At 71.5% G+C, this 57,671-nt stretch carries 49 protein-coding genes, 1 rRNA gene and 2 pseudogenes (1 of these 52 running past the window's edge); 39 read left to right on the forward strand and 13 right to left on the reverse strand.

Going from position 1 to position 57,671, the window contains the following annotated elements:
* The first annotated feature begins 241 nt into the window (after positions 1–241).
* The 3 genes from rrf (at position 242) to CHC09_RS36280 (ending at position 4,073) form a co-directional block, all read left to right on the forward strand.
* Positions 242–358, forward strand: a 5S ribosomal RNA gene (rrf, locus tag CHC09_RS36270).
* A 137-nt stretch (positions 359–495) separates the two neighbouring features.
* Positions 496–3,078, forward strand: a complete 2,583-nt coding sequence (locus tag CHC09_RS48915) for a tetratricopeptide repeat protein (protein WP_425320682.1) — start codon at positions 496–498, stop codon at positions 3,076–3,078.
* Positions 3,075–4,073, forward strand: a complete 999-nt coding sequence (locus CHC09_RS36280) for an HAD-IIA family hydrolase (RefSeq protein WP_089297810.1) — start codon at positions 3,075–3,077, stop codon at positions 4,071–4,073. Before CHC09_RS48915 ends, CHC09_RS36280 begins: the two co-directional genes overlap by 4 nt.
* A 374-nt stretch (positions 4,074–4,447) precedes the next feature.
* Here the strand turns inward: CHC09_RS36280 and CHC09_RS36285 are convergent, their stop codons facing one another.
* Complete coding sequence (locus tag CHC09_RS36285) at positions 4,448–4,690, reverse strand: hypothetical protein (RefSeq protein ID WP_089297811.1); 243 nt, start codon at positions 4,688–4,690, stop codon at positions 4,448–4,450.
* A 150-nt stretch (positions 4,691–4,840) separates the two neighbouring features.
* Between CHC09_RS36285 and CHC09_RS36290 the strand changes: the two genes are divergently transcribed.
* Positions 4,841–6,127, forward strand: coding sequence for a methyl-accepting chemotaxis protein (locus tag CHC09_RS36290; RefSeq protein WP_089297812.1), 1,287 nt, complete (start codon positions 4,841–4,843; stop codon positions 6,125–6,127).
* A gap of 77 nt (positions 6,128–6,204) precedes the next feature.
* Here the strand turns inward: CHC09_RS36290 and CHC09_RS36295 are convergent, their stop codons facing one another.
* The gene (locus tag CHC09_RS36295; protein ID WP_089297813.1) at positions 6,205–6,738 is read right to left on the reverse strand and encodes a GNAT family N-acetyltransferase; all 534 of its coding nucleotides are present in this window, start codon (positions 6,736–6,738) and stop codon (positions 6,205–6,207) included.
* Positions 6,739–7,171: 433 nt separating this feature from the next.
* Positions 7,172–7,507 (reverse strand): SCP2 sterol-binding domain-containing protein, encoded by a 336-nt coding sequence (locus tag CHC09_RS36300; protein ID WP_089297912.1) that lies wholly within the window; start codon positions 7,505–7,507, stop codon positions 7,172–7,174.
* Between the two features lie 95 nt (positions 7,508–7,602).
* Here CHC09_RS36300 and CHC09_RS48920 point away from each other — a divergent pair.
* From CHC09_RS48920 to CHC09_RS36365, 13 genes and pseudogenes are all read left to right on the forward strand, one after another.
* Positions 7,603–8,298 (forward strand): annotated as a pseudogene (locus CHC09_RS48920) (phasin family protein); the annotation flags it as partial.
* A 697-nt stretch (positions 8,299–8,995) separates the two neighbouring features.
* Complete coding sequence (locus tag CHC09_RS48080; RefSeq protein WP_239138782.1) at positions 8,996–9,193, forward strand: hypothetical protein; 198 nt, start codon at positions 8,996–8,998, stop codon at positions 9,191–9,193.
* 24 nt (positions 9,194–9,217) lie between these two features.
* A pseudogene (locus CHC09_RS36315) lies at positions 9,218–10,015 on the forward strand (TlyA family RNA methyltransferase); the annotation flags it as partial.
* A gap of 200 nt (positions 10,016–10,215) precedes the next feature.
* Positions 10,216–11,103, forward strand: a complete 888-nt coding sequence (locus CHC09_RS36320) for an NAD kinase (protein ID WP_089297814.1) — start codon at positions 10,216–10,218, stop codon at positions 11,101–11,103.
* Positions 11,104–11,156: 53 nt separating this feature from the next.
* On the forward strand, positions 11,157–12,914 hold the full coding sequence (recN, locus tag CHC09_RS36325; RefSeq protein WP_089297815.1) for a DNA repair protein RecN: 1,758 nt from the start codon (positions 11,157–11,159) through the stop codon (positions 12,912–12,914).
* 126 nt (positions 12,915–13,040) lie between these two features.
* The gene (gene steA / locus CHC09_RS36330; RefSeq protein WP_089297816.1) at positions 13,041–14,219 is read left to right on the forward strand and encodes a putative cytokinetic ring protein SteA; all 1,179 of its coding nucleotides are present in this window, start codon (positions 13,041–13,043) and stop codon (positions 14,217–14,219) included.
* Between the two features lie 7 nt (positions 14,220–14,226).
* Positions 14,227–15,156, forward strand: a complete 930-nt coding sequence (locus tag CHC09_RS36335) for a copper transporter (protein WP_089297817.1) — start codon at positions 14,227–14,229, stop codon at positions 15,154–15,156.
* Between the two features lie 16 nt (positions 15,157–15,172).
* On the forward strand, positions 15,173–16,000 hold the full coding sequence (locus tag CHC09_RS36340; protein ID WP_089297818.1) for a hypothetical protein: 828 nt from the start codon (positions 15,173–15,175) through the stop codon (positions 15,998–16,000).
* A complete protein-coding gene (murJ, locus tag CHC09_RS36345) occupies positions 15,997–17,730 on the forward strand; it encodes a murein biosynthesis integral membrane protein MurJ (protein WP_089297819.1) in 1,734 nt (577 codons plus the stop codon). Before CHC09_RS36340 ends, murJ begins: the two co-directional genes overlap by 4 nt.
* Positions 17,731–17,869: 139 nt before the next feature.
* A complete protein-coding gene (locus CHC09_RS36350) occupies positions 17,870–18,976 on the forward strand; it encodes a glycosyltransferase family 4 protein (RefSeq protein ID WP_089297820.1) in 1,107 nt (368 codons plus the stop codon).
* A gap of 31 nt (positions 18,977–19,007) precedes the next feature.
* Positions 19,008–21,245, forward strand: a complete 2,238-nt coding sequence (locus tag CHC09_RS36355) for a hypothetical protein (RefSeq protein ID WP_089297821.1) — start codon at positions 19,008–19,010, stop codon at positions 21,243–21,245.
* A 123-nt stretch (positions 21,246–21,368) separates the two neighbouring features.
* Positions 21,369–23,048, forward strand: a complete 1,680-nt coding sequence (locus CHC09_RS36360; RefSeq protein ID WP_089297822.1) for a CTP synthase — start codon at positions 21,369–21,371, stop codon at positions 23,046–23,048.
* Positions 23,048–23,596, forward strand: coding sequence for an NUDIX domain-containing protein (locus CHC09_RS36365; RefSeq protein WP_089297823.1), 549 nt, complete (start codon positions 23,048–23,050; stop codon positions 23,594–23,596). The genes CHC09_RS36360 and CHC09_RS36365 overlap by 1 nt, the downstream gene beginning before the upstream one ends.
* A gap of 3 nt (positions 23,597–23,599) precedes the next feature.
* On the opposite strand, the gene CHC09_RS36370 is transcribed toward CHC09_RS36365, so the two are convergent.
* Positions 23,600–24,982 (reverse strand): alpha/beta hydrolase, encoded by a 1,383-nt coding sequence (locus CHC09_RS36370; protein ID WP_089297824.1) that lies wholly within the window; start codon positions 24,980–24,982, stop codon positions 23,600–23,602.
* Positions 24,983–25,136: 154 nt separating this feature from the next.
* Between CHC09_RS36370 and CHC09_RS36375 the strand changes: the two genes are divergently transcribed.
* From CHC09_RS36375 to CHC09_RS36395, 5 genes are all read left to right on the forward strand, one after another.
* Entirely contained in the window at positions 25,137–25,649 is a 513-nt protein-coding gene (locus tag CHC09_RS36375; protein ID WP_089297825.1) for an ArsR/SmtB family transcription factor, read from the forward strand.
* A gap of 97 nt (positions 25,650–25,746) precedes the next feature.
* Positions 25,747–26,940 (forward strand): MFS transporter, encoded by a 1,194-nt coding sequence (locus CHC09_RS36380; RefSeq protein WP_089297826.1) that lies wholly within the window; start codon positions 25,747–25,749, stop codon positions 26,938–26,940.
* Positions 26,941–27,026: 86 nt separating this feature from the next.
* Positions 27,027–27,443, forward strand: coding sequence for a VOC family protein (locus CHC09_RS36385; RefSeq protein WP_089297827.1), 417 nt, complete (start codon positions 27,027–27,029; stop codon positions 27,441–27,443).
* A 56-nt stretch (positions 27,444–27,499) separates the two neighbouring features.
* Entirely contained in the window at positions 27,500–28,129 is a 630-nt protein-coding gene (locus tag CHC09_RS36390) for a maleylpyruvate isomerase family mycothiol-dependent enzyme (RefSeq protein ID WP_089297828.1), read from the forward strand.
* Positions 28,130–28,209: 80 nt separating this feature from the next.
* Positions 28,210–29,712, forward strand: coding sequence for a cellulose binding domain-containing protein (locus CHC09_RS36395; protein ID WP_089297829.1), 1,503 nt, complete (start codon positions 28,210–28,212; stop codon positions 29,710–29,712).
* A gap of 514 nt (positions 29,713–30,226) precedes the next feature.
* Here CHC09_RS36395 and CHC09_RS36400 read toward each other — a convergent pair.
* Positions 30,227–31,432, reverse strand: coding sequence for a barstar family protein (locus tag CHC09_RS36400; RefSeq protein ID WP_089297830.1), 1,206 nt, complete (start codon positions 31,430–31,432; stop codon positions 30,227–30,229).
* Between the two features lie 147 nt (positions 31,433–31,579).
* On the opposite strand from CHC09_RS36400, the gene ald reads away from it, so the two are divergent.
* The 9 genes from ald (at position 31,580) to CHC09_RS36445 (ending at position 40,752) form a co-directional block, all read left to right on the forward strand.
* Positions 31,580–32,695, forward strand: a complete 1,116-nt coding sequence (gene ald / locus CHC09_RS36405; protein WP_089297831.1) for an alanine dehydrogenase — start codon at positions 31,580–31,582, stop codon at positions 32,693–32,695.
* Positions 32,692–33,606, forward strand: coding sequence for a site-specific tyrosine recombinase XerD (xerD, locus tag CHC09_RS36410; protein ID WP_089297832.1), 915 nt, complete (start codon positions 32,692–32,694; stop codon positions 33,604–33,606). Before ald ends, xerD begins: the two co-directional genes overlap by 4 nt.
* A 113-nt stretch (positions 33,607–33,719) precedes the next feature.
* Positions 33,720–34,652, forward strand: coding sequence for a ParA family protein (locus CHC09_RS36415; protein WP_089297833.1), 933 nt, complete (start codon positions 33,720–33,722; stop codon positions 34,650–34,652).
* An 11-nt stretch (positions 34,653–34,663) separates the two neighbouring features.
* A complete protein-coding gene (locus CHC09_RS36420) occupies positions 34,664–35,338 on the forward strand; it encodes a zinc metalloprotease (protein WP_089297834.1) in 675 nt (224 codons plus the stop codon).
* Between the two features lie 102 nt (positions 35,339–35,440).
* Positions 35,441–36,586 carry a hypothetical protein gene (locus CHC09_RS36425; RefSeq protein WP_089297835.1) on the forward strand — a complete coding sequence of 382 codons (1,146 nt, stop codon included), beginning with the start codon at positions 35,441–35,443 and terminating at the stop codon, positions 36,584–36,586.
* 21 nt (positions 36,587–36,607) lie between these two features.
* Positions 36,608–37,642 (forward strand): adhesin, encoded by a 1,035-nt coding sequence (locus CHC09_RS36430; protein WP_143232785.1) that lies wholly within the window; start codon positions 36,608–36,610, stop codon positions 37,640–37,642.
* Positions 37,643–37,815: 173 nt separating this feature from the next.
* Positions 37,816–38,955 carry a segregation and condensation protein A gene (locus CHC09_RS36435; RefSeq protein ID WP_373872001.1) on the forward strand — a complete coding sequence of 380 codons (1,140 nt, stop codon included), beginning with the start codon at positions 37,816–37,818 and terminating at the stop codon, positions 38,953–38,955.
* On the forward strand, positions 38,952–40,022 hold the full coding sequence (gene scpB / locus CHC09_RS36440; protein ID WP_239138768.1) for an SMC-Scp complex subunit ScpB: 1,071 nt from the start codon (positions 38,952–38,954) through the stop codon (positions 40,020–40,022). The genes CHC09_RS36435 and scpB overlap by 4 nt, the downstream gene beginning before the upstream one ends.
* Complete coding sequence (locus CHC09_RS36445; RefSeq protein ID WP_089297837.1) at positions 39,991–40,752, forward strand: pseudouridine synthase; 762 nt, start codon at positions 39,991–39,993, stop codon at positions 40,750–40,752. The genes scpB and CHC09_RS36445 overlap by 32 nt, the downstream gene beginning before the upstream one ends.
* 69 nt (positions 40,753–40,821) lie before the next feature.
* Here CHC09_RS36445 and CHC09_RS36450 read toward each other — a convergent pair whose 3' ends face one another.
* From CHC09_RS36450 to CHC09_RS36465, 4 genes are all read right to left on the reverse strand, one after another.
* Positions 40,822–41,619: an alpha/beta fold hydrolase gene (locus CHC09_RS36450; RefSeq protein ID WP_089297838.1), complete on the reverse strand. Its 798-nt coding sequence runs from the start codon at positions 41,617–41,619 to the stop codon at positions 40,822–40,824.
* Positions 41,620–41,712: 93 nt separating this feature from the next.
* On the reverse strand, positions 41,713–43,632 hold the full coding sequence (locus tag CHC09_RS36455) for a purple acid phosphatase family protein (RefSeq protein ID WP_089297839.1): 1,920 nt from the start codon (positions 43,630–43,632) through the stop codon (positions 41,713–41,715).
* A gap of 10 nt (positions 43,633–43,642) precedes the next feature.
* Positions 43,643–45,037, reverse strand: a complete 1,395-nt coding sequence (locus CHC09_RS36460; RefSeq protein WP_089297840.1) for an acyl-CoA synthetase — start codon at positions 45,035–45,037, stop codon at positions 43,643–43,645.
* Positions 45,038–45,103: 66 nt separating this feature from the next.
* A complete protein-coding gene (locus tag CHC09_RS36465; protein ID WP_089297841.1) occupies positions 45,104–45,526 on the reverse strand; it encodes an acyl-CoA thioesterase in 423 nt (140 codons plus the stop codon).
* A 148-nt stretch (positions 45,527–45,674) separates the two neighbouring features.
* Between CHC09_RS36465 and CHC09_RS36470 the strand changes: the two genes are divergently transcribed.
* The 3 genes from CHC09_RS36470 to CHC09_RS36480 all read left to right on the forward strand — a co-directional run bounded on the left by CHC09_RS36470 (position 45,675) and on the right by CHC09_RS36480 (position 48,425).
* The gene (locus CHC09_RS36470) at positions 45,675–46,799 is read left to right on the forward strand and encodes an RNA ligase RtcB family protein (protein ID WP_089297842.1); all 1,125 of its coding nucleotides are present in this window, start codon (positions 45,675–45,677) and stop codon (positions 46,797–46,799) included.
* Positions 46,796–47,404 carry a peptide chain release factor H gene (gene prfH, locus CHC09_RS36475; protein WP_089297843.1) on the forward strand — a complete coding sequence of 203 codons (609 nt, stop codon included), beginning with the start codon at positions 46,796–46,798 and terminating at the stop codon, positions 47,402–47,404. The genes CHC09_RS36470 and prfH overlap by 4 nt, the downstream gene beginning before the upstream one ends.
* Positions 47,405–47,504: 100 nt before the next feature.
* A complete protein-coding gene (locus CHC09_RS36480; RefSeq protein WP_089297844.1) occupies positions 47,505–48,425 on the forward strand; it encodes a hypothetical protein in 921 nt (306 codons plus the stop codon).
* Positions 48,426–48,457: 32 nt separating this feature from the next.
* Here the strand turns inward: CHC09_RS36480 and CHC09_RS36485 are convergent, their stop codons facing one another.
* Entirely contained in the window at positions 48,458–49,663 is a 1,206-nt protein-coding gene (locus tag CHC09_RS36485; RefSeq protein WP_089297845.1) for an alpha/beta hydrolase family protein, read from the reverse strand.
* Positions 49,664–49,829: 166 nt separating this feature from the next.
* Here CHC09_RS36485 and CHC09_RS36490 point away from each other — a divergent pair, with 166 nt between their 5' ends.
* Positions 49,830–50,573 carry an SDR family NAD(P)-dependent oxidoreductase gene (locus tag CHC09_RS36490; protein ID WP_089297846.1) on the forward strand — a complete coding sequence of 248 codons (744 nt, stop codon included), beginning with the start codon at positions 49,830–49,832 and terminating at the stop codon, positions 50,571–50,573.
* A gap of 21 nt (positions 50,574–50,594) precedes the next feature.
* On the opposite strand, the gene CHC09_RS36495 is transcribed toward CHC09_RS36490, so the two are convergent.
* The 3 genes from CHC09_RS36495 to CHC09_RS36505 all read right to left on the reverse strand — a co-directional run bounded on the left by CHC09_RS36495 (position 50,595) and on the right by CHC09_RS36505 (position 53,132).
* Positions 50,595–51,029, reverse strand: coding sequence for an RICIN domain-containing protein (locus tag CHC09_RS36495; protein WP_089297847.1), 435 nt, complete (start codon positions 51,027–51,029; stop codon positions 50,595–50,597).
* A 148-nt stretch (positions 51,030–51,177) separates the two neighbouring features.
* Complete coding sequence (locus CHC09_RS36500) at positions 51,178–52,023, reverse strand: hypothetical protein (RefSeq protein ID WP_239138769.1); 846 nt, start codon at positions 52,021–52,023, stop codon at positions 51,178–51,180.
* Positions 52,024–52,238: 215 nt separating this feature from the next.
* Complete coding sequence (locus tag CHC09_RS36505) at positions 52,239–53,132, reverse strand: DMT family transporter (RefSeq protein WP_089297849.1); 894 nt, start codon at positions 53,130–53,132, stop codon at positions 52,239–52,241.
* A gap of 228 nt (positions 53,133–53,360) precedes the next feature.
* Here CHC09_RS36505 and CHC09_RS36510 point away from each other — a divergent pair, with 228 nt between their 5' ends.
* From CHC09_RS36510 to cmk, 4 genes are all read left to right on the forward strand, one after another.
* The gene (locus tag CHC09_RS36510) at positions 53,361–53,897 is read left to right on the forward strand and encodes a GNAT family N-acetyltransferase (RefSeq protein WP_089297850.1); all 537 of its coding nucleotides are present in this window, start codon (positions 53,361–53,363) and stop codon (positions 53,895–53,897) included.
* A gap of 339 nt (positions 53,898–54,236) precedes the next feature.
* Entirely contained in the window at positions 54,237–55,358 is a 1,122-nt protein-coding gene (locus CHC09_RS36515) for a nucleotide disphospho-sugar-binding domain-containing protein (RefSeq protein ID WP_089297851.1), read from the forward strand.
* 126 nt (positions 55,359–55,484) lie between these two features.
* Positions 55,485–56,621 (forward strand): nucleotide disphospho-sugar-binding domain-containing protein, encoded by a 1,137-nt coding sequence (locus tag CHC09_RS36520; RefSeq protein WP_089297852.1) that lies wholly within the window; start codon positions 55,485–55,487, stop codon positions 56,619–56,621.
* A 383-nt stretch (positions 56,622–57,004) separates the two neighbouring features.
* Positions 57,005–57,671, forward strand: the 5' portion of a protein-coding gene (cmk, locus tag CHC09_RS36525) for a (d)CMP kinase (protein ID WP_089297853.1). The gene runs 50 nt beyond the window's last position; the window shows 667 of its 717 coding nt (coding positions 1–667); it begins with the start codon at positions 57,005–57,007; its stop codon lies beyond the right edge, outside the window.

Genomic DNA, 57,671 nt, shown 5'->3' on the forward strand with positions numbered 1-57,671 from the left:
GGTAACGTGTTGAGTTGACCGGTACTAATAGGCCGAGGGCTTAACCACCCTAAACATTTTACTTGCGTCCACTGTGTGATTCACAGCAAACGAACGACCACTCTGATGGTCGGAGTTCTGCTGGCCGGCCCGGGATGGGGTCGGCTGGGAGCGGACCGGAGTATTTCCGGTCCGGACACGAACCGTTTCGGTTCGAGTCGGCTCTGATGTCGGATTGCTGGTGTTCCGCGCTGACAGGTGTTTCGGTGGTCATAGCGGAGGGGAAACGCCCGGTTACATTCCGAACCCGGTAGCTAAGCCCTCCAGCGCCGATGGTACTGCACTCGGGAGGGTGTGGGAGAGTAGGACGCCGCCGGACTCAACGTAACGGTCGAGGGCCGCCCCGCACGGGGTCGGCCCTCGACTGCGTTTAAGACTCGGTTCCCTAGTAACTTTGTGTTTGAGACCAGGCCGCCCGCACCGTGGGCCCGCCGCCGTACTTGGAAGGAATGATCCGTGACTACAGGACCGCAGGACGGCGGCTCCAGCAAGCGCGACGAGGCCCGGGAGGGCCGCGGTCGCGATGGCGGCGACGCCCGCCGCGGCGATGGAGGCGGATATCGGGGCGGCGACCGCGGTGGCTTCCGTGGTGGCGACCGTGACCGTGGCGGCGACCGGGGCGGTTTCCGCGGTGGCGACCGTGGGGGCTACCAGGGTGGTGGCGACCGCGGTGGGTTCCGCGGTGGCGACCGGCCCAGTGGTGGCGACCGGGGTGGTTACCAGGGCGGCGGCGACCGTGGCGGCTTCCGTGGTGGCGACCGTGACCGGGGCGGCTACCAGGGTGGTGGCGACCGCGGTGGGTTCCGTGGTGGCGACCGTCCCAGTGGTGGTTACCAGGGTGGTGGCGACCGTGGCGGGTTCCGTGGTGGTGACCGTGCCGTAGGCGGCGGTGACCGGCCGGGCTTCCGTCGTGATGACCGCGGTGGTTCGCAGGGCGGTTCCGGTGGGTTCCGTGGTGGCGACCGTCCCAGCGGTGGTTACCAGGGTGGCGGCGACCGTGGCGGCTTCCGTGGCGGTGACCGTCCCAGTGGCGGTGACCGTGGCGGGTTCCGTGGTGGCGACCGTGATCGGGGCGGCTACCAGGGTGGTGGTGACCGTGGCGGGTTCCGTGGTGGTGACCGTCCGAGTGGTGGTTACCAGGGTGGTGGTGACCGTGGCGGGTTCCGTGGCGGTGACCGTCCCAGTGGTGGCGACCGTGGCGGGTTCCGTGGTGGCGACCGTGATCGGGGCGGCTACCAGGGTGGTGGCGACCGCGGTGGGTTCCGTGGTGGCGACCGTCCCAGCGGTGGTTACCAGGGTGGCGGCGACCGTGGCGGCTTCCGTGGCGGTGACCGTCCCAGTGGTGGCGACCGTGGCGGGTTCCGTGGTGGTGACCGTGCCGTAGGCGGCGGTGACCGGCCGGGCTTCCGTCGTGATGACCGCGGTGGTTCGCAGGGCGGTTCCGGTGGGTTCCGTGGTGGTGACCGTCCCAGTGGTGGTTACCAGGGTGGTGGCGACCGTGGCGGGTTCCGTGGTGGCGACCGTCCCAGTGGCGGTGACCGTGGCGGGTTCCGTGGTGGCGACCGTGATCGGGGCGGCTACCAGGGTGGTGGCGACCGTGGCGGGTTCCGTGGTGGTGACCGTCCCAGTGGTGGTTACCAGGGTGGTGGCGACCGTGGCGGGTTCCGTGGCGGTGACCGGCCCAGCGGTGGCTACCAGGGTGGCGGTGACCGCAGCGGTCCGCGCGAGGGCTTCCAGGGTGGCGGCGACCGGGGCGGCTTCCGTGGTGGCGACCGTCCCAGTGGCGGCTACCAGGGTGGCGGCGACCGCGGCGGCTTCCGTGGTGGCGACCGTGATCGGGGCGGCTACCAGGGTGGTGGCGACCGCGGTGGGTTCCGTGGTGGCGACCGGCCCAGTGGTGGCGACCGTGGCGGGTTCCGTGGTGGCGACCGTGACCGGGGCGGCTACCAGGGTGGTGGCGACCGGGACCGTGGTGGTTACCAGGGTGACCGCTCGCGGAACGAGGAGCAGGAGGGCCAGGCGGCTTTCCAGGCCCCGCAGCTTCCCGAGGACGTCGTCGCGGCCGACCTGGACCAGGAGGTCTTCGCGGAGCTGGCGAGCCTGGCCCGTGACGTCGCGGACACTGTCGCCCGGCACCTGGTTGCCGCCGGCACGATCATCGACGAGGACTCCGAGCTGGCCCTGCAGCACGCGATCGCGGCGCGGCGGCTGGCCTCGCGGATCTCGGTGGTGCGCGAGGCGGTCGGCCTGGCGGCGTACGCGGCCGGTGACTGGACCAGCGCGATCGCTGAGCTTCGTACCTACCACCGGATGACCGGCAAGCAGACCCACCTGGCCGAGCTGGCGGACTGCGAGCGGGCCCTGGGCCGCCCGGAGCGGGCGATCGACCTCTACCGTGGCGCCGAGGTCGCGAAGCTGGAGAAGTCCGGGGCGATCGAGCTGCTGATCGTGGCGGCCGGCGCGCGCGGTGACCTCGGCCAGCACGACGCGGCCGTCGCGATGCTCCAGGTCAAGGAGCTGACCGGGGACGAGACGGCGGACTGGGCCGCGCGCCTGCGGTACGCGTACGCCGATGCCCTGCTCGCCGCCGGGCGCCGTGAGGAGGCCCGCGAGTGGTTCGGGCGGGCCGCGGCGGTCGACGAGGAGCAGCTCACCGATGCGGCGGAGCGGATCCTCGAGCTCGACGGCGTGACCATCGAGGGTGACGACGACGAGGACGACGAGGACCTGGCCGACGAGGCCCGCGCCGACGAGGACGACGACGAGCGCGAGGACGACGAGGACGACGACGAGGATCTCGACGACGAGCCCGAGGCGGAGTTCGAGGACGACGACGAGGACTTCGAGGACGACGAGGACGAGGACGATGAGGAGCCGGCCCGGGTGGCCGACACCGACATCAACACCGACGCCCTGAAGGCCGAGAAGTCCGAGGTGCCGGCGGCGGTGTTCGAGGAGCCGAAGGCGGAGACCGAGAAGGACGAGGCGGAGCCGGACGAGAAGGACGGCGACGACTCCGCCGACCGGCCGCAGGCATGAGCGACCACCTCGCCGGCGGTTACGACCTGGCCATCTTCGACCTGGACGGCGTCGTCTTCCTGATCGACAAGCCGATCAAGGGCGCGGCCGAGGCGGTCGAGCGACTGCGGGCGGACGGGACGTCGATCGCCTTCGCGACGAACAACGCGTCCCGCCGTGCCGCGGACGTCGCCGCGCTGCTCACCGGCATGGGCGTCAGCGCCGAACCGGCCGAGGTGCTGACCTCGGCCGGGGCGGCCGCCGCCCTGATCGCCGAGCACGTGCCGGCCGATTCGCCGGTGCTGGTGGTGGGCGCCGAGGCGCTGCGCGGGGAGGTCCGCGACGCCGGGCTCACCCCGGTGGACTCGGCGGACGCGCGGCCGGTCGCGGTGGTTCAGGGGTACGGGCCCGAGGTGGGGTGGAAGATCCTGTCGGAGGCGGCGCTCGCGGTTCGCGCGGGCGCCACCTGGTACGCCACCAATACCGACCGCACCCTGCCGAGCCCGCGTGGCCCGCTGCCGGGGAACGGCTCGCTCGTCGCCGTGCTGCGGACCGCCCTGGACCGGGAACCGGACGTGGTGGTCGGCAAGCCGCAGCCCGCTCTCTTCACCACGGCGGCGTCGCTCGCCAAGGCGGAGCGGCCGCTGGCCATCGGTGACCGGCTGGACACGGACATCCAGGGCGCGGTCGGTGCCGGCATGGACAGCCTGCTGGTGCTGACCGGTGTCAGCGGTCCGAAGGACCTGCTGGCCGCGCCGGTCGAGCGGCGGCCCAGGTTCGTGGCGGCCGATCTGTCCGGGCTGTTCCGCTCCGCCGACCAGGCCCGCGTGCCGGTCGCCGAGGTGGACGGCTGGCAGGTCGCCCGGGACGGGGACCGCGCGGTCCTGACCGGGGCCGGTGACCCGGTCGACGCACTGCGGCTGCTGTGTGGCGTGACCTGGGACGGTGTCCCGGTCGCCAACATCTCGGCCGGCTCCGACGCCGCCATCGAGCTCTTGCGCGGTTGGGGTCTCTGACCCTGGTGCCGCCATCGGGCTCGTGCGCGGTTGGGGTCTCTGACCCTGGCGCCGTTGTCGGGCTCTTGTGTGGTTGGGGTCTTTGACCCTGGCGCCGCCGTCGAGTTACTGCGCGGCTGGGTTTCTGACCCGGCCGCGCATGCCGTTATTTGAAGCGCAGCCCCGGCCGATGGCCGGGGCTGCGCTTTTTCTGTTTCCGGGCCTCGGGCCGCGTCGCGGCCTCGAGTACGTGTCGCGTCGCGCGAGATCGGCACGGGGCTCGGCCGAGAGGCCTGGTCACGGGAGGCGTAGGTCGTACCGCCGAATGGGGTTGATCTGAGGGTGGGTGGAACGGATCGCGTGCCCACCGCCGCGGAGTGGGCGCGCGACGGTGGTCAGAACGGGTGGGCCACGTCCTCAGCGGTGGGTTTGTGGTACTGCTGCGGGTTGGGCCGGTGTCGGCGGCGAGGGAGCGGGGGCGCCTCGGGGTCGATGCGGAAGATGCCGTCGATCATGGCCACCAGGGGCGAACTCATGTAGTCGAAATCTGGCACCGCGATTCGTTCGGCCCGTTGGTGGACGTTGTCGGCGTTCACCGTGTTGTCGATGTTCGGTACATCGGGGCGGACGTGGATCATGATTGCCTCCCAGTGACCCGGGGCGGCCGTCGTCCGGCGGTCGCTCGTTCTCGGAACAATCGTCCCACCAGGGAACCGGGTCCGGCCAGGAGAAATCGCATCTGGCGCGATTCGGGCCAAACGGACGAGGTGGCGGCCGATCATGGGGACGTGACTTCCTTCAGGCTGCCTCGGGGAGCGCGGCTCTCGGAGGCGTCGTGGCACGCCCGGCACATGATCGTCAGCCGCCTGCTCTGGCTCCACGTCCCCGCCTTCCTGGTGCTGGGCATGCTCGGGCCGCGGCCACGCTGGGAGGTCGTTGCGCTCACCGCGGGGGTGGCCGGCTGGGCAGCGCTGACACCGCTGCTGCCGACCCATCGGGCGCAGGCGTCACAGACCAGCGTGGGCCTGATCGCCTGTACGTTCGTGGCGATCGAGCTGTCCGGCGGTTCGATGACCGCGCACATCCATCTGTACGCGATCCTGATCTACATCGCGCTCTACCAGATGTGGGCGCCGCTGATCTGGGCCGTTCTGGTCGTCGTGGTGCACCACGGGGTGGTCGGTCTGATCTCCCCGGAGCGGGTGTTCGGCATGCACCACATGGGCGTCGCCGCGGCGATCGAGCAGGTCGCGATCCACGCCGGGCTGGCCGCCGTCGAGGTGGTCGGCATCGTGATCTTCTGGCACTTCGCGGAGCAGGCGGAGCTGGAGAACGAGCAGCTCGCCAAGGAGGCCACGCAGGCCCGGGAGGAGACCGAGCGGGCCGAGCGGGAGGCGCGTGAACAGGCCGCCGAGGAGCTGCGGGTGCGATCCGCGGAGGCCGCCGAGCAGACCCGGCGGATGACCGAGGAGGTCGCGGCGATCAGCGTGCAGGCGCGTACGGCGATCTCCGCGGTCACCGCGGTGGACCGGGAACTCGCCGCGCTGACCGCGTCGGTGCACGACATCGCGTCGCGATCGGCGGAGGCGGCCGGAGCCGCGGCCGGCGGGAAGGACGCGGCCGCTTCCGCCGGGGACAAGGTACGGGCGCTGGAGCGGTCGGTCGGTGAGATCGCCGACGTCAACGCGATCATCGCGTCCCTGGCCGATCAGACGAACCTGCTCGCGCTCAACGCGACCATCGAGGCGGCCCGGGCCGGGGAGATCGGCAAGGGGTTCGCGGTGGTGGCCTCGGAGGTGAAGGACCTGGCGCGGGAGACGGCGACGTCGGTCGAGCGGGTGAACACCGTGATCACCGCGATCATCTCGGAGACCGATGACGTGGCGCAGACGTTCGCCAGGACGACCGGGGCGGTGGACGGTATTCACGACCTGCAGTTGGATATCGCTTCGTCGGTGGATGAGCAGGCGAAGGTGCTGGGGGAGGTGACCAAGCAGCTTTCGACCGCTACCGCGTCGGCGGATCAGGTGCTGGCGGGTCTGCAGGCACTGACAGCCGCCTCCGGAAGCCGTTAGCGTGATCCGGGTTTGGCGGATGCCTTCGGAAGCTGTCAGCGCGGTCCCGGTTTTTGGAAGGCTGTCTCCGGCAATCGTCAGCGGAGGCCGACGCAGTCCAGGTCCCAGAAAGTGTGCAGGTAGACCAGGGTGCCGGTCATCCACGGGCGGTGGGCGGTGAGCGGGATGACCTGGAAGGCGGCGTCCGGGATGCGCAGCGACGGCTTGCGGAACCCGTGGTCTTCGCCGGCGGTGAAACCCTGCTTCGAGTAGTACGCCGGGTCGCCCTCCAGGAAGACCGCCGGGACGTCCCGCTTGTCCAGCTCGGCGACACCGTGGCGGATGAGGGCGCTGCCGATGCCTTGGCGCTGCCGGGCCGGGGTTACCGAGAGTGGGCTGAGCACCTGCACCGGGACCAGGCGTTCCGGGGCGTCGAGGAGGCTCCGGGTGAACATCACGTGCCCGATCAGCGCGCCCTCGTCCTCGGCGACGAACGACAGGTATCCCGGGTCGTCGCGGCGCAGGGCGTCGACGAGGTCGGCGACGACCGGGCCGTGGTCGGTGCCGAAGGCGTCCCTGACCAGCTGGTGGATCGCGGGCTGGTCGGCGGGGGTTTCGGGACGGATCAGCATTTCGCGGACGCTAGCCGGGTGATGGCTCGGATTGCAAGAATCCGGACCGGCCGGGCGCGGCTCGCCGCCGCCGTTCGTGTCGCCACTATTCGCGGCCGGACGGTGCCCGATCGGTGGAACCTTCGCGACGCGCATCGGCGGTCGCGCTCGCCTGGCGGTCGCGCTCGCCTGGCGGTCGCGCTCGCCTGGCGGTCGCGCTCGCCTGGCGGTCGCGCTCGCCTGGCGGTCGCGACCGCCAGGCGGTCGCGCATGGTGCGCGGGATGGGCGACTGCGCCCGAAAGGTGGCTGCGGGTGGTGCCTGCGCTGGAGGGCCGTGCCTGCCAGGCGGCTTCAGGTGATGGGCGGTGCCTGCCAGGCGGCTTCGGGTGATGGGCGGTGCCGGTCAGGCGGGCTTGAACGATCTGGGCTTCGGCGTCGTATCACTCGGCGTGATCAGAGGAGTTTACGGAGCTTGAGCAGGTCGAACGGGTTCGCCTTGATGGTGATCTGGCGCGAGGCGATGGCGCGGGTGACGTCCAGCCGGCCGTTGACCAGCGCGAGCAGGTCGTCGCTCGCGGCGATCAGGGCGATCTTGGCTTTCGGGTCGTCGCCGTCGGTGATGTCGAGCAGCAGGCCGCCCGCGATCCGGCCGTGGAAGGCGGTGTCGAGGTCGGTGACCCGGCAGGCGAGTGTGCGGTCCAGATCGAGCTTGCCGCGTGCCTCCGCGTTCGCCGCGAGCTTGGCGGCCAGGTCGTGCAATGCTTTGCGGCACTCGTCCACGGTGGCCATCGGCATCCCCCCTCGCGACACCAGCACCGTACCTCAGGAAGTTGTCGGGGGCTGCCGGTAGCGTGGCACCCGGCGCGACGAGAGGAGGAGGGATCATGTCGGATGCATGGCGGGCTTATCTGGACCTGGCGCTCGGGCTGACCGAGACGCCCAGGAAGAGGGCGCAGAAGGTCGCCGGTGAGTTGCTCAGCCGGGGCGGTGCGACGGCGGCGCAGGTGCAGGGGCTGGTCGAGGATCTGCTCTCGGCGGGCATCGCGAACCGTGAGGCGCTGACCAACATCGTTCGTTACGAGGTGGACCGGGCGCTCGGCCGGGTCGGGCTGGCCACTGCCGACGAGGTTTCCGAGTTGACGGCTCGGGTGCATGACCTGGAGAAGCGGCTGCGGGAGGCGCAGGGGCGGTTGGGTGCGGTGGGAGCTGATTCCCGAGCTTCCGCCTCGGCTTCTACGTCTGCTTCGGCTCCGACGTCCGCCTCGGCTTCTGGGCCTGCTGCGGCCCCGGCGTCTGCTTCGGCCCCGACTGGCGCTGCGAGTCCGGCGTCCGCTTCGAACGCGGGGCCCGTGAAGAAGGTCGTCGCGAAGAAGGCCGTGGCGAAGAAGGCTGTCGCGAAGAAAGCCCTGAAGGCCACGCCGAACGCGATGCCGTCGGCGGGGACAGCGCCGGGTGGATTGTCGGCGAACACGGCGGCTTCATCGGCGCCGGTGGCCTCGCCGGCTCTGGAGGCCGCGCCTGCGAAGAAGGCTCCGGTCGCGAAGAAGGCGGCACGGAAGTCCACATCGGGGTCGCCCGCCGGGTCCAGCGTGAGTGAGCCGGGCGCGATCGCGCCGACGAAGAGGACGCCGGGTAAGAACGCGCCGAGCAAGGCCGCGCGGATCAAGAGCGCGCCGAGTAAAGCCGCACCGGTCAAAAGCACGCCGAGTAAAGCCGCACCGGTCAAGAGTGCGCCGAGCAAGGCCGCACCGGTCAAGAGTGCGCCGAGTGCGGCCGCACCGGGTGAGAGTGCGCCGAGCAAGGCCGTTTCAGGTAAGGGCGCGCCGGTCAAGAGCACGCCGAGTGTCGGCGCTTCAAGCAAGGGCGCGCCGGTCAAGAGCACGCCGAGTGTCGGCGCTTCAGGCAAGAGCGTGCCGGCCAAGAGCGCGCCGAGCAAGGCCGCGCCGAGTAAGAACGCTCCGGTCAAACGGGCAGCGAAGAAGGCCGCTCAGGTTCCGAGTCGGCCACAGCCCAGTAAGTCAGCGTCGGTGACAGAGCGCCCCAGCGGGGCCGAGAGCCCGGAGGCGTGATCCCGTGACGTTCCCGAACCACGCGCAGGATGGCCCGGGTCCCGGCCCGGCGCAGGGTGACTACCGTCCTGCCCCGCCGCAGGGTGGCCTGGGTCCCGGCCCGGCGGATGGTGGCTATCGTCCTGGCCCGCCGCAGGGTGGTTTAGGTCCTGGCCCGGCGCAGGGGGGCTACCGTCCCGGTCCGCCGCAGGGTGGGCCGCGTCCGCCGATGCCGGCCGAGGGCGTGACGCCGTCCCCTTATCGCACCGGTGAGGACGAGATGGTGGAGGAGACCGGTCACCCGGCAGTGGATGCGGTGCTAAGTTCGCTGGCCAACGCCGCGCGGCTGACCCCGGTCGAGCAGATCGCCGAGTACGAGGCCGCGCACCAGGTGCTCCAGGAAACCCTGGCCGGCATCGACCGCTGACCGACGTACCAAAAAAGGATCTTGATGGCCCGCCGTGCGCGTCTAGACGCCGAGCTCGTCCGTCGCAAGCTCGCTCGTTCCCGGGAACAGGCCGCCCAGCTCGTGGCGGCCGGCCGGGTGCAGGTCCGGGGGACCGTGGCGCACAAGGTGGCGGCCATGGTCGACCCGGCCGACCCGGTGATCGTCACGGGGGAGGACCCGCAGACCGAGTACGTCTCGCGGGGCGGTCACAAGCTGGCCGGCGCGCTCGCCGCGTTCGGCGCTCGGGGCCTGAGCGTCGAGGGCCGGCGCTGCCTGGACGCGGGCGCCTCCACCGGCGGCTTCACCGATGTGCTGCTGCGCGCGGGCGCGCGGCGGGTGGTCGCGGTCGACGTCGGTTACGGCCAGCTGGCCTGGCCGATCCGCACCGACGAGCGGGTCGACGTGCATGAGCGGACCAACGTGCGGACGCTGACGCCGGACGCGATCGGTGGCCCGGTGGACCTGACCGTGGCGGATCTGTCGTTCATCTCGCTGCGCCTGGTGCTGCCCGCCCTCGCCGCCTGCACCGGGCCGGACGGCGATCTGGCGCTGATGGTGAAGCCGCAGTTCGAGGTCGGCAAGGAGCGGGTCGGCGCGGGCGGTGTGGTGCGCGACTGGCGGCTGCGGGCCGAGGCGGTGCTGGACGTCGCGGCCGCCGCGGCCGAGCTCGGCCTGGGCGTGGTGGACGTGACCGCCAGCCCGCTGCCGGGGCCGAGCGGCAACGTGGAATTCTTCGTCTGGTTCCGGCGCGGCGCCCCGGCCGCCGATCGGGACCGTGTCGAAGCGGTGGTCGCGGCCGGCCCGTCCGGGCAGGATCCGGAATCGACCGGCCCGTCCGGCCAGGATCCGGAATCAGCCGGCTCGACCGGCCAGGATCCGGAATCGACCGGCTCGACCGGCCAGGGGCCGGAATCGGCCGGAGCTGTCACGGAGCCTCCCGCTGGGCGGGATCAGGAACGATCGGAGCCGGCGGAGCAGCCGGTTGCCCAGATGGAGGACAAATGACTCGTTCGGCTTTGCTGGTGACGCACACCGGGCGCCGGCAGAGTACGCAGCACGCCCGCACGGTCGCGCTGGCCCTGATCGCCGCCGGCTTCGAGGTCCGGGTCATCGCCGACGAGGTGGCCGACCTGGGGCTGCCCGAGGAGCTGAAGGCCCTCGACGGCCCGGAGGCGGCCGAGGGCGTGGAGATCGTGCTGGCGCTCGGCGGCGACGGTACGTTCCTGCGCGCCGCGGAGCTGGCCAGGCCGGTGAAGGCGCCGCTGCTCGGTATCAACCTGGGCAAGGTGGGCTTCCTCGCCGAGGCCGAGATCGACCACATCGACCAGGCGGTGGCCGACATCGTCGCGGGCGGCTACACCGTGGACGAACGGCTCACCCTGGATGTACGCGCGGAGTACGACGGCCGCCTGATCGCCGAGTCCTGGGCGCTCAACGAGGTGACCGTGGAGAAGGGGCAGCGGGCGCAGATGCTCGAGCTGCTCGTCGATGTGGACGGGCGGCCGCTGTCCCGCTACGGCTGCGACGGTGTGGTGTGCGCCACACCGACGGGCTCGACCGCGTACGCGTTCTCGGCGGGCGGGCCGGTGGTCTGGCCCGAGGTGGAGGCGCTGCTGCTGGTGCCGATCAGCGCGCACGCGCTGTTCAGCAAGCCGCTGGTGACCGCACCGACCTCGACGTTCGTGCTGACCGTCGACCCGTACACGTCGTTCGCCGTGCTCTGCTGTGACGGGCGCCGCACCTGGGACCTGCCGCCCGGTTCGCGGGTGACCGTCGAGCGGGGACAGCTGCCGGTCCGGCTGGTCCGGCTGGCCCCACGGCCGTTCACCGACACCCTGGTGGCGAAGTTCGAGCTCCCGGTGGTCGGCTGGCGCGGAAACCGCCGCTGATCAGAAACATCCTCGCTGGGCAATTGTCAGGGGGCCCCACTACCCTCTGCCCTGTGCTGGAGGAACTGCGCATCACCGGGCTCGGCGTCATCGACGACACGACCCTGCGGCTTTCCGCGGGGATGAACGTGATCACCGGTGAGACCGGCGCCGGTAAGACGATGGTCGTGACCGGTCTCGGACTGCTGTTCGGTGGCCGGGCCGACGCCGGCCGGGTCCGGGCCGACCCGGGCCGGGCGGTGGTCGAGGGCCGGCTGCGGCTGAACGGCATGCTCGGCGACGCGGTCCGCACCCGGATCACCGACGCCGGCGGTGAGACCGACGAGGACGGTTCGCTGCTGCTGAGCCGCACGGTGACCGCCGAGGGCCGGTCCCGGGCGCACGTGGGCGGGCGCAGCATGCCGGTCGCCACGCTGAGCGAGCTCGGCGAGCAGGTGCTCGCCGTGCACGGGCAGTCCGACCAGCTGCGTCTGTTGCGCCCGAGCGAGCAGCGGTCCGCCTTGGACCGGTTCGCCGGCCCGGGCCACGAGAAGCTGCTGGACAGCTACCGTGAGGCGTTCTCGCGCTGGCGCCGGGTGGTCGACGACCTGGCCGACCGGCGGCGCAACGCCCGCCAGCGCTCGCAGGAGGCCGACCTGCTCAAGCTCGGCCTCGACGAGATCACCCGGGTCGACCCGCAGCCGCATGAGGACGAGGATCTGCGCGTCGAGGTGCAGCGGCTGGAGCACGCCGAGGGGCTTCGGCTGGCCGCCACCCTGGCGGCGCAGGCTCTCGCCGGCGGGGTGGAGGCGGCCGACGAGACGGCGGACGCGACCATGCTGCTCGGCACCGCCCGGCGCACGCTGGAGGGCCAGTCCGGGGTCGATCCCCGCCTGGGCGAGCTGGCCCTGCGCATCGAGGAGGCGGCAACCCTGGTCGGCGACGTCTCCTCGGAGCTCTCCGCCTACCTGAGCGGGCTGGACGCCGATCCGGCCCGGCTGGAGGCGATCTATGAGCGGCGGGCCGCACTGCGCGGGCTGACCCGGAAGTACGCGGACGACATCGACGGCGTGATCGTCTGGGCGGAGACCGCCAGGACGAAGCTTGCCGAGCTGGACACCTCCGACGAGCTTCTCGAGGAGCTGGACAGGGAGCGGCAGCGGCTCGCCGCCACGGTCGGTGAGCTGGCCGGGCGGCTGACCGCGGCCCGGCGTGACGCGGCCGTCCGGTTCTCCGAGGAGGTCAGCGTGGAGCTGGCCGGGCTGGCGATGCCGCACTCCCGGGTCGAGGTCGTGGTGGTCACCCGGCCGCCGAGCCGGGACGAGCCGTCGGTCACGGTCGACGGGCGGGAGCTGGCCGCCGGGGCGGACGGCGCCGATGAGGTGGAGCTGCGGCTGCTGGCCCATCCGGGCGCGCCGTCGCTGCCGTTGCAGAAGGGCGCGTCCGGCGGTGAGCTGTCCCGGGTGATGCTCGCCATCGAGGTGGTCTTCGCGGGGGCGGGCGGCCCGCCGACCCTGGTCTTCGACGAGGTGGACTCCGGTGTCGGTGGCACCGCGGCGGTGGAGATCGGGCGGCGGCTGGCCCGTCTGGCCCGGACCCATCAGGTGTTGGTCGTGACACACCTGCCGCAGGTCGCGGCGTTCGCCGACCGCCATCTGGTGGTGGCGAAGGACACCGGTGGCGCGATTACGACCAGCGGTGTGCGCATAGTCGAGGAGAACGAGCGGGCTCGGGAGCTCTCCCGGATGCTGGCCGGGCTGCCGGATTCCGATCTGGGCATCGCCCATGCGGAGGAACTGCTGGCGGTCGCGGGACGGGAGAAGCGTGGTTGAGTGAAACGTGGCGGGGGAAACACGAGAGAAAAATGTGACAGAACGACGGATGAAACGTCCGTTTTGTCAATGAGCTAGTGCATGTCTAACGGGGGCCGCGTGAAGCGGCGTGTCAGGATGGCCGGGATGCGACTTCCCACCTTGCGCCGTGTGCGCACCAGCGAGCCAGGCCCGCTCTCCGGGGTGGCTCGGCTCGATCGGCGTACCAAGCGGCTGACCGGCCGGCTGCGGCCCGGCGAGATCGCCGTGATCGACCACGTCGACCTGGACCGGGTCGCGGCCGACTCGCTGGTCGCCTCCGGCGTCACCGCGGTGCTCAACGTCAAGCCGTCGATCTCGGGGCGGTATCCGAATCTCGGCCCGGAGGTGCTGGTCCAGGGCGGCGTGGTGCTGGTCGACAACCTCGGCGAGGAGATCTTCGCCGGGTTGCGCGAGGGCCAGGTGGTCAGCATCGAGGGCGACCAGGTGCTGCTCGACGGCGCGCCGGTCGCCACCGGCACCCGGCAGGACGCGGAGAGCGTCGCCAAGGCCATGGCCGACGCCCGGGACGGCCTGTCGGTGCAGCTCGAGGCGTTCGCCGCGAACACCATGGACTACCTGAAGCAGGAGCGGGACCTGCTGCTCGACGGCGTCGGTGTGCCGGACGTGCAGACCCGGATCGCCGGGCGGCACGTGCTGATCGTGGTCCGCGGCTACGACTACAAGGAGGACCTGGACGTCCTCCGGCCGTACATCCGGGAGTACAAGCCGGTGCTGATCGGCGTGGACGGCGGTGCCGACGCGCTGGTGGAGAACGGCCACACTCCCGACATGATCATCGGGGACATGGACTCGGTCACCGACGACGTGTTGCGCTGCGGCGCCGAGGTGGTCGTCCACGCTTACCCGGACGGTCGCGCGCCCGGGCTGGAGCGGGTCCGCAACCTGGACGTCGACGCGCTCACCTTCCCGGCCGCGGCCACCAGCGAGGACCTCGCCATGCTGCTCGCCGACGAGAAGGGCGCGTCGCTGATCGTGGCGGTCGGCACGCATGCCAACCTGGTCGAGTTCCTCGACAAGGGGCGCGGCGGCATGGCCTCGACGTTCCTCACCCGGTTGAAGGTCGGTGGCAAGCTGGTCGACGCCAAGGGCGTCAGCCGGCTCTACCGGCAGAACATCTCCGGCTCGGCGCTGCTGCTGTTGATTCTCTCGGCGATGGCCGCGATGGCGTCGGCGGTGGCGGTGTCCACGGTGGGGAAGGCATACCTCACCGTGGTGTCCGAGTGGTGGGACAATCTGGTCTTCCAGCTGGGCAATCTTCTCTGAGGGCGTTGTGATCAACTTCAGGTACCACGTGGTGTCGCTCACCGCGGTCTTTCTCGCCTTGGCGATCGGCCTGGTCGTCGGCACCGCCGCGCTCAACGGCCCGGTCTCGGAGAACCTCAAGGAGCGCGTCACCGCGCTGAACAAGGACAACAACGTCATGCGCGACCAGCTCAACCAGTACAAGGAAGAGCTGAACAGCAATCAGGCCTTCGCCAACGAGATCGCGCCGTTCGCCCTCACCGGCAAGCTGGCGACCCGCAAGGTCGCGGTGGTGGCGCTGCCCGGCGGCAAGGACTCGGCCGAGGGCGTGGTGAAGATGCTCAACGTCGCCGGCGCGACGATCACCGCGCGGGTCACCCTCGAGGAGAAGTTCATCGACCCGGCCAACGCCAACGAACTGCTCGACCTGGCCGATCAGTCGTCGCAGCCGAGCATCCCGGCCGCCGGCCTGCCGTCGAACAGTGACGGGGTGGAGACGGCGTCCGCGCTGCTCGCGCTCACGCTGCTGCAGGGCGCGACCGTGCCGAGCCAGGGCGACGTGACCGCGGTGCTGGCCGCGCTCGCCAAGCCCGGCTACATCTGGGTCGGCGACGGCGCGGTCGGCGGCGCCGAGGCGATCGTGCTGATCGCGGGCGCTCCGGCCACCGACAAGGACGCCACGAAGAAAATCCAGAACACGGTGACCGTGGCCACCCAGTTCAGCAAGAACCGGCCGCTGGTGGTGGCCGGCACCAGCGCCGGCGACAACAACCTGGTCGCCGAGATCCGCAGCGACCCGACCCTGGTGAAGCTGATCTCCACGGTGGACAATGCGAGCACCGTGCAGGGGCAGCTGTCGACCGCGATGGCCACCCACGAGCGGCTGGTGCTGAACAAGACCGGCCAGTACGGCCTTGCCGCCGGTGCCACCTCGCTGGTGCCGTCGGCCGCTCCGTAAGGCAGACTCTTCAGCCATGGCTTTTCTCCGTTCGTTCGGGACCGGCGCCTCGGTCGCTCGGGCCGTGCTCGGCTGGGTGAGCCGCGACCCGAAGGCGGCCGGCCTGCGCCGGACCAACTTCCACGGGCGCACGGTCACCCTCGCCGGAGGGCCGGCGCTGGCCGCCGGTGCCACCATCGGCGCGGCCACCGGTGCGGCGAACAGCCGGCTCGCCGCCGCCGCGGTGACCGCCGGTGCGGTCAGCGGCGCGGTCGGGCTCTACGACGACCTCGTCGGCAACCGTCCCGAGCAGAAGGCCGCGAAGGGTTTCGCCGGCCACCTCGGCGCGCTCCGCGAGGGCCGGGTCACCAGCGGTCTCGTCAAGATCGGCGGGGTGGGTGCGGCCGGGCTGGCCGCCTCCGCGCTGATCGGCAGCCGCCGCACCGGCCGGTTCGGCCGCGGCGTCGACGTGCTGCTCGGCGCCGGTGTCATCGCCGGCACCGCGAACCTGCTGAACCTGCTCGATCTGCGCCCCGGCCGGGCCCTGAAAGCCGGCATGATCCTCGGCGCACCGCTCGCGGTCGGCCGTGGCGCCGCGATGACCGCCGGCACGCTCGGCGCGAGCGCCGCCCTGCTCCCGGCCGACCTGAACGAAGAGATCATGCTCGGCGACTCCGGCGCGAACGCCCTCGGCGCGCTGCTCGGCGTCGCGTTCACCGCCCGTACGGGCACGGTCGGCCGGCTGGCCGCGCTGGCCGCCATCGCCTCGCTCACCGCCGCCAGCGAGAAGGTCAGCTTCACCCGGGTCATCCAGGACACGCCGTGGTTGCGGTACCTCGACGAGATCGGCCGCCGGCCGGCGTGACCTCGACCGACGACTCCGGCGCCGCGTCCGCGACTCCGGCGCCCCCAGCGACCCCGAACGCGCCTCCGGCAACCCCGAACGCGCCTCCGGCGACTCCGGCGACCCCGAACGTGATCCAGCCGGGCGCTTCCGGGGTCGCGAATGGCCGTACGGCGAAAAGCCCCGCCACCACCGCGGCGAAGGTGGCCGGCGCCGCCGCGCTGATCACCGTGCTCACCATCCTGGCCCGCGTCGCCGGCTTCGGCCGCACCCTGGTCTTCTTCTACACCGTCGGCGAGGGCGGCCACGGCGGCCTGCCCGACCTGTACTTCGCCGCCAACACGGTGCCCAACATCGTCTTCGAGGTGGTCGCCGGCGGTGCCCTGGCCAGCCTCGTGGTGCCGCTGCTCGCCCGAGCGGTCGCCGACGGCGACCGCGCCGGGGTCGGCCGGATCACGTCCGCCCTGCTGACCTGGATGGTGGCGCTGACCGTCCCGCTCGCCGTGGCGGTCGCGCTGGCCGCCGGGCCGATCACCGGCCTGCTGCACGGGGTGCCGCCCGAGCACCAGGAGGTCGCTGCCCGGATGCTGCGGATCTTCGCGCCGCAGCTGCCGCTCTACGGCATCGGTATCGTGCTGACCGGTGTGCTGCAGGCCCATCACCGATTCGCCTGGCCGGTGATCGCGCCCCTGCTCTCCAGCGTGACCGTGATGGCGGCCTACCTGACGTACGCCGGGATCGACGGCGCCCGCACCGACTTCGCCGGGCTCTCCACCGCGGGCGAGCTGACCCTCTCGGCCGGCACCACGCTCGGCGTCGTGGTGCTGAGCCTCTGCCTGCTGATCCCGCTGTACCGGCTGCGGTTGCGGCTGCGCCCCGGTTTCCGGTTCCCCGGCGGCGAGGGCCGTCAGGCGGTCCGTCTCGGCTGGGCGGGCGCGGTCACCGTCGGCGCGCAGCAGGTGGTGGTCGCCCTGATCGTCACGCTCGGCGCGCAGCAACTCGCCCGGTACAACGGCGCGCAGACGGTCTTCCTGCTGCCCTGGGCGGTGCTCGCGGTGCCGCTGGCCACCGCGGTCTACCCCCGCCTGGCGGACGCGGCGGTGCGGCGCGACGAGACCGCCTACGCCGGCGCGCTCTCCGGCACCGCCCGGTCGGTCGTGCTGCTGGCCGGGCTGGGCATGGCCGCGCTCGCCGGGCTGGCGGTCCCCGCGGCCCACCTGATGAACGCGAAGGGCGCGGCTCCCGGAATCGTGGGCTTCGCGCCCGGCCTGCTCGGCTACGCGTTGTTCGCGCTGCTCTCGCGGGCGCTCTACGCACGTGGCGCGACGGTCGCGGCGGCGGTCGCGTCCGGCGTCGGCTGGCTTTGCGCCGGGATCGCGGTCGTGGCGGTCACCGCGACCACCGAGGGCGGGGCGGAGCTGGCCGGGCTCGGCCTGGCCAACGCGCTGGGCATGTCCGTGACCGGGTTGTTGCTGGTCCTCGCGGTGCGCCGGCACGCCGGTCCGGCCGCGCTCGCCGGTCTGTTCCGCGCGGTCGCCGCCGCGGTGGGCGCGGCCGCCGTCGCCGCTCTCGCCGGGTGGGGCGTGGCGACGGGGCTGGCCGGGCATACCGGGGGCGTGTCCGGGAGCCTGCTGCAGGGCCTGCTGGGCGGGATCGCGGTCGTGGTGGTCTTCATCACGGTGGCGTTCGCGCTCGACCGGCGCGATCTGGGCCCGCTCGCCGGGACACTGGTGCGGCGTTTGCGGAGATAGCGAGGCCACCCAACCGGTCCGGCGCACCGGATCGGTTGGGTGGTTGTTAACTTCGGCCATGCGGCCGGCGTCCGGCGGACGCCTGTTAATTTCGGTCCGCGCGCCGATCAGTGCGTGCGAGGAGAGGGGTATACCGCTCGTGAGCAGCGACGACGGGTGGCGTGGCACGGTCGTGCTGGTGCTGGGTTCCGCTACCGGCGGCACCGGTGGGCACGTCCTGTCGCTGGCCCGCGGCCTGGTCGCGGCCGGTTGCCGGGTGCTGGTCTGCGGGCCGGCCGCCAACGACGAGCACTACGGGTTCACCGCCGCCGGGGTGGAGTACAGCCCGGTCGAGATCCCGGCCGACCCCGGCCCGCAGGACTCCGGCGCCATCCGGGCGCTGCGCCGAGCGATCGCCGGCCGCCAGGCTGACGTGATCCACGCCCACGGGCTGCGGGCGGCCTTCGTGGTCTCGCTCGCCCGTACCGGTGTGCCGCTCGTCGTCACCTGGCACAACGCCGTGCTCGCCAAGGGCCTGCGCGGCCAGGCCGGTGCCCTGGTAGAACGGATCGTCGCCCGCAACGCCGAGCTCACCCTGGGCGCCTCGGAGGACCTGGTGGAGCGGGCCGTCGCGCTCGGCGCGAAGAACGCCCGGCTCGGTCCGGTGGCCGCCCCGGAACACCGGCCGCCGAAGCGCACCCGGCAGGCGGTCCGCGCCGAGTTCCGGATCAAGGGCGACACCCCGCTGATCCTGTCGGTCGGCCGGCTGCACCCGCAGAAGCACTACGACCTGCTGGTCGACGCCGCCGCCCGGTGGCGGGAGCTCGATCCGGCTCCGGTGGTCGTGGTCGCCGGCTCCGGGCCCAGCTACATGCCGCTGGCTCAGCGGGCGTCCCGGACCCACGCCCCGTTCCACCTGCTCGGGCACCGGAGCGATGTGCCGGACCTGCTGCTCGGCGCCGACCTGGCGGTGGTCACCAGCGACTGGGAGGCGCGGCAGCTGTTCGCCCAGGAGGCGTTGCGGGCCGGCGTGCCGCTGATCACCACCGCCGTCGGCGGGCTGCCCGGCCTGGTGGGGGACGCCGCGGTGCTGATCCCGCCGGGGGACCTGGACGCGCTGGACAACGCCGTACGGACGGTGCTGTCGGATCCGGGGCTGCGTGCCGACCTCGCCGCCCGCGGACCCGTCCAGGCCGCCACCTGGCCGGACGAGACCGCCGTCGTCGACGCGGTCCGTTCGGCGTACGCCGAGGTCGCCGCCGCATGAGCGACCTGACGAGCGCAGCGGAGGTGGCGGCATGACCAGCCGTCTCGACCGCATCCGTCGGGTTCGCCCGCCGGGAACCCCGCGCGGCAGGAGCGCCGCGGCCTGGGTGCCCTTCCTGCTCGTCGTCCTGGTCGTGGCGGCCACTCTGCTCGGGCTGACCATCCGCCCGGCCGGCCAGGCCGACCGGGGCACGGCCGACTACGTGATCGTCGCCGGCGCGGCCGGGCTGCGCTGGGACGATCTCGACCCGCAACGCACTCCGGCGCTGTGGCGGGAGGCCACCAAGGGCTCCATCGGCTGGCTGTCGGTGCGCTCGGCGCACGAGGCGACCTGCCCGTCGGACGGCTGGCTGACGCTGGGCGCCGGTAACTATGCGGCCTGGGACACCCGGCCGGTGCCCGGGAAATGCCCGCCGATCAAGCCGGAGCTGACCCGTCCGGACAACATCGGCGCGAACGTGAACGCGCAGAACACCGTGGTGCGCAACAACCAGGACCGGCTGCCGTACGGCACCACCCCGGGCGCCCTCGCCGAATCGGTCCGCTGCACCGTGGCGGTCGGCCGGAACGCCGCGCTCGCCGCCGCCCGCCCGTTCGGCCGTGTCGACGAGTACGCCGACACTCTCCCCGACGACCCGCGCAAGCTGCTTTCCGACTGTGTGCTGAGCGTCGTCGACCTGGGCACCGTCTCCGGCACCGGGGTCCAGCGGCAGGAGGCGGCGGCCGCCGCCGACGCGAACCTGGCCCGGGTCCTGGCCGCCCGCCCGGAGCGGTCGCTGCTGCTGATCGCCGGCGTCGCGGACACCGACAGCACCTCCCGCCTGCACGTGGCGATCGCCGAGGGGCACGGCTGGGAGGGCGGCTGGCTGACCTCGGCCGGCACCGGCCGGCAGGGCTACCTCCAGCTGATCGACCTGGCCCCGACGGTGCTGGCGGTGCTCGGCAAGGCGGCTCCGGAGAAGCTGTTCGCCGGGTATGCGGCCACCGTCTCGCCCGGTCGGCCGGACGACCCGGCCGCGGCGATGCAGGGCCGCAACAACGCGGACCAGCGGGCGATCGCCCAGCACGGCGTGGCGTCGATCTTCTTCACCGTGCTGGCCGTGGTGCAGGTGCTGCTCTTCGCCGCGCTCGTGCCGGTGCTGATGCGGGCGCGCCGGCACGCCGGACCGGTCGCGCCACCGCTGCCGCCGCCGAGGCTGGTGGCGGCGCTGGAGGCGGCCCTGATCGCGGTCGCGCTGGCCATCCCGGCGGCTCTGATCGCCGACGTCGCGCCGTGGTGGAACGCCGACCATCCGGCCTGGATGTTCGGCGGCGCGACGTTCGTGCTGATGGCCCTCGGGATGCTGGCGGTCCGGCTGGCCCCGCGCTACCGGATGACGCTCTGGCCGATGGGCGCGTCCGCCGCGCTCAGCGCGATCGTGATCGTGGTGGACCTGCTGTCCGGGGCGCGGCTGCAACTCAACGGCGTGGCCGGCTACGCGGCGACCCACGGCATCCGGTACGCCGGGCTGGGCAGTGTCGGCCTGGGCGTCTTCATCGCCGGGCTGCTGCTGGCGGCCGGCTGCCTTGCCCAGTGGGTGGGCCGGACCTGGCGGCCGGTGGTGATGGTGCTCTTCGGCGGTCTCGGCGTGGTCATGGTGGGCAGTCCGTACCTGGGCGCCGACCCGGTCGGTGCGATCGCGGTGACCGCCGGGGTGTGCGTGGCGGCGGCGATGAGCTCCGGTGGCTGGCTGACGTTTCCCCGGATCGCCTGGGCGACGGTCGGCGCGATCGCGGTGACCGTGAGTTTCGCCGCACTGGATCTGCATCGCACGACCCTCGAACAGGGGACGCTGGGCCGGTTCCTGAGCGCGCTGGGCAGTGGCACGGCCGGGCCGGCGATGCAGCGGGCGGCCGCGGCGAACGGTCAGGCGCTGCTGGACAGTCCGCTGACCCTGCTCGCCCTGGCGGGTGCGCTGATGCTGGCGTTCGGCCAGTTCTCGCCGTGGGGCGGGCTGAACCGGGTGTACGGCCTGCATCCCGCGATCCGGGCGGCGATCGCCGGCACGGTGGTGGCGTCGGTCACCGCCGGGGTCTTCGGTGGTACCGCGCTCGGGGTGGCCGGCGCGGCGGCCGCGACCGCGGTGCCGATCGCCGTTCTGACCGCTCTGCGGGTGTTGCTGCACGCCGCGGACCGCACTCCGGCGCCGGGGGTGACCGAGGGTCCGGGCGGCCCGTTGTTGCGCAAAGCCGACGATGATCAACTCTCGGTAACCGAATCGGCAGGCTGACACGCATGCCCACCAGCCCGAACGTAGTGGGTCCGGCAATGAGTGTTACGGTGAATTCCCGTGGATGGGGCGAAGAAGCCCCGGTCTGCACGATCCGCAAGACGGCGACCACGGGAGCGGGCCTTGGCCTCAACAGTGCGTGACACTCGGCACATCTTCGTCACCGGGGGCGTCGCCTCCTCGCTGGGCAAGGGCCTCACCGCCTCCAGCCTCGGCAATCTGCTCACCGCCCGCGGGCTCCGCGTCGTGATGCAGAAGCTCGACCCCTATCTGAACGTCGACCCGGGCACGATGAACCCGTTCCAGCACGGTGAGGTCTTCGTCACCGAGGACGGCGCGGAGACCGACCTGGACGTCGGGCACTACGAGCGCTTCCTGGACCGGGACCTCTCCGGCAAGGCGAACGTGACCACCGGCCAGGTCTACTCGGCGGTCATCGCCCGGGAGCGGCGTGGTGAGTACCTCGGCGACACCGTGCAGGTCATCCCGCACATCACGAACGAGATCAAGAGCCGGATCTTCGCGATGGCCGACCCGGACGAGAACGGCCTCGTTCCGGACGTGGTGATCACCGAGGTCGGTGGCACCGTCGGTGACATGGAGTCGCTGCCGTTCCTGGAGGCGATCCGTCAGGTCCGCCACGAGGTCGGCCGGGACCACGTCTTCTACCTGCACGTCTCGCTCGTGCCCTACCTCGCCCCGTCGGGTGAGCTGAAGACCAAGCCGACCCAGCACTCGGTGGCCGCGCTGCGCAACATCGGTATCCAGCCGGATGCCCTGATCTGCCGCAGTGACCGGGAGATCCCCGAGAAGATGAAGCACAAGCTGGCGCTCTACTGCGACGTGGACGTCGAGGCCGTCATCGCCTGCCCGGACGCGCCGAGCATCTACGACATCCCGAAGGTGCTGCACGACGAGGGCCTGGACGCGTACGTGGTCCGGCGCCTCGGCCTGTCGTTCCGCGACGTGAACTGGCAGACCTGGAACGACCTGCTGGAGCGGGTGCACCACCCGAAGCGCACGATCACCATCGCGCTGGTCGGCAAGTACGTCGACCTGCCGGACGCGTACCTGTCGGTCAGCGAGGCGATCCGGGCGGCCGGCTTCGGCAACACCGTGAAGATCAAGATCCGCTGGGTGCCGAGCGACGACTGCGAGACCCCGGCCGGCGTCGCGAACGCTCTGAAGGGCGTCGACGGCATCGTCATCCCCGGCGGCTTCGGCGTCCGCGGCATCGAGGGCAAGGTCAACACTTCGCGGTACGCCCGGGAGAACCGCATCCCGATCCTGGGCCTCTGCCTCGGCCTGCAGTGCATGACCATCGACGCGGCGCGCAACCTGGCCGGCCTGGCGGGCGCGAACTCGCTGGAGTTCGAGGAGACCGCCACCTACCCGGTGATCTCCACGATGGCCGACCAGGAGGAGATCGTCGCGGGCAAGGGCGACCTGGGCGGCACGATGCGCCTGGGCTCCTACCCGGCGAAGCTGCGTGAGGGCTCGATCGTCGCCGAGGTCTACGGCGCGACGGAGATCTCCGAGCGGCACCGGCACCGCTACGAGGTGAACAACGACTACCGCGACAAGCTCGCCCAGTCCGGCCTGGTCTTCTCCGGCACCTCGCCGGACGGCCGCCTGGTCGAGTTCATCGAGCTGGACCGCGAGACGCACCCGTACTTCGTGGCAACCCAGGCGCACCCGGAGCTGAAGAGCCGGCCGACCCGCCCGCACCCGCTCTTCGACGGCCTGATCAAGGCCGCCATCGCGTACGCGGCCGCGGACGAGCTGCCGGTCGAAGCATCTTGATGGGTTTCGAGCACGAGACGGTCGCCCGGATCGAGCGCTACCGGGGTCCGATCTTCGATGTCGTCACCGACGAGGTGACCATGTCCCACGGCGGCACCGCCAAGCGTGACGTGGTGCGCAACCGGGGCGCGGTCGTCGTGGTGGCGCTCGACGAGGCCGGCCGGGTGGTGCTGATCAAGCAGTACCGGCACGCGCTCGGCGCCCGGATCTGGGAGCTGCCGGCCGGGCTGCGCGACGTCGAGGACGAGGACCCGGCGCTGACCGCGGCCCGCGAACTCGCCGAGGAGGCCGACCTCACGGCCGGCCGGATGGAGAAGCTGGTCGAGGTGCACACCTCGCCCGGCTTCAGCACCGAGCACGTGCTGGTCTACCTGGCCCGTGACCTGGCGCCGGTGCCGCACGCGGACCGCTTCGCCCGGCACGACGAGGAGGCCGACCTCGAGGTGACCCGGGTCGACCTCGACGAGGCGGTCGCGATGGTGCTCCGCGGTGAGATCACCAACGCGGCCGCGGTGGCGGGTCTGCTCGCCGCCGCCCGGGTGCGCTGATCGCTACTCCGCCGCCGGGCACGAGGTGCCCGGCGGCGGAACCGTCAGGTCGATCAGGTAGCGGTCGACCGCCGCGATCGTGCAGGGGCTGCTCCGGTACGCCCCGTGGCCCGAGCCCAGGTAGGTGACGAGCCGGCCGGCACGCCCCAGTTCGGCCTCGACGTGGCGGGCCCAGCCGTACGGCGTGCGCGGGTCGTGCACGGCGTTGAGCAGCAGCAGCGGGGTGCGTGTGCGCACGTCGAGCCGGTGCGGGGGATTCGCGACCGGTTGGGGCCAGCCGAGGCAGGTCCGGATCGCCAGCATCCCGGCCCCGTACCGTGCGTCCGGCGCCGCTTTCTCCGTGATCTCCAGAAGCCTCCGGTACGCCCGGTAGTCGCGCACGTCCGCCGGGAAGTCCGCGCAGAACACCCCGGCCGCCACGTCCAGAGCCGGCGCCGGTGGCGCGGTCCCCTTGGTGAGCTGGTCGATCACCGTGGCCAGCCGGCCCCACTGCGGGGTCAGCCCGAACGGGATCGCGGCGACCTCGAACGAGGTCAGCGACGGATATCTGCCCCGGTCGGCGTCCTGGAGGACGGTTCGCCAGGTCTGCCGGACGTCCGTGCCGTGCAGCACGCACTCGTCCACGGTGACCCGCCCGCACCAGGCCACGAACTCGTCGAACGAGTCCTGCAGCCCGGCCGCCTCGGAGCGAACGAATTCGGTCAGCGGCAGGTGGTGGTCGAAGACGCTCTCGAGGACGATCGCGCGTACCCGATCGGGGTACCGCTCCGCGTACATCTCGCCCAGCAGTGTCCCGTAGGACGAGCCGTGGAAGGTCAGCCGCCGCTCACCCAGCGCCCGCCGCAGCGCGTCCAGGTCCTGGGCCTGGGTCACCGAGTCGGCATGGTCGAGGAGCGGGCTGCTCGCCCGGCACCGGTCCCAGTAGGCCCGGTTCGTGGCCACCGCGGCGTCGAACTGCGTCTGGTCCGCGAGGATGACCGGTGGGCGGTCTGCTTCCGGCGCGCAGCCGGGTGCGGCCGTTCGCTTGACCGTACGCGGGTCGAAGCTCACCAGGTCGAACCGGTCCAGTTGCTCGTCGCTGAACCGGTCACCCTTCCGGACCCGGTCGACGCCGGAGTCGCCCGGGCCACCCGGCCCGAAGACCAGCGTGCCGACCTTGCGCTCGGGCGCCCGCGCGAACCGTTTCACCACGGCCATCCCGAAGGTCGCGCCGTGCGGATCCGACCAGTCGACCGGCAGGGTCAGCGTCGCGCAGGTCACCGCGGAGCTGGGTGGATGGCCCGGGATGTCGTTGGGGCACGCGCCCCAGTCCAGCCCCGGGCTCGGATGGGCCGTCGGCGGCGTGACGGCGAGGGCGAGGGCGGTGATCAGGGCGGCCAGCTGCACGGCGACTCCTCGGCTCCGGCGATGGTTGCCGATTCATCGTTGTCTCTGGCCGCTCACCGTCCTATCCGGATCTCCCCCTAATCTCCGTCAGGCACTGTCGTGCAGATAGTGAATTGACATAGATCGTAGTTACGTACATGCGTACGTTCGAAACATGACCGATGACCTGAACGAACGTCTATCCGTTCTCGAACGCACCGTCGCCGACCTGGTCGAGCAGGCCAGCAAGCCGGCGGCCCCCGGGCTACCCTCTGCCGCCCACGCGGAAGTTTTCTGGGCCCTGGAGGGCCTGCGCAGCCGGGTCGCCGAGACCTCCGGCGCGGTCCTCTACACCGGAGTCGTCGACCTGCCCACGGGCGAACACTACGACTGGCAGTTCGCCCTCCACCTCGACGAGATTCTCGCCACCGATTGGACCGAGGCGGCGCCGGTTTTCAACGCGCTCGGCCATCCGGTTCGCCTGCGATTGCTGCAGAAGATCCTCTCCGGTACGCGTGGGGCCGCCGAACTGGCCGAGGACACCGAACTGGGCACCACCGGCCAGGTGTATCACCATCTGCGACAACTCGTCGCGGCCGGCTGGCTCCGGGTGCCGTCCCGTGGTCAGTACGCGGTGCCCGGTGATTGTGTCGTCCCGCTTCTGGCGATCCTCACCGCCACCCGGTAGGTATTGCCCACTTGCGGGTTTCATGATCCGATAGGTCCCGGTGACGCATTCAAAGGTAGCTATCGGAAAGATTCTTCCCCCAGCCGGACTACCTCGGATGCTGGCCGTCCAGAACGCGTTGTGGGGGGCCGGCACCGGCGCATTCCTGGCCGGCAGCGTGGTTTTCTACACCCTCTACGTCGGACTCGAACCGGTACAGATCGGCCTTGGCCTCTCCGCCGCCGGCCTCGTCGCGCTGGTCGGCTCGATGCCCCTGGGCCACCTCGCCGACGTGATCGGCGGCCGGCGGGCCTGGGCGGTCGGCACGGCGATCCGGGCGCTGGCCTTCGCGGCCTACCCGCTGGCCGCCGGCTTCTGGTCGTTCCTGCTGCTGATGTGCGTGCAGACCGCCGCGGAGACCCTGTCCACCAGTGGCCGGGTCGTCTACACCGCGGCTGTGGTGCCGCCGGAGAACCGGGTCCGGGTGATGGCGTTCAGCCGGGCGTACCTGAACGTGGGGTGGACCCTCGGCGCCGGCCTCGGTGCCGGAGCCCTGGCCCTCGACTCCCGCCCGGGCCTGCTGCTCCTGGTCCTCGTCGCGGCCGCGGTCTGCGCGGTCAACGCGGCCGGGGTGGCCCGGATGCCCGCCGCCGAGCCGGTGGCCGCCGGCCCGCGGTCCGGCTCGTGGCAGGTGCTCCGCGACCTGCCGTACAGCGCCGGCTCGGTGGTCTTCGGCGTGCTCTGGCTGCACGCGATCCTCTGGAACGATGTGCTGCAGCTCTGGGTGATCACCCGAACCGACGTGCCGAAGCCGGTGCTCGGCGGGCTGGTCGCGCTGAATACGGTGCTGGCCGTGGCGTTCCAGGTCCGGGCCACCCGCGGCGCCGGCAGCCTGCCGGGCGTGGTGCGGCTGACCCGCGCCGCGGCGCTGAGCTCGGCGATCGCCTGCCCGATCGCCGCCGCCACCGGGCTGACCCGCGGCTGGCTCACGGTCGTCCTGCTGAGCCTCGCCGTCACCCTGTTCACCGCCACCGAGCTCTGGGTCTCCGCCGCCCAGTGGTACGTGCAGACCGAGATCGCGCCGCCCGCCCGGCGTGGCCTCTACTCCGGCCTGGACAAGTCGGTGCAGGGGGTCACCCGGCTGGCCGGACCGGCCGGTCTCACCTTTCTGGTGATCCAGACCGGGGGCTGGGGCTGGTGGGTGATCGGCGCCGGTTTCGCCGCCTGCGCTCTCGCGGTCCGGCCGGTGATGTCCTGGATCGAGCGCACCCCGCGCACCGCCGAGCTGTCCGCCACCCACTCGACGGTCTGACGGCGGCGGCCGCGTCATTTCGTCGGACCTGGGTAGTAGTTTGGCGTCGCTCATCGCCGACGTCGTTCATCGCCGAGGGAGGGAATGTGGATTTTCCGAAGCTGCGGTCGGTCGTGCTGGACACGCCGGACGCGCGCGGTCTGGCCGAGTTCTACCGTCGCCTGCTGGGGCTGGAGTACCGGCCCGGCGACGAGCCGCCGGCGCCCGGCGAGGACGACGAGAAGGGCCGCGACTGGCTGGTCCTGGTCGGCGACGGCGGGGTGCGGCTGGCCTTCCAGCAGCAGCCCGAGCTGAAGGCGGCCACGTGGCCGGACTCCGCCGTGCCGCAGCAGCTGCACCTGGACACCGCGGTCTCCTCGGTGCGGGAGCTGGAGCGGCAGCACGAGCGGGCGCTGGGTCTGGGCGCCACGCTGCGCTTCGACCGCAGTGATGACCCGGAGGAGCCGCTGCGGGTCTACGCCGATCCCGCCGGTCACCCGTTCTGCATCTTCGTCGAGTCTTAGTCCCGTCCATCGGTGACCGGACGGATTCGCACGGTAGTTTGTCCACCGTGGATCTCATGTCGATGATCGCCGATGAGCGCCGCCGGATGGCGGAGCTCATCGAGTCGTTGACGCCGGGCCAGCTGTACACGCCGAGTCTCTGCGAGGGCTGGACGGTGCACGAGGTCGCCGCGCACCTGTGTGCCCCGTGGATCTTCGGCGCCCGCCGGATCGTTCCCGCCGTGCTCCGGCACGGGTTTCGGGTGCACCGGGCCAACGCCGAGCTGGTCCGTGATCTGGCGGTGGACCTGACGGCGGAGGAGATCGGGCTGCAGCTGCGGGCCAATGCCGAGTTCGTCTTCAACCCGCCGATCGTCGGGCCGCTGGGGCAGCTCACCGACCTGCAGGTGCACGGGCAGGACATCTGCCGCCCGCTCGGGCTGACCCGGGATCTGGTTCCGGAGCGGATGCTGCTGTCCCTGGAGTTCCTGGTCGGTCCGCGAGCGCGGGGCTCGTTCGTGCCCCGTGGCCGGCTCGACGGCCTGCGGTTCGTCGCCACCGACCTGGACTGGGCGGGCGGTGAGGGGCTGCTGACCGTGCGGGGGACCGGGGAGGCGCTGCTGCTGGCGTTGACCGGTCGCCCCGTGGTGCTCGGCGAGCTGTCCGGCAGCGGGACGGCGGCGCTGCACGCCCGGCTGACCGCTTGATGTTTCCAGCTCTTTACAGCGGTGTTGGCGCCGGACAGAATGGGAGCGCTCCCAATCCGTCTCCGTCGATTGGCATCCCCATGAGACTCCGCACGATGGCGCTGCTCGCGGCCGGTTCCCTGACGGCCGCGGGCACCCTGGTCGCGGCGCTGCCCCCGGCGTCCGCGGCCAGCGTCGGCTGCACCGTCACCTACAAGATCGCCAGCCAGTGGACCGGCGGCTTCCAGGGCGACGTCGCCATCAAGAACCTCGGTGATCCGCTCAGCTCCTGGACCCTCGGCTTCGACTTCCCCGACTCGGGCCAGAAGGTCACCCAGGGCTGGAGCGCCACCTGGAGCCAGTCCGGCGCGCACGTCACCGCCGCCAGCATGAGCTGGAACGGCCCCCTGGCGACGAACGCCTCGACCGGCATCGGCTTCACCGGGTCGTACACCGGAAGCAACCCGGTCCCGACGGCCTTCACGCTCAACGGCGTCGCCTGCACCGGCGGAGTCACGACGCCCAGCACCAGTCCCAGCACCAGCCCCAGCGGCAGCCCCAGCACGAGCCCGACCGTGACTCCCACCGGTCCGGCCCCGGCCCTCAAGGTGTCCGGGAACAAGTTCGTCACCACGTCCGGTGCGGAGCGGCGGCTGTACGGGGTGAACCGCTCCGGCGGCGAGTTCGCCTGCATCCAGGGCAACGGCATCTGGGACGGCCCGATGGACCAGTCCTCGATCGACGCGATGCGCGGCTGGAAGATCCGTACCGTCCGGGTGCCCCTGAACGAGGAGTGCTGGCTCGGCACCGCGAACGTCCCGGCGGCCTACGGCGGCGCCAACTACCAGACCGCCGTCAAGAACTACGTGAACCTGCTGGTGCAGAACGGCATCACGCCGATCGTCGAGATGCACTGGAACTACGGCCTCTACACCGGAACCTCGTCCGGCTGCAGCGACGTGAAGGCCACCTGCCAGAAGCCGATGCCCGACGCCCAGTACGCCCCGTCGTTCTGGACCGGCGTTGCCACCGCCTTCAAGGGCAACGACGCGGTGATCCTCGACCTGTTCAACGAGCCGTACCCGGAGCGGGCCACCGGCGACGCCACCAGCGGCTGGAAGTGCTGGCGCGACGGCGGCACCTGCAACGGCATCGGCTACCAGGTGGCCGGCTTCCAGGGCCTGGTCAACACGGTCCGGGCCACCGGCGCCACCAACGTCATCATGATCGGTGGCCTGGCCTACTCGAACGACCTCAGCCAGTGGCTCACCTACAAGCCGACCGACCCGCTGAACAACCTCGCGGCGTTCTCGCACATCTACAACTTCAACACCTGCGCGAACACCACCTGCTGGAACAGTCAGCTCGCCCCGGTCGCCGCCCAGGTCCCGCTCACCCTCAGCGAGATCGGCGAGAACGACTGCGCCCACGGATTCATCGACGGCCTGATGGACTGGGCCGACACGAACAAGGTCGGTTACCTGGGCTGGACCTGGAACACCTGGGACTGCTCCAGCGGGCCGTCGCTGATCAGCAACCACAACGGCACCGCCACCAACTTCGGCCAGGGCATCAAGGACCGTCTGGCCCGCGTCTCCAACTGACCACCCGGCAGGCGCCGGGCCCGCGTCTGTACCTGATCACCTGGCAGGCGTCGGGTCCGCGTCGCCGACCGACCACCCGGCAGGCGCCGGGTCCGCCCGGCGCCTTGTCAACCCATGCTTTGGTACGTATTTGATCCGCCCGTGGCCAGGCGACGCGCCAAGTCCCGTGCCAGTCTCGCGCGGCGTCCGCCGAGCTCGAGATCGCAGCGCGCAGCGGGCCTGGACTCGCGCCGCGGACCGGAGGGGGCACGGTCTCGCGCCGCGGTGTCACGGGACTTGGCGTGTCGCCTGGTCACGGTGCCCCACCGCACGTACGGGAAAAGGGCGGTAGAAAGCCGCAGCGGTCCGGAACGTTCCGGAGGTTTACGCCGGAGCCGGCGGCGGATCGCGAGAGAGACGGCCGGTCGCGGGGGAGACGGCACCCCCGCGACCGGTTTCTACCGTGCCTCGGGGAAATTCCGGAGGTCCTGGGCGGCGGCGCTACCGCGGACGCGGACGCCGCGTCCCGGTGGTTTCAGCGCAGGTCGACGTCGACCCCGTCCTCGGCCAGCCAGGCCAGCAGATGGTCCATGGTGACCGCCGGGCACCAGTCCCGCCGGTCGTAACCGGGCACCAGATGCTCGCGGGCCACGTCCGAGTCGTGCCAGACCAGCCGGAATCCGGGTGCCGCGCCCCAGTCCCCGAGCAGGCAGTCGTGCAGCGCGCCGGCGTTCCACCCGAAGTACCCGCCCGGCCCGTTGATCGCCTCGCCGATCGCGCAGTAGAACCCGTCCTCGTCGGTGACGTGCCGTCCGTCCAGGTGGTACGTCGTACCGCTGGGCCGGTCCGGTCCCGGCCGGTGGTGGGCGAGCGCCGCCCCGGCCCACTCGTGCCGCTGCGCCGGTGAGTACGTCGCCCACCGCCCCGCCTCGGTCGGCCGGCCGCCGCGCCAGTGTTCCCAGATCTCCCGCGCCCCGGTCGGCCGTCCGCCTTTGATCGCGTCGCCGTACGAGCTCTCGAACGTCACGTCGAGCAGTCCCTCGCCGACCACGGACGGCCGCACGTCGGACACCTCCGCGCCGAGCCCGCTGTCGAGCATGTGCGTGGCGGTCCCGTCGTAGGCCACGCTGAAGATCGAGGCGATGATCATGCGCCGGTGCTTGGCCGCACCGCGCTCCAGCGCGTCGATCGCCCGTTGCAGGCGGGGTTCGGGCCGGCAGCCGATCAGGGTGGCCGGTTTCGGCTGCGGTTCCGGTCTGGGCCGGAACACCCCGGACACGTCCTGGCAGGTGCCGAACTTCTCCTCGCCCTCACCGGTGATCCCGGTCAGCACGTATCCGTCGGCCTCCGGTGCACGGGACGGCCGGCGCCGCCGCTTGCGGTGCTCCGGATCGATCCGCAGCCGGCCCTCCAGGACCACGTCGAAGACCCCGAATCCGGCGGGACTGACCGAGATCACGGTTACGTCGAGTAACTCTTCGGTGCATTCCCAGCATTCGCGGGGATGCTTGGAGTCGGGCCGGTGGATCGTCTCCAGGCCGATATTGCCCAGCCATGGCGAGCCGTACCCGTCGCAGGCGGCGCGCAGCCGGCCGGCCGGGGCGCAGCCGAGCAGGGAGTACTGCTCGACGGGTGGCTCGCCCGGGTCGGCGAAGAGGCCGTCGACGGCGGCGCAGGCCGCCACCACCGCGTCGCCGTCGTCGATGTTCTGGTCGACGAGAAGCCAGGGGAAGCCGGTCATCGGGCGACCGTACCGGTTAATGGTTACTGCGCGTTAGTGAGGGGATCAAGTCGTATGAACCGGGAAAGATGCGCTGCTCAGCGGTAGTCTGCGGCGGATAAGGACATATCGCGCAGCGCAACGTCGCGGTGACGCAGGGAGAATGATGTGAAAGTCGGCATTCCCAGCGAGGTCAAGAACAACGAATTCCGCGTGGCGATCACCCCGGCCGGCGTCTTCGAGTTCACCCGGACCGGACATCAGGTGTTCGTGCAGAGCGCCGCCGGCCTCGGCTCGTCGATCACCGACGCGGACTTCCGCGACGCGGGCGCCACGATCCTGCCGGACGCCGACGCCGTCTGGGCCGAGGGCGACCTGATCCTCAAGGTGAAGGAGCCGGTGACCAGCGAATACCACCGGATGCGCGCGGGCCAGGTGGTCTTCACCTACCTGCACCTGGCGGCGTCCAAGGAGTGCACCGACGCGCTGGTGGACGCCCGGGTGACCGGGATCGCCTACGAGACGGTCGAGCTGCCGGACCGCTCGCTGCCCCTGCTCGCCCCGATGTCCGAGGTGGCCGGTCGGCTCGCGCCACAGGTCGGCGCGTACCACCTGATGCGGCAGGGCGGCGGGCGCGGCGTGCTGATGGGCGGCGTGCCCGGCGTGTACGCGGCCAAGGTGGTGGTGATCGGCGCCGGCGTCTCCGGGATGAACGCGGCCGCGCTCGCGCTCGGCATGCGGGCCGAGGTGCTGCTGCTGGACAAGAACATCGCCCGGTTGCGCGCGGCGGACGCCGACTACCGCGGTCACCTGCAGACGATCGCCTCCAACGCGTACGAGATCGAACGTGCCGTGCTCGACGCGGACCTGGTCATCGGCGCGGTCCTGGTGCCGGGCGCGAAGGCGCCGACCCTGATCTCGAACGACCTGGTCGCCCGGATGCGGCCGGGCAGCGTGCTGGTGGACATCTCGATCGACCAGGGCGGCTGCTTCGAGGCGTCCCGGCCGACCACTCACGACGAGCCGACCTACCGAGTGCACGGATCGATGTTCTACTGCGTCGCGAACATGCCCGGGGCGGTCCCGCACACCAGCACCTACGCCCTGACCAACGTGACCCTCCCGTACGCTCTGGAACTGGCCAACCATGGCTGGCGGGCCGCGCTGCGGCGTGATCCGGCGCTGGCCGCGGGTCTGAACACACACGACGGCCAGGTGGTCTGCGGGCCGGTGGCCGAGGCGCACGGTATGCGGGTGACGCCGCTGACGGAGGTGCTGAGCTGACACTCGACCGGGCGATCCAGGCCTACCTGGACCATCTGGGTGTGGAGCGTGGCCTGTCCCGCAACACGCTCGTGTCGTACCGCCGCGACCTGGCCCGTTACGCGGAGCAGTTGAGCGCCGCCGGGATCGCGGACCTGGCCCAGGTGCGCCCGGCCGACGTGTCCGGGCATCTCGCGTCGCTGCGGGACGGCGGCCTGGCCTCGTCCTCCGCGGCCCGTGCCATCAGCGCGGTGCGCGGCCTGCACCGGTTCGCGGTGCGGGAGCGGCTGGTCGCGCACGACGTCGCCGCGGACGTGCACCCTCCGGCGCCGCCCCGGCGCCTGCCGAAGGCCCTGGAGGTGGAGCAGGTCGACCGGCTGCTGGCGGCACCGGCCGCGGACACCGCGCTGGGCCTGCGCGACCGCGCGCTGCTGGAGTTCCTCTACGGCACCGGGGCGCGCATCTCCGAGGCGGTCGGCGCCGACATCGACGACCTGGAGCTGACCGGGGAGAGCACCGCGGTGCTGCGCGGCAAGGGCGGGCGCACGCGGCTGGTACCGGTCGGCGGCTATGCCCGGACCGCGCTGGAGTCCTATCTGGTGCGGGCCAGGCCGACCCTGGCGGAGGCCGGGCGGGGCACCCCGGCGGTCTTCCTCAACGCCCGGGGCGGCCGGCTGTCCCGGCAGAGCGCGTGGACCGTGCTGCACCGTTGCGCCCTCGCGGCCGGTCTCCCGGTGGACGGTCCATATGCGGTCAGTCCGCACACCCTGCGTCATTCGTACGCCACGCATCTGCTCGACGGCGGGGCGGATGTGCGCGTGGTCCAAGAACTGCTGGGACACGCCTCGGTTACCACGACGCAGGTGTATACCCTGGTGACGGTCGAGCGCCTGCGGGAGGTCTACGCGACCTCTCACCCGCGTGCTCGTTAGAAGGTACGCATCCATAGGTGCGACACGCCGAACGGCTGACCCCGAAGGTGCGGCACGTGTGGCGTACAGTCGGGCATCGGTTCCGACTGAGAGTCGGATAGGGGGCGAGGGCGATGTCAGGGCACGGCCAACGTGCGGAGGCTTGGACTTCCGCGCTCCGGGACCAGCAGAACTCCCTCGACCTCGGCGCCGATCTCGGTCCCGCCGATCCCACGGCGTACACGATGCGCCGGCCGATTCCCGAGCCGATGCCGACGGACCGGCACGGCCCCGCCCGGATCATCGCGCTGGCGAACCAGAAGGGTGGTGTCGGTAAGACGACCACCACCATCAACCTGGGCGCCGCCCTCGCCGAGTACGGGCGGAAGGTGCTGCTCGTCGACTTCGACCCGCAGGGCGCCTGCTCGGTCGGGCTCGGCGTCAACCCGCACAACCTCGACCTGAGCATCTACAACCTGCTGATGCAGGACGATGTCGCCACAGAGGACGTCATCATCAAGACCGATGTGGCCGGGCTGCACCTGCTGCCGGCCAACATCGACCTCTCCGCGGCCGAGATCCAGCTCGTCAACGAGGTGGCCCGGGAGATGGCCCTGGCCCGGGCCCTGCGCTCGGTCCGCAAGGAGTACGACTTCATCCTGATCGACTGCCAGCCCTCGCTGGGCCTGCTGGCGATCAACGCGCTCACCATCGCGCACGGCGTGCTCATCCCGCTGGAGTGCGAGTTCTTCTCGCTGCGCGGTGTCGCCCTGCTGCTGGACACCATCGACAAGGTGCGCGAGCGGCTCAACTTCGACCTCGAGCTCGAGGGCATCCTGGCCACCATGTACGACTCCCGCACCACCCACTGCCGCCAGGTGCTGCAGCGGGTCGTCGAGGCGTTCGGCGACAAGGTGTACCAGACGGTGATCACGAAGACGGTGAAGTTCCCCGAGTCGACCGTCGCCGGTGCGCCGATCACTACGCTGGATCCGGCGTCCTCGGGCGCCCGTAACTACCGTCAGTTGGCGCGCGAGGTCATCGCCGCCAAGGCAGAACGAGGGTAGGGTCCCGCTCCGTGCTGTTCGCGCTCGGAACGCCGGTCGCGTTCGCCGCGCTGGTCGTCTCCTTCCTGTGCGGCCTGATGCTGCGTGCCCTGGCGATCCGGTTCACCGCGCGCACGGTCGGCCTGGCCCAGCGGAACGAGCCGATGAGGCCGAGCCTGCGACGCGACGTCGACCCGTTCGGCGCGGTCGCCGCCGCGATCGGCGGGATGGGCTGGGGCAGGATCCTCACCGTCGACGACGTCCCGCGCTGGCGCGGCCGCGGCCGGGCCGCGGCGGTCTTCGTCGCCGGCCCGGTGACGTGCATCCTCGCCGGCGAGCTGCTGCTGGCGGTGTTCGCGCTGACGGGGGCCGACCCCGACCTGTTCCGATTCCTGAGCGTCGGGTTGGTGCTGCACGGCGTCGACGGGCTGCCCTACGGCGAGCAGGTGCTGCTCTCGCTCGGGGTGGGCCTGCTCGCGTTCGGGCTGCTCGCGCTGATCCCGATCCCGCCGCTGGACGGGTTCGGCATCCTCTACAACGCGCTGCCCCGGCCCGGTGCGGGGATGCAGTGGATGCGGCTGTGGTTCGAGGACAAGAACATCGGCATCCTGGTCCTGCTGATCTTCAGCCTCTTCCCGGGTGGAAATCCGCTGGTCCTCGCGATCCTCGACGTCCTGGGTAATTTCTTCCTCCGCGTCTGGGGATGACCGGCCGCACGCGAGGCTGACCGTTTCGCAACCATATGATCGCTACGCGGTGATTCCTGTAGCCTTCCGGTGACTTGTGGTGATAGTCCCGGGAGTGCGGCTATGGAGAAGGTCCTCTGCTTCCGCTGCGGGGGTGACATACCGACGGACCAGCAGTGGTGCGTCTACTGCGCCGCGCCGGTGGTCGCCGCCGCCGCACCGCCCGTGTCGCCGGCGCCCGCGGCACCCTTCCCGGGCCCGTCGCTGACGTTCGACTCCGCGCCCTCCGGCACCCGGCGGACGAGCGTCGTCCTGATCCTGGCCGTGGCCGGCCTGCTGCTGGTGGCCGGCGGCATCGTGACCGTCGTGACCCAGTTGCGCGGCGACAGCCCGCGGGCGGCCGCCGAGCACTACTTCGACGCGCTCGCCGACGGCGACGCGTCCGCGGCCCTGGACCTGGTCTCCTCGGGCGGTCAGATCGACAGCGGACGGTACCCGCTGCTCAGCGACGCGGCCCTGGAGGAGAAGCGGTACCGCCCGCGGGACGTGGAGGTCGGCGACGCGGTGGACGCCGGCTCCCAGTTCGGCACCGCGGCCCAGACCGTCCAGGTGAGCTACCGGGCCGGCGACCGGACGGTCGATCAGGACGTGGTGGCCGTCGAGGAGGACGGCTCGTGGCGGCTCCGGCTGCCGTTCGTGCTGCTCGCCGTCGTCGGGCAGCGCGGGCGTCAGGTCACCGTGAACGGGATCGGGCTCGGCGGGGCGGAGCGGGCGACGGCCGCGTTCCCGGGGGCGTACGAGGCGGTCGCGGCCGGCAACGCGCTGCTGGCGGAGAGCCGGGCGACCGCGGTCGCGCAGGCCAACGGCGTCGTCGAGCAGGTGGCCCCGCTGCAGTTCGGCGTGCCGGACCTCGCCCCCGGGGCCCAGCAGAACATCCAGGGGCAGGCGCGGACCGCCCTCGACGAGTGCGCCCAGAGCGCCCGGGCGCGGCCGCCGAACTGCCCGTTCGGCCTCAACGTGCCCGGCACGGACGTCACCGTGCAGTGGTCGATCACGACGTATCCGCTGGTCAGTGTGCGTACCGACAGCGTGATGTGGTTCAGCGGCGCCGCCGTTCAGCTGGTCGACGACGGCACCGGGCGGGTGCACTGGAACGCCGACTACACCGACCTCGGCGGGAAGAAGAAGTCGCAGAGCGGTGAATTGAGCTTCCGGATCAACGGCAACGCCCAGGCGACGCCGACCGGCATCCAGGTGTCCCTGATCTGATTCGCGAGTGATGGAGGATTCATGAGCATGCCCGCCCTCGGCCCGGGTAACGGCGACGTCGCGTACCGGATGCAGGGTCTGCGGCACGGCACTGTGGAGATCGGGCTGGACGAGTCGATCCCGGTCCGGACGATCGTCCGGCTCGTGCTGGGCGCGGTCGTCCCGGCGCTCATCGTCTGGACCGTCTTCGCGTTCCTGGGGCTGGTGGTCTTCAGCTTCTCCGAGCCGAGCCTGCTGAGCGGGAGCACGCCCGGGGACGGGCTGGTCGCGGCCGGCTCGCTGTTCGGGTTCGTGATCTTCTGGACGGTGCTGCTGTCGGCCCGGGTCGACGAGGCGGTCGCCGAGTGGAACACGCTGATCGAGGAGCAGTGGCACGGTGCGGACTCGGCGTACGCCGCGATCTACGGCACTCTGCGGCGCCGGGGGTTTCCGGTGGCGGTCGACGCCGTACGGGTGCGAAGCGATCTGCTGCCGCCGGAGGTCGTCGACAACCGTCTGGTGATCATGGATGGCGAATATCGGATCCACGTCACGGTCTTTCCGTACGGCAGCAGCCTCTACCTGGGCTGGACGATGTCGCGTGGCCGGCGCGGGGTGAGGCTGCTCGGCCGGTTCCTGACCGACCTGGTCGCCGGCATGTCCGGCCGGACCGGGTCGATCGAGCGGATGCTGCGGACCGAGCGGGTGCGGGCGCTGCGGGAGGCCGTGCACGCCGCGGTCCGGGAGGGGGCGGAGGTGGCGGCGCAGGGGGTGCTGGTGCCGCCGGCGTCGGCCTTCGGCGCCGAGGTTCCGGTGCGGGACCTGCGGGTGCGGACGGCTCCGGTGTACGGCCGGCATCCCGAAGGACCGCAGATGCCGGAGGGCCCGGCGCCCGGCGCGCCCATGCCCTCGCCCGCCCCTGCCGCGCCCGGCGCGCCCATGCCCCCACCTGCCGCGCCCGACCTGCCGATGCCCCCACCTGCCGCCGCCACGCCGGACGCGCCCGTGTCTCCGCCCGCTGGTTCTGCGCCGGAACCGCCCAAGCCTCCGCCTGCCGGTTCCGCGCCGGAAGCGTGACGCGCACGTCTCCATCACGTGCCCCGAGGTGATTTCGGGCCGCCTCTGCGACTCCGGCCGGTGATTCCGGGCTTCGTGAACCGCGAGATGTCGACTGCCCGCCGTCCGGCCAGCAACCGTGCGTGACTTATGGCGTTGGTACGGACGTGAGCCAGGAGCAGGTTGTCACAGCCATGGTCTACGGTCGGCACGTGCCTGAAGAGCCTGACCAGCCGATCCTCGGCGTTGACTTCCCGGCCGGCGCGCAGCCGGCCGTGCCCGGCGGTGCGGTCGTCGTCGGGGAATCCGCCGTGCCCGGCGGTGCCGTGGCCACCGAGGAGTCCGCCTCCGATGGTGCGGTGGCGCCCGCCGCCGCGGAGGCCGATTCCGGGAAGTTCACGGTCAAACTGCACAACTTCGAGGGCCCGTTCGACCTGCTGCTGCAGCTGATCGGCAAGCACAAGCTGGATGTCACCGAGGTCGCGCTGCACCAGGTGACCGACGAGTTCATTGCGTACATCCGGGGCATGGGCGACGACTGGGACCTCGACGAGGCGAGCGAGTTCCTGCTGGTCGCCGCGACCCTGCTGGACCTGAAGGCGGCCCGCCTGCTGCCCGCCGCCGAGGTGGAGGACGAGGAGGACCTGGCCCTGTTGGAGGCCCGCGACCTGCTCTTCGCCCGCCTCCTGCAGTACAAGGCCTACAAGGAGGCCGCCGCGCACCTCTCCGAGCTCGAGGCGACCGGCGCGCGCCGCTGGCCCCGGCTGGTCACGCTGGAGGCGCGCTACGCGGAGGCGCTGCCCGAGCTGGTCCTCGGCGTCGGCCCGCAGCGGCTGTTCCGGCTGGCGCTCAAGCAGTTCACCCCGAAACCGGGCCCGCCGCAGGTCTCGATCGCGCACATCCACGAGGTCCGGGTCAGCGTCCGCGAGCACGCCGAGCTGCTGCGCGACCGCCTGCGCCGGGCCGGCGTCGCCACGTTCAGCCTGCTCGTCGCCGACTGCGAGTCCACACTTGAGGTGGTGGCCCGCTTCCTCGCGCTGCTGGAGCTGTACCGGCAGGATCTGATCGACTTCGAGCAGCCGGTGTCGCTGGACGAGCTGACCGTTCGCTGGATCGGCGGCGACCAGGAGGCTGAGCTGACCGTGGACGACTATGAGGGCAGTCCGGAGAAGATCACCGACAAATCGGACCGTCCGGTGGGTGCCGGGTCCGATGATGACGGGAAGGTCGGCACCGTTTCGGACGATTCGCCCGCGAGCGAGCTTGACTCATCCGCCGTGGTTGGCGATCTTGACGTGGGCGAAGAGGCGGCCCTGGAGGAGAAGCAGCAGTGAGCGACGAGCGTCCCGAGTCCCTGGCCGCGCAGATGGGCGTGTGGGTGCCGCCGTGGGAGCGCACGCGCGACGAGCCGGGCCGTGAGTTCCAGGCGGCCGTCACCGCCGAAACCGACGACGAGCCGGAGGCCGCCCTGGCCCCGGTCTCGCCCGCGGCCCCGGTCCCGGATTCGTCCGCGGCCCCGGATTCGATCCCGGCCGCCGAGCCCGCGCGTACCGAGGCGGAGGCGATCGGCTATCTGGCGGGATACCACGACACGGACGCCCAACTCACCGGGACCGACGTTGCTCCGGCCGAGCCGACGGGTGAGGATCTTCCGGCCGAGCCCGCAGAGGAGGATTTCCCCGTCGATTCCGTCGGGGAGGACGCCCCGGTCGAGCCCGCCGAGGAAGATGTCGCGGACGTCACGGTGGAGGCGATCCCCGGGAAGCCCAGCGCCCCGGCGGTCCCCGCACAGCCCACCGGCCCACGCCGGCCGGCTCCGGCTCCGGCCGACGCCGAGCCCGCCGAGAGGGTCATGGACGGCGCCGAACTGGCCGCCGCCCTCGAAGCCATCCTCCTCGTCGTCGACGAGCCCACCAGTGAGCTGAAACTGGCCGAGATCCTGGAGCAGCCGGTCGAGCTGGTGGCCCGGACCCTCGACGACATCTCCGCCCGCTACACCGCCGCCGGCCACGGTTTCGACCTGCGGCGGGCGGCCGGTGGCTGGCGCCTGTACACCCGCCCGGAGTACGCGGCGTACGTCGAGCGGTTCGTCCTCGACGGCCAGTCCACGCGTCTCACCCAGGCCGCCCTGGAGACACTCGCAGTAGTCGCCTACAAACAGCCGGTGACCAGATCGCGCATCTCGGCCATCCGCGGTGTGAACTGTGACGGCGTCATGCGTACGCTGGTCACTCGCGGCCTGATCGAGGAGTGCGGCACCGAACCGGAAACCGGGGCATACCTGTACCGGACCACCGGTCTCTTCCTGGAGAAACTCGGGCTGAACTCGGTCGACCAGCTGCCCCCGCTCGCCCCTTTCCTGCCCGACGATGTGGAAGAAGTGCTCGATGCCTCAGGCTGACACCGCCGAACGCCTCCAGAAAGTCCTGGCCTCGGCCGGTGTTGGATCCAGGCGCGCCTGCGAAGACCTGATCTTCCGGCGGCGCGTCACGGTCAACGGTCGCGTTGCGAAACTCGGCGACAAGGTCGACGCGGCCACTGCCGAGATCTACGTCGACGGGTCGCGGGTGATCACCAACACCAAGCTGGTCTACGTCGCCCTGAACAAGCCGCGTGGCGTCGTCTCGAGCCTCGACGACGACAAGGGCCGCACCGAGCTCGCCGACTTCCTGCAGGACAACTTCGAGCAGCGGCTGTTCCACGTCGGCCGCCTCGACGCCGACTCCGAGGGCCTGCTGCTGCTCACCAACGACGGCGGGCTGGCGCACAAGCTGATGCACCCGTCGTACGAGATCGCCAAGACCTACCTGGCCGAGGTGGTCGGCCCGCTGCCGCGCAACGTCGGCCGGCGGTTGCAGGCGGGCGTCGAGCTGGAGGACGGCCCGGCGAAGGTGGACTCGTTCCGCCTGGTCGACGCGATCGGCAAGACCGCCCAGGTGGAGATCACCCTGCACGAGGGACGCAAGCACATCGTGCGGCGGATGATGGACGAGGTCGGCCACCCGGTCACCCGGCTGATCCGTACCGCGGTGGGCCCGATCCGCCTCGGCGACCTGCGGCCCGGCGGCTTCCGCCACCTGTCGAACGCCGAGGTCGCCGCCCTGTTCAAGGCCGTCGGCGACGAGGCCTGACAGCTCTGCGACGCGACCGGCCCGCCGGCTCTCCGGCGGGTCGGTGGTCGATTCGGTGGCCTGCTCCGGTCACTGATCCAGGAACTCGCGCAGGGCGGCGTTGAAGGCGGCCGGCTGCTCCAGGTTGGGCAGGTGGCCGGCGTCGTCGATGACGCTGAGCATCGACTCCGGGATCAGGCGGTGCATCAGCTCGGCGTCGGCGACCGGGGTGAACTCGTCGTCGCGCCCGACCACGATCAGGGTGGGCACCGACACCGTGGTCAGCACCTTCTGGTAGTCCTGCCGCTCGGCCCGGCCGCGCAGGGCCGCGGCGGCCCCCTCCGGCGACGTGTTCAGCATCATCCGGCTGACGTGCTCGGCGACCTGCGGCATCGCCGTCACGTTGTAGGCGGCCATCATCTTCGACAGGTTCTCGGTGGCGTACCAGCCCATGCCCTCGGCGAGCAACCGGTCGGCGGCCTGGTTCCGTTTCGCATGCCCTTCCGGGGTCTCGCCCTGCGGGAACGTGTCGGCCAGCAGCAGCCCGGCGATCCGCTCCGAGAAGAGCCGGTAGCACTCCATCACGATCTGCCCGCCCATCGACAGGCCGCCCAGCACCACCTCCTCCTCGATGCGGAGGTGGTCGATCAGGGCGAACGTGTCCCGGGCGAACGTCTCCAACGTGGTGAGACCGGGCACCACCGTGCTGCGACCGTACCCGCGCAGGTCGGCGGTGATCACCCGATAGCCGTGGGCGGTCAGTGCGGTCAGCTGCGGCCACCACATCGAACGGTCGAACGGATGGCCGTGCACCAGCACGAAGGCGGGACCGGAGCCCGCGTCGTCGTAGCTGACCGTGATCCCGTTGACCTCTGCCGTGCGAGTCATGGCCCCACGGTAGGGAAACGGGCCCCGGTTGGGAAGATCCAATACCGCCACTGTGGCCGTGACCGGACCCATGGGCCACAGTGGCGGGCGCGATCAGTGGGCGATACGCAGCCCGGACTTCCGCTTCAGCGTGATCCGGTCGATCTCCTTGTACGGCTTGTGACTGCCGGGCAGGGCGTCGGCGAGCGTGCGTACGGTCAGCGTGGTGCTGTCACCGGCCTTGTCCGGCGGGACGACGTCGACCGCGATGAACGCGTACCCGTCGTAGCGGACCTGTGACCACTCCACGGCCTCCGGCACCCGCTCGCCCGTCGGCGCGGCCTTGTCCTTCTTCGGCTTGTGCCGCTCCTTGGTCCAGAAGTAGCTGTTCGTCACGGTCGAGGTGGTGTTCTCCTTCCCGTTCGGCTTGTGCCCGCGATAACGCTCCCCTTCGGGCAGTTTCTGCTCACCCTTCGGGGTGACTCCTTTCGGTGGCGGCGCCTTCACGCCGGGCGCCGGGCGGAACGGGTAGCGTGCCCGTCCGCCGGAGCCGACGCAGACGTACGTCACCCCGTCCGTCTCCGGGTGCACCGTCGAGCGGTCCGGCGCCGCCCTGGTGCGCTTGCCGTGCCGGATCGGGTCGGTCCGCTCGAACAGGTGATTGTGGCCCTGCACGGCCAGGTCCACCTGGTACTTCGTGAACAGCGGGTCGACCGCGGCGCGCACCCCGCCGTCCGAGGCGTGGTTGTGCGCGGTGGAGAACGCGCAGTGGTGGAAGAACGCCACGATGAAGTCCACTCCCGACCCGGGCTCCCGCCACCGTTTCAGCGTCTCGGTCAGCCACCGCACCTGCGCTCCGTCGGAGTAGCCGGTGTTGGTCTGCAGCTCCCAGGAGAGCTCGTTGGCGTCCAGCGAGATCAGCCCGACGTTGCCGTAGACGAAGCGGTAGACCGACGGGCAGTCCTTCGGCCCGTTGACCGGGAAGTCGAGGCGCTGCACGTGCCCGCCGTAGCCGTGGGTCGGGCTGCCGCCCAGGTAGGTCGTGTTGCCGTACATCGGTTCCATGTCGTGGTTGCCGGTGGCGAACATCCACGGGGTGAACGCCGCCTGCGGCTCGATCTGGTTCAGGAACACGTCCCAGACGTACGGGTTGAACAGGTTCCGGCCGGCCGGTGCCTTCCCGGTCAGCAGCGCGGTGGTGTCGTCGGCCGGCAGCCCGGTCCCGGACGGGTTGGCGTAGCAGATGTCTCCGGCGAGCAGCGTGAACGCCGGCCGCTGGGTGCCCATCAGCCGGGTCATCGTGGCGGCCGGCGTCCGGTCGGTCGGCTTGTCGCCGGCGATCGGGTCGTCCTCCAGGTATCCGTTGTCGTCGAAGACCGCGTTCGGCCAGGTCCCGTTCGCCTGGGTGACCCGCGCCGGGTCCTGGTGCCAGGCGAACTTCGGGTCCTTCGGCGCGGTGTTCGTGCCGACGTCGGCGAACGCGGTGAAGGTGAACGGTTTCGCGGCCGCCGGGGCGGTGGTGAAGTGGGCGTCGCCGCTGACCGTGCCGTCGGAGAGCCGGACCCGGTAGTGGTAGACGGTGTCCGGCTTCAGCCCGGTGATCTTCGCCTTGGCGTAGAACTGGCTGCCGACCGGGCCGCCGGGGATCGCGTACTGGCCGGTCAGGTGCCGGATTCCGGCCTCGACCTGGGTGCCGTACCGGTCGGGGGCGTCGCCGACGTCCACGAACGCGCGCAGCTTGGCCGGCAGCTTCCCGGTGTTGCTGACCAGTTGGGCGGTCACCGCCATCGCGTTGCGCGGCACGTCGCCGGCCCCCGGTATGAACGACAGGTGCCGGCCGGAGACGACCACTCCGGCCTTCCCGGCGATGCCCCCGGCGAACGCGAAGGCGCGCTCCGCCAGCCGGAACTGTTCGAGGGCGTACCCGCCGAGGCCGGCCGTCATCGCCGTCAGCAGCAGCGATCGCCGGGTCACCGGCTGCCGGGAGAGGAGTTCGTGGTTGCGTTCGCTGAAGTCGTCGACCGTAAAAGTCACAAAACGAACGCTAACCGTCCAAGAGGCGCTTTTTCTGGATCTTACCCATGGCGTTGCGCGGCAAACTGGTCACCAAATGAACTGTCCTAGGTCGTTTGTGCGTGGCCAGGCGCTCGGCCACGAAAGTGATCAGCTCCTCCGGTGTCACCGGGTCGGCCACCACGAACGCGGTCACCTGCTCGCCGAGATCAAGATGCGGGGTGCCGACGACGGCGGCCTCGTGCACCGCCGGGTGCAGCAGCAGCGCGTCCTCCACCTCGCCGGCGCCGATCCGGTAGCCGCCACTCTTGATCAGGTCGGTGGAGGCGCGGCCGACGATCCGGTGCCAGCCGTCCGGGCCGATCGTCGCCACGTCCCCGGTCGGGTACCAGCCGTCGATCAGCTCGGCCGGCCGGACACCGCCCGTGCGCAGGTAGCCGTCGAGCAGGGTGGGTCCGCAGACCTGGAGCAGGCCGATGCTGACCCCGTCGTCCGGAAGCGGATCGCCGACCTCGTCGACGATCCGGGTGTGGATGCCGTCGAGCGGGAGGCCGACGTGGCCGGCGCGGCGTTCGCCGTCGGCGCGGGCGCTGACCGTGATCAGGGTCTCGGTCATGCCGTAGCGCTCGATCGGGGCCTGCCCGGTCAGCCCGGCGAGCGCGTCGAAGACCGGGACGGGCAGGGCGGCGCTGCCGGAGACGAGCAGGCGGGCATCGCGTAGCGCGCGCGCCGCCGTGGGGGCGCCGGCGATCCGGGACCAGACCGTCGGGACGCCGAAGTACATGGTGCCGGGGTTCGCGGCGTACGCCTCAGGGGTCGGTCTTCCGGTGTGGATCAGGCGCGAGCCGATCCGTAGCGGGCCCAGGACGCCGAGCACCAGGCCGTGGACGTGGTAGAGCGGCAGCCCGTGGACCAGCGTGTCGCCGGCGGTCCACTGCCAGGCCGCGGCCAGGGCGTCCAGGTCGGCGGCGAGCGCGGCGCGCGACAGGACGACGCCCTTCGGGGCGCCGGTCGTTCCGCTGGTGTAGAGCACGAGCGCGGGCAGGCCGGGGTCCGGCTCCGGCGGCACGCTGCCGGGCCGCACCCCACTGATCCTCCGCACCGGTACGGCGGAGGAGCCGGCCGCCCCGGGATCGTCGGAGAGGATCAGCTCGGCACCGGAGTCGGTGAGGATGTGCGCGCGCTCCAACTCGCCGGCGTCCGGCGGGATCGGGACGATCGGCACGCCCGCGAGCAGGGCGGCCGTCACCGCGACCACCGTGGGCAGTCCGGGCGCCGCGTGCACCGCGACGATCCGGGCTCCGGTCAACTGGGCGGCCAGCCCGGCCGCCCAGCCGAGCAGGTCGTCGCGACCGACCTTCTGGTCCGGGGTGACCACGAAGTCGGCTCGGTCGGCGTCCGCGAGCAACGCGGAGAGCAGAGGCATGCGTGGATCATGCCAGTCTTCGCTGAGTACCTCCCGCCTCCGACGGGCAGCGTGGCGCGGTTTAGCTCACAGACCCAGGATCGCCGGGTCGGCGGCGACGGCGCGCAGGCGGGCGGCCGGGTCGGGGGCCAGCCGGCGGGTCGCGCGGTCCAGGACACCGCAGACGCTGGTCAGCTTGGCGACCGGGGTGCCGTCGGCGCGGGTGTAGTCCTGCTCGACCTGGAACGTCTTGCCCTCGCCCCAGACGAAGCGGCAGGTGACGTCGACCTCGTCGCCGTCGCGCAGCTCCTTGAGGTAGCGGATGGTGGTCTCCAGGACGACCGGGCCGACGCCCGCCTCGACCAGCACGTTCGCGTTGATGCCGGCGGCGTGGAAGCACTCCCACCGGGAGTGTTCGCCGTACTGGATGTAGACGGCCTGGTTCACGTGGCCCTGGATGTCGAGCTCGTAGCCACGGACACCGATGCGGATCTGGAAGACGTCGGACATGGGCACGACGATATTCGGTTGCCGCACGGAAGGTGATCCGGAAGAGTGCCCGGCATGACGTACTGATGCCGCCACCCAGGTCCCTTTCTTCGCGCGCCCCCGGCCCGGTCCCGCACCGTGGCGGTCGTTGGCCGCGCGGCCGCTTTCCGTGGAAAGAGCATCCGTTTTGTCTGATCAGTCCCTGTCTGCGACTGTGTCCATTTTCGCCTCACCCACCAGCTGGATCGAGTCCGGCGCGCTCGACCAGTGCCGCCAGGTCGCCGCGCTGCCCGGCATGCGGCACGTGGCCGGCATGCCCGACCTGCACCCCGGCAAGGGCGCCCCGATCGGCGCCGCCATGACCTCGTCCGTGCTCTACCCGTTCCTGGTCGGCTCGGACATCGGCTGCGGCATCGCGGTCTTCCCGTTCAAGCTCAAGCGCCCCGTGCCGGAGAAGCTCGCCACGCGCTTCCCCGACCTGGACGTACCCGACCGTTCTTTTTTCGACGAGGCCGACGTTCCCGCTGGCTGTACCGACAGTCTGGGTACCGTCGGCCGTGGCAATCACTTCGTCGAACTGGCGCGAGTCGGCACCGTGTTCGATATTGATCACGCCGATCGGCTCGGGCTCGCCGGCGGCGACCTGGTGCTGATCGTGCACAGCGGCTCGCGCGGGCTCGGCGAGCGGATCCTGCGCGCGCACACCGAGGTGCACGGCGCCGGCCCGGCCGAGGATCCGGCGGCCTACCTCGCGGCGCACGACGACGCGGTGCGCTGGGGTTCGCTCAACCGGCGGGTCATGGCGGCCCGCGTCGCCGACGCCCTCGGCGCCGAGCACGAGCCGCCGATCGTGGACGAGTGCCACAACTCGGTGGAGGTCCGTGACGGCCTCTACCTGCATCGCAAGGGCGCCGCCAACGGCGACGGGCGCGACGTGCTGGTCGCGGGCACCCGGGGGACGCCGTCGTTCCTGGTGGCCGGGCACGCCGGCGCGGACGCCGGCTACTCCGTGGCGCACGGCGCCGGGCGCAAGATGTCCCGGGCCGACGCGCTGCGGCGCGGCAAGGCCAAGCACACCGTCGAAGAGCTTCGGCGTACGCCGGTGGGCTCGCTCGTGGTCTGCGGCGACCGGCAGTTGCTCTTCGAGGAGGCGCCGACCGCCTACAAGCGCATCGAGCAGGTGATCGGCGACCTGGTCGAGCACGGTCTGGCCACGAAGGTGGTCAGCACGGTTCCGCTGGTGACGTACAAGACCGCGGACGTCGAGCCGCGCCGGCGCGGAGGGCGGCGATGAGCGCGCACCTGCTGATGTCGGCCGGGCGCGGGCCACAGGAGTGCTCGTGGGCGCTCGCCCAGCTGTTGCGGCGGCTGGAAGCGGACGCCCGCGGCCGGGCCGTCACCGTCGAGCGGGTGGAGACGGTCACGGGGGAGCGGCCCGGAACGTTCCGCTCGGTGCTGCTGCGGCTCTCCGGCGACGCGGCGGCCGAGTTCGCCGCGTCCTGGACCGGCACGCTGTGCTGGCAGGCTCCGAGCCCGTACCGGACCGGCCCCGGCCGCAAGAACTGGTACGTGACCGCCCAGCCCTGTGAGGTCGGCGCCCCGCACACGGCCTTCGCCGAGTCCGACGTGGACGTGGTCGGGGTCCGCACCGGCGGCCCGGGCGGCCAGCACCGCAACAAGGCGAGCACCGCGGTCCGCGCCACCCACCGCCCCACCGGAGCGGTCGTGGTCGTCGACACCGAACGCCAGTTCACCCTCAACCGCCGGATCGCCCTGCGCCTGCTGCGCGAACGCCTGGAACAGGCCGACGCGGACGCGGGACAGGAGACGATCACCGCCCGCTGGCGCGTGCACGACGACCTGGTGCGTGGCAACCCCACGCGGGTGTGCCGGCCGTGAGCCCGGGCGGCGATGATCTGGAACTTCCACCGTGTGGCCCTGTCCGTGCAGCCACTGATCTGTCAGGCTCGATGAAGCCTGTCGACCGTGGGAGTGACCGTTGTTCGAGTTGGGTGAGGACGAGGCTGTGGTGGAGCCGTCGTCCATCGAGCTGTTGATTTTCCCGACCAGCTCAGGGAAGCGGATCGGCGAGCCCGAACCGCGATCGGGCCCGCTCCTCTTCGGTCTCTCGCGCATGCTCCGGCAGGAGGAGCTGGAGCGGCAGGGCCTCGACGTCGAGGCCCGGCCGCTGCGCGGCTACCCGCTCCGCTTCTCCAGCGCCCGTTCCGTCCGCCCGGAGTACCACACCGTGGTGCTGCCGGCGGCCGGTCTCGACGACGACCGGGCCGGCACCTACGGTCTCGGGCTGATGTTCCCCCCGAACACCGTGCACGCGCTGAACTCGACGTCGACCGAGGCGGCCGGCACCTGCGAGCTGACCCCGGTCGATCACGTGCACATCCGGATCGCGGAGGTGCCGGAGGACGACCCGCTCGGCTCCGCCCGGGTGACGCGGATCCTCGCCGGTGCCCGGCCCGGTCAGGACAACTCCGGGGTCGTCCGCGAACTGCGGGCCGCGCTCGGGGAGCCGGGCGGCAACGGCCGCTCCCGGTCGCGCGCGAGCTGCGTGACGGAGATCCACCGGGCCGGGACGGTGGTGCTGGGCGACGACGCCCTGACGAGTCTCGACCCCCGGTTCGTGCTGGAGCGCACGATCATCCCGGCCGGTGTGCTGCTCGCCGGCGACGACCTCCTGGCCCGTCGGTATGTCGACCTGGTCGCCGGCGGCAGCGACGACCCCGAGGCCCTCGTCGTCTTCCTCAGCGACCTGGTCGGCGTCGCCGCGAGCACCACGATCGAGAACCTGCTGGGATACGCCGACGGGCTGCTCCAGCAACGCGCCAGCCTGCTCGGGCTCTTCGGCCTGGTGGCCGCCGGCAACGCCAGCAGCATCCTGGTCGGCGCCGCGCCCGCGGCCTGAACCCCGGGCGGCGGGCACGGGCGCGGTGGAGATCAGGCGAGGCCGGTGAACCAGCGGGCGATCCGGGGGACGGCCAGCAGTTCGGAGCCCTCGTGCACCATCCCGCTGTAGGACGTGTCCACGCCGACGTCGACGACCGGGACGCGCACGCCGCGCGCGGCGAACGACGACCGGCAGGCCGTGGTGTTGCCGTTGACGGCCTGCTCGTCGCCGGGGCTGAGGTAGAGCCGCAGCGGCATGCCGGGCGCCCACTCGCAGACGCTGTCCGCCTCCCGCAGCGCCGCCGCGAACCGGGCCTGCGGATTCAGCAGCAGGTCACGGCCGCGCGGCGTGAGCAGGGCGTCGACCGACTCGGGGGCGCCGGCGAGCACCTCCTCGCCGGGGTGGCTCGCGTCCAGCAGATCACCGATGCCGGCATGGTCCGCGGTGAACACGTCGCGGGGATCGCGGTAGATGTCGTGCAGCCGGTCATAGGAGGTCAGCAGGTACGCCAGGTAGACGCCGGCGAGCCGGGGCTGTACCTCCGGGGTGAACGTGGCCGGGATCTCCACCCGCCGCATGGCGTAGGCGCCGCTGATCGGGGCGACCGCGGCCGCCCGGAACCACGGGTCGGCGCCGTCCTGCAGCGCCCGGGCCAGCCCCAGGGCGGCCGACGCGCCCTGCGAGAACCCGGAGACGTAGACCTCCCGGTCCAGGCGGACGCCCTGCCGCGCGGCGACCGTGCGGGCCGCCCGGAGCAGGTCCAGCGAGGCGCTGGTCTCGGTGGGCACGTCCATCCACGGGTGCGGTCCGGTGCCGGCGCCGAGCCCGAGGTAGTCGGGTGCGACCGCGGCGAAACCGGCGGAGGCGAACGTGATCGCGGGGCCGGTCAGGAAGGTGTCGCCGACGGCGACCGACGGGGCGTCACCGCGGTACACCGACGTGCCGTGGGCGAACGAGACCGTCCGCAGGTGGTGGGCGTCGTTGATCGGCAGCACCAGGAGGCCGCTGGCTGTGGTGGGCCGTCCGTGCGCGTCGTTCGTACGGTAGATCAGTTGATAGAGGCGTACGCCGAATCGATTCGTCTCGGCGGTGAAGTGGCCGGCCGTGAGCACGGCGTCGACCTCGGCCCGGGTTTCGTAGGTCGCGATGGGCCGGGCGGTGGGCGACGAGGGGCTGGCGGCGGCCGGCGCCGCGAGCGCCACGGCCGCGACGGCAGTGCACAGGACTGCCGCGATGATCCTGTTGAATGTCCGCACAGGAACGACGCTATTGACCGCCCCGGTCCGGCACGATCCCGCTGGCGCCAGTCCCGGGGGTGGTACTGGCCCCACCACGGACCGGCGTGACGCGCGATTTCCGCACGGGAATGCGAGGTCCGATCGCCGCCAGATCGGGCCCCTTTCTTTCGGCAGGATTCTCGGCATGGGAAAAACGATCGAGGGCAAGGTGGCATTCGTCAGCGGTGGGAGCCGGGGCATCGGTGCGGCTGTCGCGCTGCGGCTGGCGAGCGAGGGCGCCGACGTGGCGATCACTTTTCAGCAGAACAAGGACCGGGCCGAGGAGGTCGTCGAACTGATTCGGCGACAGGGCCGGCGGGCCGTCGCGGTGCGGGCCGACAGTGCCGACCCGGACGCGCTGGTCGACGCCCTGAACGGGACGGTCACCGAATTCGGGCGGCTGGACATCCTGGTCAACAACGCCGCGGCGTTCCCGGTCGGCCCGATCGAGCAGTTCGGGCCCGACGACCTCGATCAGACGATCGCGGTCAATGTGCGGGCGCCGTTCATCGCCGCGCAGACCGCGGTCCGGCACATGGAATCCGGCGGCAGGATCATCAACATCGGCAGCAACGTGGCTGTGCGCGCCGCCTTTCCCGGCTTCTCCCTGTATTCGATGAGCAAGACGGCGCTGATCGGCCTGACCAAGGCGCTGGGCCGGGAGCTGGGACCGCGCGCGATCACGGTCAATCTGGTGAATCCGGGGCCGACCGACACCGAGCTGAACCCGTCCGACGGGCCGATGGCCGAGACCGTCAACGGTTTCACCGCTGTCGGGCATTACGCGGATCCGGAGGACATCGCGGCGACCGTGGCGTTCCTGGCCGGTCCGGACGCCCGCTACATCACCGGCGCGACGGTGGACGTCGACGGGGGCTTCGCCGCTTGATCACGCGATCCGGGATCGGGTCTAGGAACTGGAGATCCACTTCTGGTTGAGCGTCCACGTGCAGGTGCGCAGGCGGACCTTGCCGATGTCGGCGGATCTGCTCTCCTCGGTGAGGCACGGGCCGTAGCGACCGTTACGGATCACCTCGACGAACCACCAGTTCTGGGCGGGTTCGCCGCCCTCGCAGGCGGTGACCCGGACGGTCGTGCCCTCCGCGTTGATGCAGTTCTCACCGTTGTAGAACGTGCCGGTGCTCGCCTGGAACCACTGCTGCCCCGGTGTTGCGTTGTCGCACGGGCGGGTGCTGACGACCGTCCCGATCGGCCCGCCGGTCAGGCACCGGCCGCGGTCCGCCTTGGTGAAGATCTGGCCCTGGTGCAGGGGTGGTGGTGCTGGGATGGGCGCGGTGGCGAGGCCCGTCGTCAGCGTGGCCAGGAGCCGGGTGATTCGGCGCATGAGGATTCATTTTAGGAATCGCGGCCGGGTCCGCGTGGGGGAATGCGGAAGGTTGCTCGGGACGAGAGCGGGGGTGGGCGAGATGCCCACCCCTTTCCCGTACGACCTCAGCGCCTCAGTGGCTGGCGGAGCGCTTCACCCGCGGAGCTCACTTGCCGGCGGCGGGAGCCGAGCTGGCCGCGCCGGCGTCGTCCGCCGCGCCCTGCTCGTCCTGCCCGGCGGCCTCATCGCCGGCGCCTTCATTTCCGGCGCCCTGATCGCCGGCGCCCTGGTTGTCGGCGCCCTGGTCGTTGGCGCCCTGGTCGTTGGCGCCGGCAGCGCCGGCCGCCGCCGCAACGGCCTTCGCGTCGGCCAGCGCCAGACACGACTGCAGCAGGCTGGCCTGCGCCGACGTCACCGCGGCGGCCGCGGCGCCCGCGGCGTCGTTCGCCGCCGCACCCTGGTCGTTCGCAGCGCCCTGGTCACCAGCCGCGCCCTCCTCGGCCGCGCCTCCCTCAGCCGCGCCTTCCCCGGCCGCGCCCTTCCCGGCTGCGCCCTTGCCGGCGCCGCCCTTCTTGCCCGCGGCCTTCAGCGACTTGAGGTACTTCTTCGTCAGCTTCTTGTTGGCGGCCTTGTTCTGCGCCGCGCTCTGCTGCGCGGCCTCGCCAGTCTGTTCCCCGGCGGCCGCGGCGGCGTCCGCCGCGAACTGGTCGCACGCCGCCTCGAGCGCCTGCGCCGACGCGACGGCGGCCTGGCCGGCGTCCTGCGCCGCGACCGGCTGCAACTCCTCGCCGTCGCAGATCACACTGCCCGCGTTGACCTGCAGTTCCTTGCACTGGGAGACGTCGAACTGCTGACCGTCCACACTCACCAGATTGGCCGCCTTGGGCTCCGTACTCGCGTTCGCGAGCTGCACCCCGGCGACGCCGGACACCACCAGCACCCCCGCGACCACTACCGCGCCGATCGCCTTACGCCGGTTGCCCAGGTTCCGTCGGTACGTGCGCGACCTCATGATCACTCCTCGTCGTTGGACGTCGATGTTCACCGGTTGGGGGGCCATACGGGTCCCGCCGGGCGGCCGGTTCAACGCCGATTCGCCGAGAGGCCGGTTCGGGAGTGTGGATCAGGGAACGAAACGGCAGGTCACAGCCGTGTTCGAAGAATTTTGAAAAATTTGCCCGAATCGAGCGTTCGGGTGGTCCAGGCGGACGCCGGGACCACCCTGGGTCAGCGGCGGCGGGCGAGGGCCACACCGAGCAGGGCGACGGCCCCGCCGGCGATCGCCAGCAGGTGCGGGGTCTCGGACAGGATCGGCCAGGCGAGCAGGATGGTCAGCGGCGGTACGAGGTAGGTGGTGACGCCCAGCCGTCCGGCGTTCATGTGGGTCAGCGCGTAGGCCCAGGTGCCGAACGCGAGGGCGGTCGGAACCACGCCGAGGTAGAGCACCCCGGCGATGGAACCGGCCGGAGCCGATCGCAGGTCCTCGATCAGGCCGCCGGCGAACGGCAGCGTGGTGATCATGCCGGCGACGCAGGCCATCTGCGTGACCTGGAGCGCCGGCAGGCGGCGCAGCACGGGTTTCTGAAGGGTGACGCCGATCGCCCAGGCGGCGGCGGAGAGCAGGCAGAGCGCCACACCGAGCGGGTCGGCGGCGGTCCCGCCGCGGCCGGCGAAGCCGATCAGCAGCACCCCGGCGAAGGCCACCCCGGCGCCCGTCAGGAGGCTGCGCGGGAAGCCCTCGCCGAGCAGGGCGCCGGCCAGGATCGCGATCAGGATCGGTCCTACGTTGACCAGCATCGCGGACGTGCCGGCGTCCAGTCGCTGTTCGGCGGCGTTGAGGGCGACGTTGTAGAACCCGAACCAGACGACGCCGCAGCCGATCACCAGTGCCCATTCGCGGGCCGTCGGCCGGACCCATCTCCGGGTGGCGAGCAGGGCGACGGTCAGTGCGACCGTGCCGGCGGCGAGGCGGCCGAGAGCGAGCGGCCCGGCACCGAAGTGGGCGTGCACGGCGCGGATCGCGACGAAGGCGGAGGCCCAGGCGACGACGGTGATCACGACCGCGACCAGGACGGTCAGGGGCGGGCGGACGCGTTCGGCGGGGGCGGCGGAGACGGACATGGGGCCACGGTAGAGGGGCGACGGTTCGGCCGCCGCCGCAATATCCCGGGTCGGGACGGCCCCGCGTCGAGGAGGGCGCCGATGTTTGCCGGATTTGTTCCGGCAGCGCACTGGAAATGCAATCCGGGATCGGTCGTACCCGGCCCGCGGTGTGTTCCGTGCGGAATCGTGACGCGGCGTATCCGTGGCGTTTCCCGGGCTCCCGGCGGAATTCTGCGATCATGCGGCATGACCGTTCTGCGTACGGTGCACACCGCCGACCTGACCCCGGACGATCGCACCCGGATTCGGGCCCTGCTGGACGACGCGTTCGAGGGCCGATTCGACGATCATGACTGGAATCACGCGCTCGGTGGATCGCACATCATGGTCACAGTGGACGGCACGCTGATCGCGCACGGCTCGGTGATTCAGCGACGGTTCCTGAATCGAGGTAGGTCATTGCGGTGCGGCTATGTGGAAGCCGTCGCCGTGCACCGGGCGCAGCGGCGGCGCGGCGTCGCCTCGGCGGTGATGATGGAGGCGGAACGGCTCATCGACAACGGGTACGACCTGGGTGCCCTCTCCGCGTCCAGCGCGGCCCTCGACTTCTACCTCGCGCGCGGGTGGCGTGCCTGGCCGGGCGGCACCGCGGTGCTCACCCCGGACGGCGTGACCCGCACCGCGGCGGACGACGACAGCACGCTGGTCCGTGCCGTCGGCGGCCTGTTCGCCGACGAGAACGCCCCGCTGGTCTGCGACTGGCGGGACGGGGACGTCTGGTGACCGATTCGCGAATCAGAACGCCGAGCGCAACCGTTTCGTACTGAAAGCCCCGAGTCTGCGATCGGAGCCCATATCGGCGGCTCCAAGTTCCGCCGGGCCTTCGTTGTCCACGATCGCGGGAGTGAATGAGCGTAAGATTGCCATCGACCGGTGCAATCGGCTCGTTTCTGGTCAGCGAGCATTCCGGTGAGGGCGTCGACTCGACACCGCGTCACGGAATGGCGGTGCGTCGGCGTGTCCGCGCGAGGCGCACGGTTTCCGCAACGATCAATTTGACGTCACGTTCGAGTCTGTTGTCGTCCGACACCGCATATCCGACATCAACCGAAGGATGTGGTCATGCGGGTTCTGTTCGTCTCATCACCCGGTGCCGGGCACGTGTTTCCTCTGGTCCCGCTGGCCTGGGGGTTCCGCGCCGTCGGCCACGAGGTTCTGGTCGGCGCCTGCGGCGAGAGCCTGGAGGCGGCCGATGCGGGCCTGCCGGTCGTCGACATCGCGCCCGGCTTCCTGGTGCAGGACTACCTGCGGCAACTCTTCGCGAGCGATCCCGGCCTGCCGGCGCGGGATCGCGAGGCCGCGCGGCGCCGCGAGATCAGCTTCGCCGTCACCGCGTTCGGGCCGGTGAACCGGCGTCTGGCGGACGGGCTGATGCGCCTGGCGCGCGACTGGCGACCCGAGCTCGTGGTCTACGACGAGCTGGGCGTTGTCGGCGCGCTCGCGGCGGCGGGCTTGAACGTTCCGGGAGTGCATCACAACTACGGGATCGTTCGTACCCGCAGCCTGTGGCTGGGGTTGCAGGAAGCGCTGGCCGACCTGTACGACGAGTACGGTCTGGCGCGGCCCGCCGAGCCGGCCGTCACGCTGGATCCGGCCCCGCCGAGCATGGTCTCGGAGCCCGACGGCTGGCCGGTCCGGTACGTGCCCTACTCCGGGGGCGCGGTGCTGCCCGGCTGGCTCTCGGAACGGTCCCGGCCGCGCGTCGCGGTCGCCCTCGACACGGCGGTCCCCGGCACGGAGGGCCCCGGCCCGATCCGCCGGATCGCCGACGCGGCGACGGGCATGGAGGCGGAGTTCGTCCTCGCCCTCGGTGACGAATCGCGGGCCGGTCTCGGTGACCCGCCCGGCAACGTCCGGGCCTGCGAATGGCTGCCGATGAGCGCTCTGCTGCCCACCTGCGAGGCGATCGTCCATCACGGCACGAGTGACGTCGCGCTGGCGGCCGCCGTAGCCGGGGTGCCGCAGCTCGTCCTGCCGTTCGGCAAGCACCACTTCGTCATCGCCGACGCGATCGAGAAGCGTGGCAACGGCCTGGCGGCCGAGCCCGGCGAGCTGGACACGCCACTACTGGAACGACTCCTGTCCGACGGGCGGCTGCGGGTCGCCGCCCACGAGGTCCAGGACGAGATACGGGCCCTGCCGAGCCCGGCGGAGATCGTCCAGCGACTGGTCGACGCGGCCTGACCGAGCCCGCCGTCGCAGGTTCCGGTTTTGCCCGAAATCAGATAGTTGTCCAGTTATCCTTGGTGAACCCGTCACAACCTTTGCAAAGACCGTTCACAGCAGCGCATCCGGAGAAAGGCATCGAAGATGCGGGTCCTCTTCGTCCTGATGCCCGGCGCCGGGCACGTGTTCCCCCTCGTCCCCCTGGCCTGGGCGTTCCGCGCCGCCGGGCACGACGTGATGGTCGGCACCTGCGGTGAAGGGCTGACCCCGAGCGTGAACGCGGGCCTGCCGGTCGTCGACATCGCGCCCGGCTTCCAGGTGCAGGACTACCTGCGGCAACTCTTCACGAAAGATCCCGGCCTGCCGGCCCAGGAGCACGAGGCCGCGCGACACCGACAGGTGAACTTCGCGGTCATTCTCTTCGGACCGGTGAACCGGCGACTGGCGGACGGGCTGCTGCGCCTGGCGCGCGCCTGGCAACCCGACCTGGTGATCTACGACGAGCTCGGCGCCGCCGGCGCGCTCGCGGCAACGAGCCTGAACGTTCCGGGAATCCACCACGACTGCGGCTTCGTTCGCACCCGCAACCTGTGGCGGGGGCTGCAGGAGACCCTGGCCGACCTGTACGACGCGCACGGTCTGACGCGGCCCACCGAGCCGGCCGTCACGCTGGACCCGGCCCCGCCGAGCATGGTCTCCGAGCCCGACGGCTGGTCGGTCCGGTACGTGCCCTACTCCGGGGGCGCGGTGCTGCCCGACTGGCTCTCGGAACGGTCCGGGCCGCGGATCGCGGTCAGCCTGGGAACCGTCACCCCGGCCGTGGAGGGCCCGGGCCTGATGCGCCGGATCGTCGACGTGGCGGCGGGCCTCGACGCGGAGTTCGTCCTCGCCCTCGGCGGCAGACCACCGGCCAGCCTCGGCGACCTGCCGCCGAACGTCCGGGCGTTCGAATGGCTGCCGATGAACGCGCTGCTGTCCACCTGCGACGCGATCATCCACCATGGGGGAGCCGGCACCGCCCTGACCGCCGCCGTGGCGGGAGTGCCACAGCTCGTGCTGCCGAACGGGGCGGATCGCTACCACACCGCCGACGGGGTTCAGAAGCGTGGCAACGGCCTGGCGGCCGAGCCCGACGAGCTGGACACGTCGATGCTGGAACGACTGTTGTCCGACCAGTGGCTGCGAGTCGCCGCGCGCGAGGTCCAGGCCGAGGTGCGGGCACTGCCGAGCCCGGCCGAGACCGTTCAGCGGCTCACCTCGATGTACAAACCGCTCGCCTGAGATCGACATCTGCGCCGGCGACACGGTCCGAGCGGATCCGTCCGGACCGCGTCGCCGGGTCACCCCGATCGGCGGAGGGCCTCGGCTCGGCTGTGGGCGGGGCGGCCCGTGGATCCGGTCGCTCGGCTCTGCCTGGAATGGGGGAGTCGTAGGTCGTACCTCCCAAATGACCTGGAGCGATGCCCACCGGAAGCGATTCGGAGGTTTTCGCTGTTTCAGGAATGGCCGGGGGCGGTTCGCCGGGACTCGCCCGGTCGTTCGCCTGCGCGCGGTGCCGCCGCTGTCGATGAGGTGTGTTGACGCTGGCCGGGGCTGCCCGGGCCAGCGGCAGGTAGCGTGGGGGGAGAGCCCCAGGTTCGTCGGGGGACGCGGCGGCGGGCACAATGGGAGGGTTGTTGCCGCGGGGACGAGGAGGAACGGTGGCTCTGAAGATACGGCCGGAGAGGTGCGTCGTCGCAGTCGACGGCCCGTCCGGCTCGGGCAAGTCCACCGTCTCCCGGCGCCTGGCTACCGCGGTCGACGGGGTCTACCTGGACACCGGTGCGATGTACCGCGCCGTCACCTGGGCCGTGCTGCAAGCCGGGGCGGACCTGGCCGACCCGGACGCGATCGCGAAGATCGCGCTGGAGACCGAACTATCGATCGGCACCGACCCCACCTCGCCGCATTTCGCCGCGAACGGGACGAATGTCGACGCACAGATCCGTGGCTCGGAGGTGACCGGCGCCGTGTCCGCCGTCGCCGCGGTGCCACCGGTGCGCAAGCACCTGGTCGCGCTCCAGCAAGCGATCATCGCGGCACACCCGCGCATCATCGTCGAAGGCCGCGACATCGCCTCCGTCGTCGCACCCGACGCCGACCTCAAGGTGTACCTGACCGCCTCGGCCGCGGCCCGCGCCTCCCGGCGCAGCGCCGAGAACGCCACCGATGTGGCGGCCACAGAGGCGGACCTGGCCCGCCGTGACCGGCTGGACTCCAGCCGCGCCACCGACCCGCTGCGCCAGGCCTCCGACGCCATCGAGGTGGACACCACCGGAATGGGTATCGACG

Source organism: Actinoplanes regularis, from assembly GCF_900188005.1.
GTDB lineage: Bacteria > Actinomycetota > Actinomycetes > Mycobacteriales > Micromonosporaceae > Actinoplanes > Actinoplanes regularis.

Excerpts from the sequence above, each read along its gene's own strand:
- CHC09_RS36355 (WP_089297821.1), top strand. The coding sequence starts at position 19,008 with ATGACCAGCCGTCTCGACCGCATCCGTCGGGTTCGCCCGCCGGGAACC.
- CHC09_RS36340 (WP_089297818.1), top strand. The coding sequence starts at position 15,173 with ATGGCTTTTCTCCGTTCGTTCGGGACCGGCGCCTCGGTCGCTCGGGCC.
- CHC09_RS36445 (WP_089297837.1), top strand. The coding sequence starts at position 39,991 with ATGTGGAAGAAGTGCTCGATGCCTCAGGCTGACACCGCCGAACGCCTC.
- CHC09_RS36490 (WP_089297846.1), top strand. The coding sequence starts at position 49,830 with ATGGGAAAAACGATCGAGGGCAAGGTGGCATTCGTCAGCGGTGGGAGC.
- CHC09_RS36400 (WP_089297830.1), bottom strand. The coding sequence starts at position 31,432 with ATGACCGGCTTCCCCTGGCTTCTCGTCGACCAGAACATCGACGACGGC.
- CHC09_RS36390 (WP_089297828.1), top strand. The coding sequence starts at position 27,500 with ATGTCGATGATCGCCGATGAGCGCCGCCGGATGGCGGAGCTCATCGAG.
- steA (WP_089297816.1), top strand. The coding sequence starts at position 13,041 with ATGCGACTTCCCACCTTGCGCCGTGTGCGCACCAGCGAGCCAGGCCCG.
- CHC09_RS36380 (WP_089297826.1), top strand. The coding sequence starts at position 25,747 with ATGCTGGCCGTCCAGAACGCGTTGTGGGGGGCCGGCACCGGCGCATTC.
- CHC09_RS36415 (WP_089297833.1), top strand. The coding sequence starts at position 33,720 with ATGTCAGGGCACGGCCAACGTGCGGAGGCTTGGACTTCCGCGCTCCGG.
- CHC09_RS36280 (WP_089297810.1), top strand. The coding sequence starts at position 3,075 with ATGAGCGACCACCTCGCCGGCGGTTACGACCTGGCCATCTTCGACCTG.
- CHC09_RS36425 (WP_089297835.1), top strand. The coding sequence starts at position 35,441 with ATGGAGAAGGTCCTCTGCTTCCGCTGCGGGGGTGACATACCGACGGAC.
- CHC09_RS36435 (WP_373872001.1), top strand. The coding sequence starts at position 37,816 with ATGGTCTACGGTCGGCACGTGCCTGAAGAGCCTGACCAGCCGATCCTC.
- CHC09_RS36495 (WP_089297847.1), bottom strand. The coding sequence starts at position 51,029 with ATGCGCCGAATCACCCGGCTCCTGGCCACGCTGACGACGGGCCTCGCC.
- CHC09_RS36295 (WP_089297813.1), bottom strand. The coding sequence starts at position 6,738 with ATGCTGATCCGTCCCGAAACCCCCGCCGACCAGCCCGCGATCCACCAG.
- CHC09_RS36465 (WP_089297841.1), bottom strand. The coding sequence starts at position 45,526 with ATGTCCGACGTCTTCCAGATCCGCATCGGTGTCCGTGGCTACGAGCTC.
- CHC09_RS36430 (WP_143232785.1), top strand. The coding sequence starts at position 36,608 with ATGAGCATGCCCGCCCTCGGCCCGGGTAACGGCGACGTCGCGTACCGG.
- CHC09_RS36365 (WP_089297823.1), top strand. The coding sequence starts at position 23,048 with ATGGGTTTCGAGCACGAGACGGTCGCCCGGATCGAGCGCTACCGGGGT.
- CHC09_RS36300 (WP_089297912.1), bottom strand. The coding sequence starts at position 7,507 with ATGGCCACCGTGGACGAGTGCCGCAAAGCATTGCACGACCTGGCCGCC.
- CHC09_RS36375 (WP_089297825.1), top strand. The coding sequence starts at position 25,137 with ATGACCGATGACCTGAACGAACGTCTATCCGTTCTCGAACGCACCGTC.
- CHC09_RS36460 (WP_089297840.1), bottom strand. The coding sequence starts at position 45,037 with ATGCCTCTGCTCTCCGCGTTGCTCGCGGACGCCGACCGAGCCGACTTC.
- CHC09_RS36510 (WP_089297850.1), top strand. The coding sequence starts at position 53,361 with ATGACCGTTCTGCGTACGGTGCACACCGCCGACCTGACCCCGGACGAT.
- CHC09_RS36395 (WP_089297829.1), top strand. The coding sequence starts at position 28,210 with ATGAGACTCCGCACGATGGCGCTGCTCGCGGCCGGTTCCCTGACGGCC.
- CHC09_RS36285 (WP_089297811.1), bottom strand. The coding sequence starts at position 4,690 with ATGATCCACGTCCGCCCCGATGTACCGAACATCGACAACACGGTGAAC.
- CHC09_RS36505 (WP_089297849.1), bottom strand. The coding sequence starts at position 53,132 with ATGTCCGTCTCCGCCGCCCCCGCCGAACGCGTCCGCCCGCCCCTGACC.
- CHC09_RS36500 (WP_239138769.1), bottom strand. The coding sequence starts at position 52,023 with ATGAGGTCGCGCACGTACCGACGGAACCTGGGCAACCGGCGTAAGGCG.
- prfH (WP_089297843.1), top strand. The coding sequence starts at position 46,796 with ATGAGCGCGCACCTGCTGATGTCGGCCGGGCGCGGGCCACAGGAGTGC.
- CHC09_RS36520 (WP_089297852.1), top strand. The coding sequence starts at position 55,485 with ATGCGGGTCCTCTTCGTCCTGATGCCCGGCGCCGGGCACGTGTTCCCC.
- CHC09_RS36515 (WP_089297851.1), top strand. The coding sequence starts at position 54,237 with ATGCGGGTTCTGTTCGTCTCATCACCCGGTGCCGGGCACGTGTTTCCT.
- CHC09_RS48080 (WP_239138782.1), top strand. The coding sequence starts at position 8,996 with ATGCCGGCCGAGGGCGTGACGCCGTCCCCTTATCGCACCGGTGAGGAC.
- CHC09_RS36450 (WP_089297838.1), bottom strand. The coding sequence starts at position 41,619 with ATGACTCGCACGGCAGAGGTCAACGGGATCACGGTCAGCTACGACGAC.
- CHC09_RS36320 (WP_089297814.1), top strand. The coding sequence starts at position 10,216 with ATGACTCGTTCGGCTTTGCTGGTGACGCACACCGGGCGCCGGCAGAGT.